The organism is Pseudomonas marginalis (assembly GCF_008692035.1).
GTDB lineage: Bacteria > Pseudomonadota > Gammaproteobacteria > Pseudomonadales > Pseudomonadaceae > Aquipseudomonas > Aquipseudomonas marginalis.
Genome location: NZ_VTFG01000001.1, coordinates 287,944 through 345,614 on the forward strand (window position 1 = coordinate 287,944; position 57,671 = coordinate 345,614).

Annotated in this window: 46 protein-coding genes and 1 pseudogene (1 of these 47 running past the window's edge); 22 read left to right on the top strand and 25 right to left on the bottom strand. The window is 60.5% G+C overall.

Annotated features, from left to right (window positions below):
* Positions 1-15: 15 nt before the first annotated feature.
* Positions 16-1,317, bottom strand: coding sequence for an MFS transporter (locus FX984_RS01185; RefSeq protein WP_108574443.1), 1,302 nt, complete (start codon positions 1,315-1,317; stop codon positions 16-18).
* A 96-nt stretch (positions 1,318-1,413) separates the two neighbouring features.
* Complete coding sequence (locus tag FX984_RS01190; RefSeq protein WP_027605723.1) at positions 1,414-2,163, bottom strand: SDR family NAD(P)-dependent oxidoreductase; 750 nt, start codon at positions 2,161-2,163, stop codon at positions 1,414-1,416.
* Positions 2,164-2,354: 191 nt separating this feature from the next.
* Between FX984_RS01190 and FX984_RS01195 the strand changes: the two genes are divergently transcribed.
* Positions 2,355-3,272, top strand: a complete 918-nt coding sequence (locus tag FX984_RS01195) for a LysR substrate-binding domain-containing protein (RefSeq protein ID WP_027605724.1) — start codon at positions 2,355-2,357, stop codon at positions 3,270-3,272.
* 62 nt (positions 3,273-3,334) lie between these two features.
* Here FX984_RS01195 and FX984_RS01200 read toward each other — a convergent pair whose 3' ends face one another.
* From FX984_RS01200 to FX984_RS01215, 4 genes are all read right to left on the bottom strand, one after another.
* Positions 3,335-3,967, bottom strand: coding sequence for a LysE family translocator (locus FX984_RS01200; RefSeq protein ID WP_146476448.1), 633 nt, complete (start codon positions 3,965-3,967; stop codon positions 3,335-3,337).
* 183 nt (positions 3,968-4,150) lie between these two features.
* The gene (locus FX984_RS01205; RefSeq protein WP_027605726.1) at positions 4,151-4,459 is read right to left on the bottom strand and encodes a YciI family protein; all 309 of its coding nucleotides are present in this window, start codon (positions 4,457-4,459) and stop codon (positions 4,151-4,153) included.
* A gap of 27 nt (positions 4,460-4,486) precedes the next feature.
* Positions 4,487-5,116: an FMN-dependent NADH-azoreductase gene (locus tag FX984_RS01210; protein ID WP_092484055.1), complete on the bottom strand. Its 630-nt coding sequence runs from the start codon at positions 5,114-5,116 to the stop codon at positions 4,487-4,489.
* A gap of 58 nt (positions 5,117-5,174) precedes the next feature.
* A complete protein-coding gene (locus tag FX984_RS01215; RefSeq protein WP_108574438.1) occupies positions 5,175-5,879 on the bottom strand; it encodes an alpha/beta fold hydrolase in 705 nt (234 codons plus the stop codon).
* 243 nt (positions 5,880-6,122) lie between these two features.
* Here FX984_RS01215 and FX984_RS01220 point away from each other — a divergent pair, with 243 nt between their 5' ends.
* Positions 6,123-7,163 carry a GlxA family transcriptional regulator gene (locus tag FX984_RS01220; RefSeq protein WP_027605729.1) on the top strand — a complete coding sequence of 347 codons (1,041 nt, stop codon included), beginning with the start codon at positions 6,123-6,125 and terminating at the stop codon, positions 7,161-7,163.
* Between the two features lie 106 nt (positions 7,164-7,269).
* Here FX984_RS01220 and FX984_RS01225 read toward each other — a convergent pair whose 3' ends face one another.
* Positions 7,270-7,911 (bottom strand): TetR/AcrR family transcriptional regulator, encoded by a 642-nt coding sequence (locus tag FX984_RS01225; RefSeq protein WP_027605730.1) that lies wholly within the window; start codon positions 7,909-7,911, stop codon positions 7,270-7,272.
* 107 nt (positions 7,912-8,018) lie between these two features.
* On the opposite strand from FX984_RS01225, the gene FX984_RS01230 reads away from it, so the two are divergent.
* The 4 genes from FX984_RS01230 to FX984_RS01245 all read left to right on the top strand — a co-directional run bounded on the left by FX984_RS01230 (position 8,019) and on the right by FX984_RS01245 (position 12,300).
* Positions 8,019-8,912, top strand: a complete 894-nt coding sequence (locus FX984_RS01230; RefSeq protein WP_027605731.1) for an NAD(P)/FAD-dependent oxidoreductase — start codon at positions 8,019-8,021, stop codon at positions 8,910-8,912.
* Positions 8,913-9,016: 104 nt separating this feature from the next.
* A complete protein-coding gene (locus FX984_RS01235) occupies positions 9,017-9,880 on the top strand; it encodes a class I SAM-dependent methyltransferase (RefSeq protein ID WP_146476447.1) in 864 nt (287 codons plus the stop codon).
* A gap of 140 nt (positions 9,881-10,020) precedes the next feature.
* A complete protein-coding gene (locus FX984_RS01240; protein ID WP_146476446.1) occupies positions 10,021-10,641 on the top strand; it encodes a TetR/AcrR family transcriptional regulator in 621 nt (206 codons plus the stop codon).
* A 387-nt stretch (positions 10,642-11,028) separates the two neighbouring features.
* Complete coding sequence (locus tag FX984_RS01245) at positions 11,029-12,300, top strand: OmpP1/FadL family transporter (protein WP_115486300.1); 1,272 nt, start codon at positions 11,029-11,031, stop codon at positions 12,298-12,300.
* A 71-nt stretch (positions 12,301-12,371) separates the two neighbouring features.
* Here the strand turns inward: FX984_RS01245 and FX984_RS01250 are convergent, their stop codons facing one another.
* The gene (locus FX984_RS01250; RefSeq protein WP_027605735.1) at positions 12,372-13,157 is read right to left on the bottom strand and encodes an SDR family NAD(P)-dependent oxidoreductase; all 786 of its coding nucleotides are present in this window, start codon (positions 13,155-13,157) and stop codon (positions 12,372-12,374) included.
* Between the two features lie 39 nt (positions 13,158-13,196).
* Positions 13,197-14,654, bottom strand: coding sequence for an efflux transporter outer membrane subunit (locus FX984_RS01255; RefSeq protein ID WP_146476445.1), 1,458 nt, complete (start codon positions 14,652-14,654; stop codon positions 13,197-13,199).
* Positions 14,655-14,954: 300 nt separating this feature from the next.
* Between FX984_RS01255 and FX984_RS01260 the strand changes: the two genes are divergently transcribed.
* The 5 genes from FX984_RS01260 (at position 14,955) to FX984_RS01280 (ending at position 21,930) form a co-directional block, all read left to right on the top strand.
* Complete coding sequence (locus FX984_RS01260; protein ID WP_027605737.1) at positions 14,955-16,064, top strand: efflux RND transporter periplasmic adaptor subunit; 1,110 nt, start codon at positions 14,955-14,957, stop codon at positions 16,062-16,064.
* Positions 16,061-19,150 (top strand): efflux RND transporter permease subunit, encoded by a 3,090-nt coding sequence (locus FX984_RS01265; RefSeq protein ID WP_027605738.1) that lies wholly within the window; start codon positions 16,061-16,063, stop codon positions 19,148-19,150. The genes FX984_RS01260 and FX984_RS01265 overlap by 4 nt, the downstream gene beginning before the upstream one ends.
* 181 nt (positions 19,151-19,331) lie before the next feature.
* On the top strand, positions 19,332-20,237 hold the full coding sequence (gene gcvA, locus FX984_RS01270) for a transcriptional regulator GcvA (protein WP_146476444.1): 906 nt from the start codon (positions 19,332-19,334) through the stop codon (positions 20,235-20,237).
* A gap of 74 nt (positions 20,238-20,311) precedes the next feature.
* The gene (locus FX984_RS01275) at positions 20,312-21,139 is read left to right on the top strand and encodes an EamA family transporter (protein WP_146476443.1); all 828 of its coding nucleotides are present in this window, start codon (positions 20,312-20,314) and stop codon (positions 21,137-21,139) included.
* Positions 21,140-21,168: 29 nt separating this feature from the next.
* The gene (locus FX984_RS01280; RefSeq protein ID WP_146476442.1) at positions 21,169-21,930 is read left to right on the top strand and encodes an SDR family oxidoreductase; all 762 of its coding nucleotides are present in this window, start codon (positions 21,169-21,171) and stop codon (positions 21,928-21,930) included.
* An 18-nt stretch (positions 21,931-21,948) separates the two neighbouring features.
* On the opposite strand, the gene FX984_RS01285 is transcribed toward FX984_RS01280, so the two are convergent.
* Positions 21,949-22,917 carry an AraC family transcriptional regulator gene (locus tag FX984_RS01285; protein WP_146476499.1) on the bottom strand — a complete coding sequence of 323 codons (969 nt, stop codon included), beginning with the start codon at positions 22,915-22,917 and terminating at the stop codon, positions 21,949-21,951.
* Between the two features lie 102 nt (positions 22,918-23,019).
* On the opposite strand from FX984_RS01285, the gene FX984_RS01290 reads away from it, so the two are divergent.
* Genes FX984_RS01290 through FX984_RS01300 form a run of 3 tightly spaced genes read left to right on the top strand, consistent with a single transcriptional unit; the run spans position 23,020 to position 27,318 of the window.
* Positions 23,020-24,270, top strand: coding sequence for an MFS transporter (locus FX984_RS01290; RefSeq protein ID WP_146476441.1), 1,251 nt, complete (start codon positions 23,020-23,022; stop codon positions 24,268-24,270).
* A 49-nt stretch (positions 24,271-24,319) separates the two neighbouring features.
* Positions 24,320-25,669 (top strand): MFS transporter, encoded by a 1,350-nt coding sequence (locus tag FX984_RS01295; RefSeq protein WP_146476440.1) that lies wholly within the window; start codon positions 24,320-24,322, stop codon positions 25,667-25,669.
* Complete coding sequence (locus FX984_RS01300) at positions 25,666-27,318, top strand: N,N-dimethylformamidase beta subunit family domain-containing protein (protein WP_146476439.1); 1,653 nt, start codon at positions 25,666-25,668, stop codon at positions 27,316-27,318. Before FX984_RS01295 ends, FX984_RS01300 begins: the two co-directional genes overlap by 4 nt.
* 99 nt (positions 27,319-27,417) lie before the next feature.
* Here the strand turns inward: FX984_RS01300 and tcuB are convergent, their stop codons facing one another.
* From tcuB to FX984_RS01315, 3 genes are all read right to left on the bottom strand, one after another.
* Entirely contained in the window at positions 27,418-28,575 is a 1,158-nt protein-coding gene (gene tcuB / locus FX984_RS01305) for a tricarballylate utilization 4Fe-4S protein TcuB (protein ID WP_027605744.1), read from the bottom strand.
* Positions 28,562-30,016 (bottom strand): FAD-dependent tricarballylate dehydrogenase TcuA, encoded by a 1,455-nt coding sequence (tcuA, locus tag FX984_RS01310; RefSeq protein WP_027605745.1) that lies wholly within the window; start codon positions 30,014-30,016, stop codon positions 28,562-28,564. The genes tcuB and tcuA overlap by 14 nt, the downstream gene beginning before the upstream one ends.
* Positions 30,017-30,139: 123 nt before the next feature.
* A complete protein-coding gene (locus tag FX984_RS01315) occupies positions 30,140-31,090 on the bottom strand; it encodes a LysR family transcriptional regulator (protein WP_146476438.1) in 951 nt (316 codons plus the stop codon).
* A gap of 487 nt (positions 31,091-31,577) precedes the next feature.
* On the opposite strand from FX984_RS01315, the pseudogene FX984_RS01320 reads away from it, so the two are divergent.
* Positions 31,578-31,898, top strand: a pseudogene (locus FX984_RS01320) (tyrosine-type recombinase/integrase); the annotation flags it as partial.
* Positions 31,899-31,995: 97 nt separating this feature from the next.
* Here FX984_RS01320 and FX984_RS01325 read toward each other — a convergent pair.
* From FX984_RS01325 to FX984_RS01375, 11 genes are all read right to left on the bottom strand, one after another.
* Positions 31,996-32,775, bottom strand: a complete 780-nt coding sequence (locus tag FX984_RS01325; protein WP_115488704.1) for an ABC transporter ATP-binding protein — start codon at positions 32,773-32,775, stop codon at positions 31,996-31,998.
* Positions 32,776-32,786: 11 nt separating this feature from the next.
* On the bottom strand, positions 32,787-33,548 hold the full coding sequence (locus tag FX984_RS01330) for an ABC transporter permease (RefSeq protein WP_146476437.1): 762 nt from the start codon (positions 33,546-33,548) through the stop codon (positions 32,787-32,789).
* Positions 33,549-33,557: 9 nt separating this feature from the next.
* Positions 33,558-34,319 carry an ABC transporter permease gene (locus tag FX984_RS01335; RefSeq protein ID WP_146476436.1) on the bottom strand — a complete coding sequence of 254 codons (762 nt, stop codon included), beginning with the start codon at positions 34,317-34,319 and terminating at the stop codon, positions 33,558-33,560.
* Between the two features lie 170 nt (positions 34,320-34,489).
* A complete protein-coding gene (locus FX984_RS01340) occupies positions 34,490-36,955 on the bottom strand; it encodes a TonB-dependent receptor plug domain-containing protein (RefSeq protein ID WP_146476435.1) in 2,466 nt (821 codons plus the stop codon).
* A gap of 68 nt (positions 36,956-37,023) precedes the next feature.
* The gene (locus FX984_RS01345; RefSeq protein ID WP_065941388.1) at positions 37,024-39,264 is read right to left on the bottom strand and encodes a TonB-dependent receptor; all 2,241 of its coding nucleotides are present in this window, start codon (positions 39,262-39,264) and stop codon (positions 37,024-37,026) included.
* Positions 39,265-39,600: 336 nt separating this feature from the next.
* Complete coding sequence (locus FX984_RS01350) at positions 39,601-40,659, bottom strand: aliphatic sulfonate ABC transporter substrate-binding protein (RefSeq protein ID WP_146476434.1); 1,059 nt, start codon at positions 40,657-40,659, stop codon at positions 39,601-39,603.
* A gap of 88 nt (positions 40,660-40,747) precedes the next feature.
* The gene (locus tag FX984_RS01355; RefSeq protein WP_146476433.1) at positions 40,748-41,821 is read right to left on the bottom strand and encodes an ABC transporter substrate-binding protein; all 1,074 of its coding nucleotides are present in this window, start codon (positions 41,819-41,821) and stop codon (positions 40,748-40,750) included.
* 20 nt (positions 41,822-41,841) lie between these two features.
* Entirely contained in the window at positions 41,842-42,993 is a 1,152-nt protein-coding gene (locus FX984_RS01360) for an LLM class flavin-dependent oxidoreductase (RefSeq protein WP_065941391.1), read from the bottom strand.
* A gap of 201 nt (positions 42,994-43,194) precedes the next feature.
* Positions 43,195-45,033 (bottom strand): ABC transporter ATP-binding protein, encoded by a 1,839-nt coding sequence (locus FX984_RS01365; RefSeq protein WP_146476432.1) that lies wholly within the window; start codon positions 45,031-45,033, stop codon positions 43,195-43,197.
* Positions 45,026-46,792 carry an ABC transporter ATP-binding protein gene (locus FX984_RS01370; RefSeq protein ID WP_146476431.1) on the bottom strand — a complete coding sequence of 589 codons (1,767 nt, stop codon included), beginning with the start codon at positions 46,790-46,792 and terminating at the stop codon, positions 45,026-45,028. The genes FX984_RS01365 and FX984_RS01370 overlap by 8 nt, the downstream gene beginning before the upstream one ends.
* 56 nt (positions 46,793-46,848) lie before the next feature.
* Positions 46,849-48,081: an acyl-CoA dehydrogenase family protein gene (locus FX984_RS01375; RefSeq protein ID WP_146476430.1), complete on the bottom strand. Its 1,233-nt coding sequence runs from the start codon at positions 48,079-48,081 to the stop codon at positions 46,849-46,851.
* A gap of 342 nt (positions 48,082-48,423) precedes the next feature.
* Here FX984_RS01375 and FX984_RS01380 point away from each other — a divergent pair, with 342 nt between their 5' ends.
* The 7 genes from FX984_RS01380 to FX984_RS01410 are packed head-to-tail and all read left to right on the top strand — an operon-like array spanning position 48,424 to position 56,655.
* Positions 48,424-49,467 (top strand): ABC transporter substrate-binding protein, encoded by a 1,044-nt coding sequence (locus FX984_RS01380; RefSeq protein WP_146476429.1) that lies wholly within the window; start codon positions 48,424-48,426, stop codon positions 49,465-49,467.
* A gap of 15 nt (positions 49,468-49,482) precedes the next feature.
* The gene (locus tag FX984_RS01385) at positions 49,483-50,211 is read left to right on the top strand and encodes a class II aldolase/adducin family protein (RefSeq protein ID WP_065927638.1); all 729 of its coding nucleotides are present in this window, start codon (positions 49,483-49,485) and stop codon (positions 50,209-50,211) included.
* Positions 50,212-50,257: 46 nt separating this feature from the next.
* On the top strand, positions 50,258-51,445 hold the full coding sequence (locus tag FX984_RS01390; RefSeq protein ID WP_146476428.1) for an LLM class flavin-dependent oxidoreductase: 1,188 nt from the start codon (positions 50,258-50,260) through the stop codon (positions 51,443-51,445).
* Positions 51,446-51,448: 3 nt separating this feature from the next.
* Positions 51,449-53,005 carry an ABC transporter substrate-binding protein gene (locus FX984_RS01395; RefSeq protein ID WP_146476427.1) on the top strand — a complete coding sequence of 519 codons (1,557 nt, stop codon included), beginning with the start codon at positions 51,449-51,451 and terminating at the stop codon, positions 53,003-53,005.
* Positions 52,998-54,056 carry an ABC transporter permease gene (locus FX984_RS01400; RefSeq protein WP_115488695.1) on the top strand — a complete coding sequence of 353 codons (1,059 nt, stop codon included), beginning with the start codon at positions 52,998-53,000 and terminating at the stop codon, positions 54,054-54,056. Before FX984_RS01395 ends, FX984_RS01400 begins: the two co-directional genes overlap by 8 nt.
* On the top strand, positions 54,053-54,880 hold the full coding sequence (locus FX984_RS01405; RefSeq protein WP_115488694.1) for an ABC transporter permease: 828 nt from the start codon (positions 54,053-54,055) through the stop codon (positions 54,878-54,880). The genes FX984_RS01400 and FX984_RS01405 overlap by 4 nt, the downstream gene beginning before the upstream one ends.
* Positions 54,877-56,655 carry a dipeptide ABC transporter ATP-binding protein gene (locus FX984_RS01410; protein WP_115488693.1) on the top strand — a complete coding sequence of 593 codons (1,779 nt, stop codon included), beginning with the start codon at positions 54,877-54,879 and terminating at the stop codon, positions 56,653-56,655. The genes FX984_RS01405 and FX984_RS01410 overlap by 4 nt, the downstream gene beginning before the upstream one ends.
* Before the next feature lie 96 nt (positions 56,656-56,751).
* On the opposite strand, the gene FX984_RS01415 is transcribed toward FX984_RS01410, so the two are convergent.
* On the bottom strand, positions 56,752-57,671 hold the 3' portion of the coding sequence (locus FX984_RS01415; protein ID WP_146476426.1) for an LLM class flavin-dependent oxidoreductase. Its footprint extends 166 nt past the window's final position; the window shows 920 of its 1,086 coding nt (coding positions 167-1,086); its start codon lies beyond the right edge, outside the window; the stop codon is at positions 56,752-56,754.

Below are 57,671 nucleotides of genomic sequence, written 5' to 3' on the forward strand. Positions count from 1 at the left end.
AAGTTCTCCGTTAACTCAACGATTGACCGAAGCGGCAGGAATGCGCAGCACCAGGCAGGCACCGATGCACAGCACACCGGTAATCAGGTACATGCCGATGGCGCTCGAACCGGTCGTGGTGGTGATCCAACCAATCAGGTAGGGCGAGCAGAAACCCGCCAGATTGGCAAAGCTGTTGATTCCAGCGATCCCGGCAGCGGCGGAGACGCCACCGAGCAAGGTGGTCGGCAGCATCCAGAACAGTGACGACGCCGACAGCACGCCTGCTGCTGCAAGGCACAGGCACAACACCGACAGCATCAGTTGGGTGCCGAACACCGCCGCCAACGTGAGGCCCAGCGCACCGGCAAGCATTGGCGCCACCAGATGCCAACGGCGCTCCTGGTGCTTGTCGCCGCTGCGCCCCATCAGCACCATCGCGACAATGGCGCACAGGTAGGGGAGGCTGGTGAGCAAGCCGATGTGCATCGGGTCGGCAACACCGGCATTACGGATAAGGGTCGGCAGCCAGAAGGTGATCGCGTACTGGCCCATGACCACGCAAAAGTAGATGCAGGCGAGAATCCACAGGCGGCGGTCGCGCAGGAAGGCGCCGACCGATGCATGGGTGACTTTACGGCTGTTGTCCTCGGCGAGTTCTTTGCTGACCAGCGCTTTTTCTTCATCGGTGAGCCAGGTCGCCTGGTGCACGCCGTCCTTGAGGTAAGCCAGCACCATCAGGCCAACGATGACGGTCGGAATGGCTTCGAGCACGAACATCCACTGCCAGCCCGCCCAGCCATGTACGCCGGCGAACTGGGTCATGATGTAGCCCGAGAGCGGCCCGCCGATCATGCCGGAGAGCGGGATGGCGATGAACCACAGCACGGTCATTTTGGCGCGGCGGTAGGAGGGGAACCAGTAGGTGAGGTAGAGCAGCAGGCCCGGTGCGAGCCCGGCTTCGGCGATACCGAGCAGGAAGCGCAGCGCATAGAACTGCCAGGCCGTTTCCACGAAGGCGAAGAGGGCGGAGATAATGCCCCACGAAATCATGATCCGCGCGATCCAGCGCCGGGCACCGACTTTGTGGAGGATGAGGTTGCTCGGCACTTCGCAGAGGAAATAGCCAAGAAAGAACATGCCCGCGCCGAGCCCGTATACGGTTTCGCTCAGGGACAGGTCATTCATCATCTGCAGCTTTGCAAACCCGACGTTTACCCGGTCCAGGTAGGCGCACAGGTAGCACAGCATCAGGAAAGGCATCAATCGCCAGGCAGTTTTGCGATACGCGCTTGCGCGCACTGTGGACACAGTGTCGAGCGTCATGGTGGTCATCATGAGGGTCTGATCTCTTGTTTTTATAGAACGCCGGGCTTGAAGCCCGACGTATCTTCGATCCAGAACTTAATGGACAGCGGGTGCTGGCACCTGTGGTCAGTGGATCAACATGCCGCCGTTGACATCCAGGGTGATGCCGGTGAGATAGGAGGACAAGTCGCTGGCGAGAAACAGCGCCGCATTGGCAACATCCTGCGCGGCACCAAGCCGACCCAGGGGGATGCTTTCGATGATTGCGTGGCGGCGCTCATCCTGCATCAGGCCCCCGGTGATGTCGGTATGGATCAGGCCTGGCGCAATGGCGTTGACGCGAATGTTGTCCGCGCCGAATTCGCGGGCCATGGCCTTGCCCAGTCCGAGCACGCCGGCCTTGGCGGCGCTGTAGTGCGGGCCGCCGAAAATGCCGCCGCCGCGCTGGGCCGATACGGATGACATGCAGACGATGCTGCCCGAAGCCTGGGCGCGCATCACCGGAATCACCGCCTGGGACATCAACAGCGTGCCACGCAGGCTGACATCCAGGACCTTGTCGTAATCGCTCGGGCGAATGTCCAGGGTCTTGATGGGCTGGGTGATGCCGGCATTGTTGACGAGTATGTCGATACGGCCGTAGTGCTCCAGCACCTTGGCGACCGCAGCCTGGACTTGTTGCTCATCGGCCACGTTGGCAGCCAGGCCCAGGTGGCCTTCGCCGAGGGTGGCCGCGGCGTCACGGGCGGCGGACTCGTCGAGATCCAGGATGACAACGCGGGCGCCGTGTTGGGCGAAGGTGAGCGCGGTTGCGCGGCCGATGCCGCGTGCGGATGCGGCGCCAGTAATAATCGCGACTTTGCCTTGAAGAAGCATGAGGGATACCTCTGATTGTTTTTATGGTTCGATTCAGCGATCGATGGCTCAGAGTGGTCCCCGTCGACGGGCCGAGCAATAACGCAAACCTCACTGCTACATGAATAAAATTCAGCACTCGTCAATGTGGACCGCAAATGCTTGAATGGCACGATCCGCCCGCGACCCAAAAAACAATAGGCTGAATACCGATGCGCCAGGACGATATCCCCACCTCCAATCTGCCACCGCTGAGAGCCATTCAGGCCTTCGAGCAGACAGCCCGTTTCGGCAACCTGGCAAGGGCCGCCGAAGTGCTCGACCTCACACCGTCAGCGATCAGCCATCAACTGGCCAAGCTGGAGGTGATGATTGGTCGGCAGTTGTTTGTGCGGGCAGCGCGTGGGGTGACCCTGACGCCAGTGGGTGAGCAGTACTTGAAGGATATTTCCGGTCTGTTGCAGAGCCTTGAGGTCGCCACCGAGCGCGCCGCGAGTGACGTCAGCCTGGATTGCCTGCGGCTGCATTCGGCCCCCAGCTTTGGCTTGCTCTGGCTGATGCCGCGGTTGGAGTCGTTTCGCGCGAGCAATCCGGACATCCAGATCAATTTGTCGTGTTCCTATGAGTCGCTGCATTTCAGCCAGGACAAGATCGATGTGGATATTCGTCACGGCCGGCCTAATTGGCCCAGCTATGAAGTGCGCACCGTACGCAACGAAAGTTTCGCGGTGCTGGCCTCGCCCAAGCTGATCGCGCGCTGCGCGGTAGAAAACGCCGCGGATCTCCTGGCACAAGAGCTGATCCTTTCCGAAGCAACCTTGCTCAGGTGGCCTGAGTGGTTCGCCCAGCATGGCCTGGCGCGCCCCGAAAAGCCCTACGCCTTGAGTTTCGACCGTTCCTACATGAGCCTGGAAGCCGCGAGCCACGGCCTGGGGTTCGCCCTTGAAAGCACGCTGCTGGCGCAAAAATACCTCGCCAACGGTTCGCTGGTTGAAGTCGCCCCCGAAGCGTTGAGCGCTGCGGTTGCCGCCCACCATTTGGTGTTCCCGAAGGCGCACTCCAGTTTTCCCAGGGTCAGGCGGTTCTTGGGGTGGATGGAGGTGGAGTTAGGGCATAGCTTTGTGTTCTAGCGCTGTGGTTTTCCAAAGGGAATGACCGTTATTTGTCCAACGACTATCCTGGGCAAGACGGTTTAGAAGACGTTAGAGAGTACAAGAAAAACACCAATGGACAGCAGCAACGCCCCTGCGACTCGGTTGATCCACACACCAATGCGTGGATTATTACCTAACTTAAGGCCAATCTGTCGTCCACAGAGCGCAAGGGGCAGCTCTACTAAAATCATGACCACTACCAGGACGACACCGAGATAAAGCATCGAAAGTGCTTTATGACTTGCGTGCTGTGGAATGAATTGCGGCATGAATGAGAGGGTGAACATCATCGCCTTCGGGTTGAACAAGTTGGTCATCAACCCGCGTCGGTAGACGGGCCAGAAACTTGCCCTGATTCCGCCCTGGACCTGTGTCACCGATTGACCGGAGCGGAGCAGGCCCACACCCAGCCAGGAGAGGTATGCCGCGCCTGCTATTACCAACAGGCCATACAACAGTGGAGACGCGGCGATCAGGGCCGCCACACCCGCTATCGCCAGAAGCACATAACAAAACGCGCCACTCGCCACGCCAAGAATTGCAGCCATACCCCCGCGGGCACCATTACTGATCGAATTAGACAGGATGTAGATCATGTCCGCTCCGGGCGTGATCATTAGAATCGCCACTGACGTAGCAAATAGAACCAAGGTCGTGAAAGAAATATCCATGGGGAGTTCCAGATCAATCAGAGGTGAATGATGAGGAACGCTTCTACATAGCGTATAGAATCGGATTACTCATCGAATCGCGGTGGTGCAGGCAAGCCAAAGATTGGTGTGAAGAGTCGACAAAGTTGGTATTTCTGGACCCCTCGTCTAAAGCAGCCTGTTGTTTCCAAACTCACCGGTCATTTATACAGACTGCGCATTCTCGGCCCAGCGTGCTGCGAAATCCGTCGAGCGAATTGCCGGGTCGCACTCAATTATGTCGAGGCTTACAAGCCTGTGGGCAACAAAAGGATCCTCGGCCATTATTTTCTGAATGTCTGACAACTGATGGGCGTGGGCAAGAATGAATCCGCCACTCTTATCCATGAGCGGGCCGGCGAAAAGCACATGTGCCGATCCGATGTATTTGATCAGCCAGCCCTTGTGCGCATCCAGGTGCTCCCGAATCTGTTCGGCAGAACTGGTGTAGGTCAACTTTATGGCGTAAAGCATCCGTTAATCTCCTGGCTTTAATGGTTATTAGTGGGCGGCTGACAAGTGTGCCACTGCCGAGGTAATGGCGTTTTTGGCCAGCGTTACGCCGTTATCGCGAACCTGCTCGCCTTTAGAGGCGCCTTCGGCACGAACGAATTCGATATCGTCAATTCCCAGAAAGCCAAAAAACGCTTTCAGGTAACTTTCCTGAAAGTCCATGTTCTGAAAAGGACCTTCAGCGTAAAAACCTCCGCGCGCCGATGCCACGATGACGCGCTTCCCGCCGCATAAGCCAACAGGGCCGCGTTCGGTATATTTGAACGTGCGCCCCACCTGCGCGACTCTGTCTAACCAAGCCTTCAACTGAGTCGAAACGCTGAAGTTGTACATTGGCGCACCGATTACGAGCACTTCGCTCGCGAGAAACTCGGTCACCAGCGTTTCCGAGAGTTGATGCTCCAATAAAATTTCTGCCGAAAAATCACTGTTTCCCATTTGTCGAAACCCTGCGGCAATTGAGCCACTCAGGTGTCTCACTTCTTGGTCGGCGAGGTCGCGGCGCTGCACGTGGGCACCAGGATTACTGGCTTGAATGTGCGCAACGATGGAGGCGGTAAGATCTCGGGTGATGGAATCTTTGCCCATGATGCTGGAGTCAATATGGAGCACTTTCATTCTTGATTTCCTCGGGAGTGGAAAAGCGTTGTTATCAACGTTGTTTGTGGGCAGAGGCTCATCTTTCCGATTCGCTGGCAGCACGGTCGATGAATTTGGCTACTGCATCGGGCTGAGAAATCAATGACAGGTGGCTGGATCGAATAGACAAGGTCCTGGCGCCAATCTGGCGCGCAATGGTTTGCTGTACCGGGTAGGGAAGTGCCTGGTCATCGATTGTTTGCAAGTACCAACTTGGCTTGTCATGCCAGGCCGCATGCTTGACCTTTGCGGCGAAACAGACGGCGGCAATTGGCTGCTGCACTGATGACAGAAACCGTGCGTTTGACATCGCCAGGTCTGCGCCCATCACGTGATGAAATTGCGCTGGGTCATCCAGCCAAAGCAGCCCATCCGCATCCGGGCTGAGGCCCGTCATTGGCGCCTTCAACCGCGCCAAGAGATCCGCAGCAGACTCACCACTGTCGGGCACGAGCGCGGATAGATAGACCAAGCCTTTTACATTACTGGCGTTGCCAGCCTGTGTTATCACCGCGCCAGCCCACGAGTGTCCCACCAGCAGTACATCGCCCTTTTGCCTGCGCAGAACGCGCTCCGTGGCGATTACGTCATCACTCAATGAAGTCAATGGATTCTGGACAGCGGTGACGTGATAGCCCATCGCAGTCAATCGCTCCATCACTGCATACCAACTCGAGCCATCTGCGAAAGCACCATGTACCAGCACGATATTAGGCACGGGGTGTGCGGTTGTTGCCGCCATGGCGGAGCCTCCAGATATCAGCAGGAACGCTCCCACTGTGAAAGTGAGTCGACCTGACCACCTTAGAAACGCCCACAAACGTTCTTTTGCGCAGTGAACATTTAGGTGCAATAGCTTTTTCATGCAGGCCGTCTCTACAGTTTGTGCTGCAAGTCTAGGGAGACTCTGCTAAAACCGTGAGGGCTCGGATCGGCCATATTTCATGCAAAACTCGCCATCTTGATCTTTAAACAGGGAATTACCATGCGCATTGCCATCGTTGCTTTAGAGGGCAGCCTGATGTCTGCGATTACCGGGCTGGCTGATTTGTTCTGGATGACCAATCAGGCGTTGAGGTCTCCACCGGCGGGGTTGCCATCGGCCTTAAAGGCCCACGTCTGCGACGAGTTTGAGACGATCATAGTCAGTGCCGATGGCAACGCAGTGCGAGACCCGCAAGGGCGGGTGATCCCCGTTGATACAACATTTGAAAATGTCGGGCCTTGCGACGCTGTACTTGTTACCGGGATGGCACTCGGGGCTGATCGGCTGCCACCTGGCTCTGAATCCCTCACGCGAGCTGCACAGTGGATTAAAGCCAATCACCAACAGGGAGCACTGGTGGGGGCGGCGTGTGCCGGCACATTTGTGCTGGGCGAGGCAGGCCTGTTGAACCGTCGGCGCTGTACTACAACGTGGTGGCTCCACCATGTTTTCAAACAGCGATTTCCCAAGGCGCTGGTTGCATGGGGTTCCGCAGTAGAGTCCCAGGATCGTATCGTGACTACCGGCGGGCCTTTGTCGTGGATTGATTTGGCGCTTTATGTGATCAGGAGCCTGGCAGGCGCGGAGGTAGCGAAATTAACGGCTGATATTTCTGTGACCGATAGCTTGCCATTGCCCCAGTCCGTCTACGCGCCCCGAGGATTCATTAACAATGCCGATCCCCTGCTGCTGGAAACCGAGCAAATCATTCGACACGGAAATCCTGGCCTGACCGCTGCGGGGCTGGCCAAGGCGTTGAATGTGAGCGAGCGAACTTTACACAGACGCTTCAAGAACCTCACAAATGAATCGCCTAAAGAACTCATCACCCGCGTGAGAATAGAGACGGCCTGTGTACTGCTACAGATACCAGGGGCCAGCGTTAAACAGGTAGCCCTTAATTGTGGCTATAACGAGGACACGTCATTTCGTCGTTCTTTTATACAACTGACGGGGATGACTCCCGCGGATTATAAGCGTTGGTCGAAAGGGCGCGCCTTGGTCGATATCGAAGCTGAGAGTTCTTCGGTGTTCAGCTAAGCCATGGGGCCATGCAGATGTTTGGCCTGCTGGCTCGAATAGATCAGGTGATAGCTGCCAAGGCCCGGGCAGCGGCTCAGGCCAAGCTGCCTGGAGCAACGAATGCTTATCCGCCAGCGCGGTCGTTACCACCATGCGCGGCGATGAACAGGGTGACGGCCGATCGGCAATAGGATTCGATTTCATCCTCTGCTCTCGCCTCATCGAAGCGGGCGATCATCAGGAGATCGGAGCCTTTGAAAAGCGCGGCAAACAAGCGGGCGGACCCCAGAGGATCGGGCACGTTCAGCACCGCTTTCCCGTGCAACTGACGCAACAGGGCCTCGATCTGGGCGATGACATAGGCGGGGCCGGCTTCGTAATGGAGCTTGCTTAACGACGTTTGATTCGTCTTGTCGACCATGATCATGGCTTCGACACTGCGCACATCCGGGCTCAACAACGTGCGAAGCAGGAATGTTCCCACCGCCATGAGCTGATCTGCCGCCGAACCGTCGACGCCTTCAATAAGGGTCTGTGGTGCAAACTGATGGCAGTGGGCCGCGATGGCCGCGCTGTACAGCGCTTCCTTGTTCTCAAAGTGCCGATAGATGCTGAGCTTGGATATCTTCGCCCGCTGGGCGACCTTGTCCATTGTCGTCGCTTGAAAACCCAATTCCACAAAAAGTTCGCACGCGGCGTCGACTATCGTTTGGCCAAGCGCCTCGTTGGCGGGCCGGCCGCGCCGACCCTGGTTGTGTTCAGTCATAAATATTCCAGTACTTGACAGTATTCTAATTCTTGAATTAGGGTACTTCAAAGTATCTTAAGCATGCAAGCCGATCTCCCTTCATCCACAGCACAGAGCCCATCACCATGAATGACGTCATCATCATCGGCGGCAGCTTTGCCGGTCTTGCTGCAGCCCTGCAGCTCGGTCGTGCCCGGCGCACGGTCACCGTTCTCGATACCGGCCTGCCACGCAACCGCTTCGCCGGCCACTCCCATGGCCTGCTCGGCCACGATCACAAGCCACCGCTGGAGATCCTGGCCGAGGCGCGGCGGCAGCTGGCACGCTATCCCACGGTCAGGCTGGTCACTGCCCGTGCCGAGAGCATCTCCGGCGCCATCGACGATTTCTGCGTCCTCACTGGCGATGGCGAAAGCCTCAGGGCCCGCCGCCTGATCCTGAGCTATGGCGTCGTTGACCAGATGCCTGATGTTCCGGGCTATGCCGAAAACTGGGGCACCTCCATCGTGCCTTGCCCCTATTGCGACGGCTTTGAAGTCGCCGGCCAGCATTGGGGCCTCGTCTGGTCCGGCCCGCAATCGATGAATCAGGTCAGGCTGTTCCACGATTGGACCGACACGTTGACGGTCTTCACCAATGGGCATGACCTTCCACCCGACATCCAGGCCGATCTGGCGCGACGTGGCATCTCTGTCGTCAATGGCCGGATCACCGAAATCGACCATGCCGAGAACCATAATGCCACCGTCAGGCTCAACGCCGGCCCACCTGTCGCGGTCGACATTCTGTTTGCGCATCCGCGCAACAAGCCGTCTGCGCGCCTGCATGAGTCGCTGGGCCTCGCCACGGTGGATACGCCCCAGGGCATAGCCCTGAAGGTCGACGAGCGTCGCGAAACCAGCGTGCCCGGCATCTATGCCGCCGGCGACCTGGCAAACCCCCTTATGGCCTCGGTCACCCTGGCAATATCGCACGGCGCGACGGCGGGTATCTCCGCCCAACAGTCGATGCTGGTTTGAGGACAATTCGGTTGTCGCAGGCTTCTGGAACACGGGTCTCAGAAGGTCGCCGTTCCCGGCTTTTGCACGGCCTGGTTAAAAACGAATCAAAACGAGGAGATGTCATGACAGAGCAAAATGCCTATCAGGTTGCCGACTGGAATGGCCAAAGCGGAGAATACTGGGCCGCTAACCAGGCCCGGCTCGACGCCATGTTTGCGGTATTCGGCCAGGCCGCGATCGAAGCCGCCGCGCCAGCCACGGGCGAACGCGTGCTTGACATCGGTTGCGGCGCGGGCGCGTCGAGCCTGGCTCTGGCCGCCCGCGTCGGCGCGGGTGGTCATGTGCTGGGTGTGGACATATCCGAACCGCTGATCGGCCGCGCGCGTGCGCTGGCGCCACAGGATACGCCGGCCCGGTTCCGGGTAGCCGATGCCAGCAGCGCCGAGTTGCCCGAGGGCGCGTTTGACCTCCTGTTTTCGCGTTTCGGGGTGATGTTCTTCGACGATCCGACAGGGGCGTTCGCCCATATGCGACGCGCGCTCCGGCCGGGCGGGCGGGTCGCTTTCGTCTGCTGGCGTGGTGTGGCCGAGAATGATTGGGTGCGCCTGCCGATGGGCGTGCTCAAGGGCATCCTCCCGCTGACCGCCCGGCCCGATCCCGAAGCGCCCGGCCCATTCTCGTTTGGCGACCGGGAGCGCGTGGCACGCATCCTGACAGCGGCCGGCTTTACCGATATCACCAGCACGCCCTTCGATGCTTCCATCCCGTTCGGCGAGGGCGGGACGCGGGACGCGGCGATCGACGACGCGGTGAAGATGGCATTCGAGGGGGGCCCGCTGGCGCTTGTGCTCGCTGATCAGCCCGACGCCATCCGAGCCCGCGCCTGGGCCGCGGTTCGCGCCGCCTTCGCGGGCCTAGCCGGCAAGCGGTCGGTGATGATCGACGGCGCGACGTGGATCGTCATGGCACGCAATCCGGCAAGCTGACAGGGATTGATAGGGGAGGTGTTTGGCCTTCCGCGTAGAGACATTGACCTGAAACCAACCCTGATCATTGCGAGGTTGTGACAAAAGTATAATTTGGTCACTCGTTGTCAAGCGCTTTTCGGATGCGTAAGCTAGCTCGCATGAACAAGACATCCATAGCTTCCCCCAGCATCCGTGGCCCAGCCGATCATGAGATCCGGAATCAGATCGTCGCGGCGGCCAATCAGCACTTCAGTCAATACGGCTATAGCAAAACCACGGTTTCCGACCTGGCGAAAGCGATCGGGTTTTCCAAGGCGTACATCTACAAGTTTTTTGATTCCAAGCAGGCGATTGGTGAGGCTATCTGTGGCAATTGCCTGGCGGAAATCATCGCGGCCGTAGAACAGGCCATCAATGTAGAGGACATTTCGCCGACCGAACGTTTTCGACGTTTGGTGAAAACGCTGATCGCTACCGGGGTGAATTTGTTCTTCAGTGATCGAAAGCTCTATGACATCGCCGCATTTGCAGCGTCTGAGAACTGGCCCTGCGCTCAGCAATATGACGCCTTGGTCAGGGATTTCGTGTTGCAGATTGTGCGTGAAGGCCGAGAAATCGGCGAATTTGAACGCAAAACACCCTTGGACGAAACAGTCGATTCGATCCACCTTACGCTGCGCCCTTTCGTCAATCCGTTGCTTTTGCAATACAACCTTGACTTCGTCGAGCTGGCTCCGGTCCTCACTTCCAATCTCATTCTGCGTAGCTTGATGCCGTGAGCCTGCGTTAATCATCTCTATCACTTTGCTCTGATATCAACGCTTAGATGATGGTGAACACCGATCCAGGTGGACACCCTTTTCCGGGGCGCGGTATTAACTCGAATCCGGGGCCTGATCCCCATATTCAGGGCCTCGTATCAAACCTCACTAGGTAACTGAGTGGATTATCCGCGCAGCATTTGCCGCGTAGCCATGCATGTTCATTTGCCGGATTTGTGACTATTGACATGAATGGTCACATGAATAAGTATGCTGTACCTATCCTGGAGGAATCGCCGTGGCGCGCACGATCTTCGTAAATCTGCGCTGCGGCCCCTCCCGATAGCCCGCGTTCAGCGTGACGCTCTCTACCGCTTTATCCCGATGATCTATCGAGTCCTAATAATGAAAAAAATACTGCGCAGGACCCCGCTTGGCCTTGCTGTTGCCCTCTCGTCGACTCAACTGTTCGCGAGCGGTTTCGCTCTTAATGAACAAAGCATCAGTGGGATGGGCTCCGGATTTGCCGGCCGTTCTTCATCGGCAGAAGATGCGAGTACCGTCTTCGGTAATCCGGCCGGTATGTCTCGCTTGAAAAAAGAGCAGGCCAGCGTCGGGGCGGCAACGCTTTTCGCAAAGGCCCATATAAGCCAGACGCGCAGCACATTCGGGGGGCAGGAGGACGGGGACATGGTGCCGACCACCACAGTGCCCATGGGTTACTACGTCAAACCCATCGATGAGCACTGGGCGTTCGGTGTGGGTTTCTATGTGCCGTTTGGGCTAATGACCGATTATGGCAGTGGTTTCGCCGGCCGCTACTACGCCAACAAAAGTGAGGTCACGACCCTTACGTTTCAGCCCACCATCAGCTATGCGTTCAACGACAAGGTCTCGATCGGTTTCGGACCGACCATCAACCGTATCAGTGGTGAGCTTTCCGGGATGGTGCTCAATCCACTCAGCCCAGGCCGCAATGACGGAAAGCTCAAAAGCACCGGCGATGACACGGCGCTTGGATTTAACGCGGGTATTCTAGTGCAAGCGACAGATCGAACTCGGTTGGGTCTGACCTATCACTCCAAGGTCAGCTACCGGCTGGATGCCAAGACCAAGCTCACCGACGGCATCTTCAGTGTGCTGGGTGTAAGCGGTACGAGCTATGACGCGTCCTTGGATGTGGACACCCCGGAATCAGTCGATTTTTCCGTGACTCATCAACTCAACAATGACTGGACGCTCTACCTGGGGAGTACGTGGACGCGCTGGAGTCGCTTCAAGGAGTTGGTGTTCGAAAACAGTGGCTTGCCTGCGGCGTTGAGCGGAACGCTGAGTCGTATTACCGAGGAGCAGAACTGGCACGACACGTGGGCGCACGCTATCGGCACGGCGTATAAGCTGAACAATCAGTGGGTTCTTCGCGCCGGCTTCTCGGTTGACCAGTCCCCCACCAACAACGTCAACCGTGGGCCGCGAATCCCTACCGGTGACCGGAAAGTCATCAGTGTCGGGGCAGGGTGGACGCCGGCGGAGAATGTCACGATCGATGTGGCGTATTCCTACCTATGGGAGGAAAGCGTACAGGTCAATGACGTATCCGCCTCAAGAGGCGCCTACAGCTCGAAGTATAAAAATAGCGCGAGCGGTTTGGGCACTTCTGTCAGCTATCGATTCTGACTCGCGGCGGGGCCTGAGAGCGGATACCTAGTGGATCAGGTATCCGTCGTCGGGGGCATTGCCTGGCCCGCTCAAACACCCATTACCCGTGACATCAGGCCCTGGTGAAGTCGACGGGGTGTGGCCCAGGTCAAGACCGCAATAGCCTTGTTGCCAAAGCCCGGCACGACGCTCATGCGGCCTGCGTGCAACGCTTGTATCCCCGCTCGCACTACAGGCTCGGGTTGCATCATGACCCTCTTCAAGACCGGTGTTATCTTTTGTTTGGCACTTGCTGCAAACCCGGTATCCGACATGCCTGGACAAAGCGCTGTGACCACCACACCGTCTTGTTTGAGCTCACGATGCAGGGCGTCGGAGAATCTGAGTACGTAAGCCTTGGCGGCAGAGTAAACCGCAAAGTTCTTCACGCCCTGGTAGGACAGCAGGCTGGCTGTCATCAAGATATGCCCCTTGCGCCTGGCCCGCATATCCTCTGCAAACAGACGAGTGATGGCGGTCAGGCTGGCGACGTCCAGGTCGATCATCGCCAGGGAGCTTTCCAGGGGCTCATCCAGGAATGCTCCCTGCAAGCCGTAACCCGCATTGTTGATCAGGACATCGACCACCGTATTGCTGTCATGCAGGCGCCGATGCAGATCGATAATCACATTTATTGATGAAAGATCTGCTTGCTGCACCATCACGTCGACGTCGAAACGACTACGCAATTCGTCCGCGAGTGCTTCAAGCTCGTTCAGCCTGCGGGCTACCAGAATCAGCGATTTCCCTTTTGCGGCGTACTGTCGGGCAAATTCCTTGCCGAATCCGCTGGAGGCTCCAGTAATGAGCACCCATGAATTTTCTTTCACGGCCATCTTGCATACCCCTTGTTTGAATCTCGAAAACCACCCGTGTCATCGGCTCGTCAGTCGGCTATCCGAGGGCTGCCAGCCGCCACCCAGCGCCTTGAACGCGGCGACTGCCGCGCGTGCCGATTCGGTTTGTGCCTGCGCCCGAGCGTCGGAAGCCTGAAGCAGGGTCTCGTCAGCGTGCAGGACGTCAATCAAGCTGGCCGTGCCTTTCTCATAAGCAGTGAACGACGATTGGCGCGCTTGCGTCAAAGACGTCTCGCCTCCAATGAGGGTGGTTGCTTGGGCGTCCCGATTCACCAGTGAGGAGAGCGCGTTCTCGACATCCTCGGTGGCGCGCAGCACAGACTGACGGTACGCGGCCAGGGATTCGGCTTCCTGTCCCTTGGCTTGGTCGATTTGGGCGTTGATGCGCCCGAAGTCGAAGAGTCTCCAGCGCAGTCCCAGTACGCCCGACGATTGACTGGCGCCGCCGGAAAAAAGATTGCCTGCCGATACAGCCGTTGCACTCCCCAGTAAGGCGCTCAGAGAGAACTTAGGGTAGTACTCGGCAATCGCCTCCCCGATGCGTGCGTTTGAGGCGGCAAGGCGGCGCTCGGCCACAATGAGGTCAGGCCTGCGGCGCAGTAAGTCGGCTGGCGTTCCCATGGTCTTTAACTGCGGCGCTGCCGGAATGCTTGCGACCATGGCAAGTTGCGTGCGATGAGTACCGGGTGGCGTGCCGAGCATGACATCGAGTGAATTCATGGCCGCATCCAGACCGGTCTGCAGCACCGGTACGGTGGCTTGGACCTGTGCTAAAGCCCCCTCGGTCTGACGAACCTCATAGCTGGCGGCAAGCCCCTTGCTGTAGAGCAATTGGACTTTCTCCAGCAGCCCCTGCTGGGTTTTGACTTGTCGATTCGCGATGTCCAGCCGAGCCTGCAATCCGCGGACAGTGATGTAGATATCCGCAGTCTGTGCGGCGATGGCCAATCGCGTGGCCGCGGCGCCAGCCTCGGACGCTTGGTACTCGGCCAGTGCCGCCTCGCGTCCGCGTCGCAGGCCGCCAAAGACATCCACTTCCCAGCTGGCATTGAGGTCGGCTTCGTAGGAACTGCCATAGCGATCATAGCCAGGGGTTGAGTTCAGCACCTGGCCGAGTGGCGTCTCGACTGATTGGTAGGCGCGGGCGGCCTGGCCGCTGATATTTCCCGAGGGCAATAAAGCGGCATTGGCGGCGCCTAGTCCTGCCCGCGCCTGCGCGACTCGTGCCTGGGCCTGCGCCAGATCGAGGTTCTGTTCAAGCGCCTTGGCGACGAAGTCGGCGAGCAGTGGATCACCGAAGCCCTCCCACCAGATGACGAGGCTGGCAGGCGTCGCCCCTGGTCTCTGCTCGACAGAAGACTGGCCCAGGTAACGGTCCGGGAGCGGGGCGTCCGGACGGCGATAGTCCGGACCGACCGCACAACCTGTCATCAAGCTGGCGCTGATCAAAAAAGCAGCGGGGCGGAGGGAGTGCATTGGGATTCCTTGAATCGAATATTGTTGGTGACCATAGTACTGTATGGTCACTCTCTGTCAATTGAGGCCCCTGGGCTAAATTCAGGTATGACTGAAAAATATCGTTCATCCCCGTCATGTGCTGCTTTGGAATATGCAGTCCTGCATCAACCTAGCCTTGTTGTAACGGGGTCATGAGCGATCGCGTAGTGGGGTGGTGCATCCTTCTGCGCCATTGGAGAGTTCGAATGTGACCGTTGACAATAATAGTCACTAGTCTGAATATGTGATCCCTGTTCTTTCTATTCAATAAGGGAACCTATGCTCCGGCTCCGACCCATCCCCATTGCAGCCTGCTTGTTGCCTCTCGTCCTGACGGCGTGTGGTGACTCATCCAACATTGACGATCCGCGCACGCAGGCTCCTCTGGTAAGGCCCGGAACGGTTGAGGGTTCCTCGGAGACATCACGTTCATTCACGGGAGTGGTGGCGGCCCGCGTGCAGGGCGATCTCGGCTTTCGGGTCTCCGGCAAGATCCTCGAGCGGCTGGTCGATACCGGCCAGAGCGTTAAACGCGGTCAGCCGCTTATGCGCCTTGACCCTATCGACCTGGGGTTGCAGGCGCGAGCACAGCAAGAGTCGGTCACCGCCGCCAGGGCCCGCGCCAGGCAGACAGCCGATGACGAGGCGCGATATCGCGACCTCGTCGCCGCAGGGGCTGTTTCTGCATCGGCCTACGACCAGGTCAAGGCCGCAGCGGATAGCGCAAAGGCGCAGCTCAGCGCCGCACAAGCCCAGGCCGATGTCGCCCGCAATGCTTCCGGCTACGCGGTGTTATTTGCGGATTCCGACGGGGTCGTGGTGGAGACACTCGCAGAGCCCGGGCAAGTCGTCAGCCCGGGGCAGCCCGTGGTTCGACTGGCCCGCGCAGGCCAGCGCGAAGCCATCGTGCATCTGCCCGAGACGTTGCGTCCTGCAGCCGGATCCAGCGCGCAAGCGACGCTTTACGGCAGTACCGCAGGGGCTGTTACAGCGAAGCTCAGGCTGCTTTCTGACTCTGCCGACCCAGTGACGCGCACGTTTGAGGCGCGGTATGTGCTTGAGGGCGCGCTGGCCAATGCCCCGATAGGTTCGACGGTCACGTTGCGGATCGCAGAAGGCGCCGCGCACGGGCAGGCGCTGCAAGTCCCCATCGCGGCCCTTTATGACCCAGGCAATGGCACCGGTGTGTGGGTGATCGCAGGCTCGCCGGCAAAGGTGAGCTGGCGTCCTGTTCAGGTGCTGGGATTGAGCGACGATGCCGCACGCGTGGCAGGCGATCTCAAGGTCGGTGAGCAGATCGTCGCGTTAGGCGCCCATCTGCTGCGCGATGGAGAAGACGTGAGAGTGCCCCAGCAGGATGACGCCCATGTTGCCGGGAGTCATCCATGAGCGAAGGCCGCTTTAATATTTCTGCGATCGCCGTTCGTGAGCGATCCATTACGGTATTCCTGATCTTTCTGATCGCGGTTGCGGGCACCCTGGCGTTCTTCCAGCTGGGGCGTGCGGAGGATCCACCGTTTACGGTCAAGCAGTTGACGGTCATTACTGCCTGGCCGGGGGCTACTGCGCAGGAAATGCAGGACCAGGTCGCAGAGCCACTTGAAAAACGCCTGCAGGAATTGAAATGGTACGACCGCTCGGAAACCTATACGCGGCCCGGTCTTGCTTTCACCATGGTGTCGTTGTTGGACCGCACGCCCCCCTCACAGGTGCAGGAAGAGTTTTATCAGGCACGCAAAAAGCTCGACGACGAAGCCACCAAGCTACCGGCGGGTGTAATCGGGCCCTTGGTCAACGACGAGTATTCGGACGTGACGTTTGCGCTGTTCGCCCTCAAAGCCAAAGGCGAGCCGCAGCGGCTGCTGGTGCGTGATGCTGAGTCGTTGCGCCAGCAACTGCTGCATGTGCCGGGCGTGAAGAAGGTCAACATCATCGGTGAGCAGGCCGAGCGGATATTTGTTTCGTTCTCCCATGATCGGTTGGCCACCCTGGGCATTGCGCCTCAGGACATCTTTGCCGCGCTGAATAACCAGAACGTGCTCACGCCCGCCGGTTCGATTGAAACAAATGGGCCGCAGGTCTTCCTCCGCCTGGACGGCGCCTTCGATAAGCTGGAGAAGATTCGTGACACGCCGATTGTGGTTCAGGGGCGCACGCTCAAGCTCTCCGACGTGGCCACTGTCGAACGTGGCTATGAAGACCCGGCAACCTTTCTGGTGCGCAGTAACGGAGAAGAGGCCCTGCTGCTGGGGGTCATCATGCGCGAAGGCTGGAACGGCCTGGACCTGGGCAAGGCGCTGGACGCCGAGACGACCAAGATCAATGAAGGCATGCCACTGGGCATGACGCTGACCAAGGTGACCGATCAAGCCGTCAACATCGACTCGGCCGTTGGCGAGTTCATGGTCAAGTTTTTTGTCGCGCTGCTCGTGGTGATGCTTGTTTGCTTCCTCAGCATGGGCTGGCGTGTGGGCGTCGTGGTCGCAGCTGCCGTGCCATTGACACTGGCGATCGTGTTTGTGGTGATGGCGGCCACCGGAAAGAACTTTGACCGTATTACCCTCGGTTCATTGATCCTGGCGCTCGGGTTGCTGGTAGATGACGCCATCATCGCGATCGAAATGATGGTCGTGAAAATGGAGGAGGGCTACGACCGCATCAAAGCCTCCGCGTATGCCTGGAGTCATACGGCCGCGCCGATGCTCTCTGGCACACTGGTAACGGCGGTTGGCTTCATGCCCAACGGTTTCGCCCAGTCCACTGCCGGCGAGTACACCAGCAACATGTTCTGGATCGTGGGTATTGCTCTGATCGCTTCCTGGGTTGTCGCAGTGGCTTTCACCCCTTACCTGGGCGTGAAGTTGCTGCCAGACATCAAGCAGGTAGAGGGTGGGCATGCGGCTATCTACAATACCCCGCGCTACAACCGCTTCCGCCGGGTCCTGACCCGGGTCATCGAACTCAAGTGGCTGGTGGCTGGCACGGTTATCACGCTGTTTGTCGTGGCCGTCCTGGGCATGGGCCTGGTGAAGAAGCAGTTCTTCCCGACGTCAGACCGTCCCGAGGTGATGGTCGAGGTGCAGATGCCCTACGGAACCTCCATCGAGCAGACCAGTGCCACTGCGAAAAAGGTCGAGGCCTGGCTGCAAAAGCAGGAAGAGGCAAAAATCGTCACGGCCTATATCGGGCAGGGCGCGCCGCGTTTCTTCCTGGCGATGGCGCCAGAACTGCCGGATCCCTCGTTCGCCAAGATCGTGGTGCTGACGTCCAGCCAGGAGGCACGTGAAACCCTCAAGCTGCGTTTTCGCGAGGCGGTCGCTGCCGGGCTCGCCCCCGAGGCCCGTGTCAGGGCGACTCAAATTGTGTTTGGTCCGTATTCACCCTATCCCGTCGCCTACAGGGTAATGGGGCCTGACCCGACGAAGCTGCGCGAGATTGCGGGCCGTGTACAAGCGGTCATGCACGCGAGTCCGTTGATGAGGACGGTCAACAGCGACTGGGGCCCTCTGGCGCCGACCCTGCATTTCAGCCTGGATCAGGATCGCTTGCAGGCGGTTGGACTGACCTCCAGCGCCGTCGCCCAGCAGTTGCAATTCCTGCTGACGGGCGTGCCGATCACGTCGGTTCGTGAAGACATTCGTTCAGTGCAGGTGGTTGGCCGCGCCGCAGGCGATATACGTCTGGACCCTGCGCGGATTGAAGGGTTTACATTGGTAGGCGCCGCGGGCCAGCGGATCCCGCTATCCCAGGTCGGAGAGGTGGATGTGCGCATGGAGGATCCGATCCTCAGGCGCCGTGACCGTACACCGACGATCACCGTGCGTGGCGATATTGACGAAGGCCTTCAACCACCGGACGTATCGGGTGTGATCATCAAGCAACTGCAGCCGATTATCGACACGCTCCCCGCCGGCTATCGGATCGAGCAAGCGGGTGCAATCGAGGAGTCGGGCAAGGCAGGCCAGGCGATAGTGCCGCTGGTTCCGATCATGATTGCGCTGACGCTGCTGATCATCATCGTCCAGGTGCGTTCGATCTCGGCAATGATCATGGTGTTTTTCACCGCACCGCTGGGACTTATTGGCGTGGTGCCGACGCTGCTGATATTTCATCAACCGTTTGGTATCAACGCCCTGGTTGGGCTGATCGCGCTGTCGGGCATCCTGATGCGCAACACGCTGATTCTGATCGGGCAGATCCATCACAACGCCCAGGAAGGCCTGGATCCCTTTCACGCCGTCATCGAAGCCACGGTACAGAGGGCTCGCCCGGTACTGCTGACGGCGATGGCGGCCATCCTGGCATTCATCCCGCTGACCCATTCTGTTTTTTGGGGCACGCTGGCCTACACACTGATCGGCGGTACTTTGGTCGGCACCATCATGACGTTGGTGTTCCTGCCGGCGATGTACGCCATCTGGTTCAAAATCCGCCCAGGCAACGCGAGCAAGGCTCAAGCGGCGCAACCTACCTGAGCAAGGGGTGTTCGAGGGGAGGGCGCCGGCGTCCTCTCGTCGGTCAACTCGCCAAAGCGGCTGCTTCTGTAGGCGCGGATTGAACAAGGACGAGGATTCAAATGGGTACAGTGAGGTAATCTGCTGCATGAGCTAACGTTCATGCATGCGCTTTTCCCATAACTCGCTGGATCCTGCCCCGATGAGAGACCTGCCGCCTACCGCGACCTTGCGCGCCTTTGAAGTTGCCACCCGCCACCCGACGTTTACTGCAGCCGCACAGGAACTGCATGTGACTCAAAGCGCGGTCAGCCACCAGCTCAAGCACCTTGAGGCGCTTTGGGGGCTGCCGTTGTTTGAACGTGGCAAGGCGTTACGCCTCACGGCGGCGGGGGCTGCGCTGGCGCCCATCGTGCGGGAGTTTTTCATCAGCCTGGAGGCGACTTTGGGTGACCTGCGCGAGCAAAAGGGCCGGGTTCGGCTCAGCGTCAGCACCACCTATTCCTTTGCGCTCAAATGGCTGCTGCCACGCTTGCCGCGTCTGTCTCGCCAGCACCCCGAGCTGCTGGTCTCGCTGGACACCACGGATAAAATCATCCACTTCTCTCACGGCCAGCCAGATGTTGCGATCAGGCTCGGCAAGGGCAATTACCCAGGCCTGTATTCGGAGTTCCTGTTTGGGGAGCAGGTATTTCCCGTGGCCAGTCCCGAACTGCTGCGGCGCGTTGGCACACCGCAACGCCCGGCAGACTTGTTGCATTTCCCGCTCCTGACTCGGGATGGCGCCGAGTTGGTGCCAAAGTGGGAGGTGTGGTTTCAAGCCGTCGGGTTGGCCTATTTGCCGCTCCAGGAAAGCGTCAGGTTTGGCGATACCAACATGACGGTCGAGGCGGCTTTGCTCGGCCAGGGCGTTGCATTGGTGCGCAGCGGGCATGTCGAGAACGAAATCAGCGATGGCCGTTTGGTGCGGCTGTTCGACGTACCGCTTCCGTCGCCGCTTGCTTACTACTTCGTCTGCCCCAAGGGCATCGAATCCCAGCCGCACATCGCCAGCTTTCGCCAATGGCTGGTCAGCGAGGCACTGAAGGTCCAACGACCGGATGAGTGAGTCATGAGTTTCCGCTCATGCTGTGCTGAGGAGACTTCGCTTTAGCCCCGGCGCCGGATTGCCTACAGTGGAGCATGCCTACTCATCTCATCCTCCTCGTGCTTTTCGCCGCGCTCCTGCATGCCGGCTGGAATGCGCTGCTGCGTAGCGGCGCCGACCGGCTGTGGTCCATGACGGTGATGTGCATTGCCATCGCCATCGCCAGTGTCGTCGCCGCAGCGTTCATGGTGCTCCCCGCGATTGAAAGCTGGGGCTACGCGGTGCTGTCGGGGTTGCTGCATGTGGGCTACAACCTGTTTCTGGTGCGCAGTTACCGCGTCGGCGACCTGGGGCAGATCTATCCGATTTCACGGGGATCGTCGCCGGTGCTGATCACCTTGGGGGCCGCCGTGTTTGCCGGGGAAAGCATCACGCCTGGCGAGTTGCTCGGTATTGCGTTGGTGTCCGGCGGGATTATTTCGCTGGCCTTCAGAGGGCGCAGTCTGTCGGTTCCCAGCCTGCCCTATGCGCTGGGAACGGGCGGCTTTATTGCGGCCTACAGCGTGGTCGACGGCATCGGCGCCAGGCTCTCCGGTGCGCCGCTTGCCTACACGGTGTGGATGTGCGCGCTGTGGGGCGTGCTGATGCCGGTGGTCTACATCGGCCTGCGCGACACCCGCAGCTTGTTCCGCGTCCGGCCTGGAACAGTGACCGCGTTGGTCGGCGGGCTGGTCTCTTTGCTCGCCTATGGAATGATCATTTACGCCATGAACGAAGCGCCACTGGGCGCGGTATCCGCATTGCGCGAAACCAGCGTGCTGTTTGCGGCGTTGATCGGCTATGTGTTTCTCGGCGAAACGCTCACCCCCCGCCGGATACTGGCATGCGTAGTGATCGCCAGCGGCACCCTCATCATCGGCTGATACAGCCAACGGCTCAGGAGCAATGTCTAATGGTCAACGTCTCGCAGGCACCGCTGATTCTAATCACAGGTGGAAGTCGTGGAGTGGGGGCGGCAACCGCCCGGCTGGCCGCCGAAAGAGGTTATGACGTCGCGATCAGCTACGTTGCCAACCAGTCCGCAGCGCTGGCGGTGGTGGCGGATGTAGAAGCATTGGGGCGCCGGGCGTTGGCGATGCGAGCCGACAGTGCGGACCCGCAACAGGTGGCCGATATGTTCGCGGCCATCGACCGCACCTTCGGTCGTATCGACGTACTGGTCAATAACGCCGGGATGCTCGCACCTCAGTCACGCCTGGAGGCCCTCGGCTTCGAGCGGATGCAGCGCATCTTTGCGGTCAATGCCATCGGGCCAATACTCTGTGCCCAGCAGGCGGTGAAGCGCATGTCTTACCGCTACAACGGCCCGGGCGGGGTGGTGATCAATGTCTCTTCGGCGTCGGCACGCCTTGGCAGCCCCAATGAGTACGTCGACTATGCGGCGTCAAAGGGCGCGCTGGAGACGTTCACCATCGGGTTTGCCAAGGAGGTGGCCCGGGAAGGCATACGGGTCAACTGTATTCGCCCCGGACATATCTATACCGACATGCATGCCAGTGGCGGTGAGCCGGGGCGGGTGGATCGTGTCAAGGATTCGATCCCCATGGGGCGGGGTGGTCAGCCGGAGGAAGTGGCGCACGCGATTCTATGGCTGGCGAGCGCGGAGGCATCCTTCGTTACCGGTACATTCCTCGACGTAACGGGGGGTAAATGAGTCAAAGGCTCATCGGCTTCAAGTAACAGCGTGCGGCCTCACCTTGCGACTCAAACCCGGTGTCTTGCCCGTAATGCGCTTGAATGCGCGGCTGAAAGCGGCCTGGGAGGTATAGCCCAAGCGCTGCGCCACCTCTTCAATCGGCAGCCTCTCCAGCGTCAGCCACTGGCTTGCCAGCCGCATTCGCAGTTCGGTGACGTAGCGCAGCGGGGTCATGCCAATCGTCACCTGAAAGCGGTCCGCGAAGACCGAGCGCGAGGTATTGCAGTGCTCGGCCAGCTGCGCAACGGTCCAGTCGCGGCCCGGTTGTTGATGGAGCGCCAGCAGTGCACCGGCCAAGCGTGGATCGCGCAAGGCGGCGACCAGGCCAGAGGCATTCCCGCAGGCGCACTCCACCCACCCGCGAACGACCATGGCGGCCACCACGTCAGCCAACCGCGCGAGGATACCGGCGAAGCCGATACGCGCGGCGCCGACCTCGCGCTCCATGGTGGTCAGGATCGGCACCAGTCCGGGGTAACGCTGGCCGCCGGCATCAATCAGCATCAGTCCCGGCATCAGCCGGCCAAGGCCATGGATGCTGCCCAGTTCGAACTCCATGCAACCACTGAACAAAATAGTGCTCGGCGTGGGGCTGGCATCGGTTCCGGTATTAACCGCGCTGACGGTGTCACCTAAGGGCGCGCCGTCCAGGCGGTCGATGTCTTGAACGGGCGCGTCCGGATCGGAAAACAGTTGGTGGGCCGCGCCGTGGGAAATGAACACGGCGTTGCCGGCAGACAGCGCGTAGGTGCTGCCGTCCTCCATTCGCAGCACAGCATTGCCGACGGCCATGAAGTGGAACCAGGCGTGCCCAGTTTTTTCCGCGAAGCCCAAACCAAAGGTTGGACCCGCCTGGATACGCCGGTATTCGACGCCACGCAGGCGCATGCCGCGCAACAGCTCGTTGATGAGGTCCGAGGAAAGAGCAAACTGATCTGCTGGCATCATTCAGGTGTTTTAGTCAAAAAGAAGAGATTTTCGATCATAGATCATCCAGCTTCCCGCGCCTAGACTTCGGCTCGCCATGAAGATTGGGAGATCCGTGCAATGACTGACTGTGTATGTAACACCGTATCCGACCGCCATTCCGGCGTCGGTGCGGACGTAGAGCCTGCGACGCCCGCGTGGATGGCCGTCTTCTCGCTGGCAATGGGTGTGTTCGGAATACTGACCGCTGAGTACCTTCCGGCCAGTTTGTTGACGCTGATGTCTGCCGACCTGGGCGTGTCCGAGGCGCTGGCTGGCCAGGCGGTAACGGTGACAGCGGTGGTTGCGCTGTTCGCCGGCTTGCTGGTGCCCGGCCTGACCCGCGGCATCGACCGACGTTGGGTGCTGCTGGGTTTTTCCACGTTGATGGTCGCCTCCAATCTGTTGGTCGCCGTTTCCTCCAGCTTCGCGGTGCTGTTGGTGATGCGCATCTTGCTGGGCATTGCCCTTGGCGGGTTCTGGAGCATGGCGGCGGCGGTGGCGATGCGCTTGGTGCCGAGTGCGTTGTTGCCCCGGGCGCTGTCGATCATTTTCAGCGGCATTGCCGTCGGGACGGTCGTGGCTGTGCCGCTGGGCAGCTATCTGGGCGGGCTGTACGGCTGGCGCAGCGCTTTTTTTGCCGCAGCGGCGGTAGGCATGGTGACCCTGGCTTTCCAGTCGTTCACGCTGCCGCGCCTGGCGCCGCGCCGGCCGGCACGTCTGCGCACTGTGCTCGAGGTGTTGCAGCGCCCGGGCATCGCCATGGGGATGTTCGGTTGTGTGCTGGTGCACAGCGGCCACTTTGCGATGTTCACTTATGTTCGGCCATTCCTTGAAGGGACGACTGGCATCGGCCCCCAGGGGCTGTCGTTGATGTTGCTGGGTTTTGGCGTGGCGAACTTCGCCGGCACGCTGTTGGCCGGCAGGCTGCTGGAGCGCCACCCACTGGCCACGCTGGTGTTGATGCCGGCGCTGGTCGGCGTTGCAGCCCTGGCGCTGGTGCTGTTGCCGGCCTCGGTGCCGGGGCAGGCGCTACTGCTGGCGGTCTGGGGCTTGGCCTTTGGTGGTGTGCCGGTGGCGTGGTCGAACTGGGTCGCCAGCGCGGTACCTGACCAGGCGGAAAGCGCCGGAGGGATGGTAGTGGCCTCTGTGCAGTCGGCCATCGCCACGGGCGCCGCCGCTGGCGGTGCAGTGTTCAGCTTCGGTGGCAGCGCAGGCGTATTCGTAGCGGCGGCCGTGCTGATGCTGCTGGCGGCGTTGCTGATTGCGCTGCGTGTCCGCGTCCCTTCTGTCCAGGGCGTACGCCAGCCCAAGCCCGCGTTGCACCTTTGATCCGGTTTGCCAAACCGCTTCGATCCCGCTCGTCACCAGGAGATACCCCATGAACAATACGACGTCTCACCAAGGACGCCTCAAATCGTTGCGCGCAGCCGGTATCGGCAATGCGCTCGAATGGTTCGACTGGACCCTGTACGCCACCTTTTCGGTGTACCTGGCAAGCAACCTGTTCGACAAGACCGATGCGCGCTCGGCGATGCTCGCGACCCTTGCGGTGTTTGCGGTTGGCTTTGTCGCACGCCCTGTCGGCGGCTGGTTGTTTGGCCGGCTGAGCGACCGGCTGGGGCGCCGGACCATCATGGTGCTCACCATGCTGCTGCTTGCGATCAGCAGCCTGGGCATCGCGCTTATCCCTGACTACCAGAGCATTGGCCTGTATGCGTCGGGCGCGCTGCTGTTTTTCCGGCTGATGCAGGGGCTCGCCCATGGTGGCGAGACAGGGGTTTCCTACACCTATGTCGCTGAGATCGCCCCAAGCAAGCACCGTGGCTTATGGTCCAGTTCCGTGTATGTGGGGGTGACGCTGGGCGTGATGGCGGCAACGGCCGTGGCGGCGACGCTGACCTGGCTGCTGGGCGCCCAGGCCATGGGTGACTACGGCTGGCGGATCGGCTTCGCCATTGGTGGAGTGCTCGGTATTTACGCGCTGTTTCTGCGCCGCGGTGCGCAGGAGTCTCATGTGTTCGTAGAGCAGCAAGGGCAAGCGCGGCCCCCGCGCAAGCTGTCCAGGGGGGAGATGCTACGGGTGGCGCGCAACATCGTCATGCTTGCAGCGGCCGCCAATGTCACTTACTACGCGTGGGTCACGTTCGGTGCTTCGACGGCGATTGCCCAGGGCATGGACGCCACGGGAGCCTATGTGGCCAGCCTTCTCGCGCAGCTCCTCTGTGTGTGCTGGTTGCCGGTCTGCGGGATGGTGTCCGATCGGGTAGGGCGCCGGCCCATGGTTATCGCCTGGGGCCTGGGCGTGATCGTGCTGACCTATCCCCTTTCGATAATGGTGACCACTGAGCCCTGGACGCTGTTTTTGGCCCAGGTGCTGGGGCTGGGCGCCTGGTCGCTGATCGCGGCGATTTTCCCTGCTGTGCTCTCCGAGCAGGTGCCCACCCAGGCACGGGCCCAGGGCGTGGGTTTGGTCTCGTCGGTTTCGGTGGCGATCTTTGGCGGCACCGCCCCTTATCTACACAACTATCTCAGCGGCGCCGACCTTGGCTATCTGTACGTCAGCTATGTGATCGGGTTGGGCGTTGTCACCGTCCTGGCGGGGTTTCTTATCGACGAAACAGCGGGCATCGACCTTGCGCACATCAAGGCGCCTGGTGCTCGAGTCAGCGTAAACACGTTGGCTGGTCGATCCGCAGAATCAGCCGATCAAAGGAGTACGACTCAATGAATTCCACAGACCTCAAAAACACCGCTGCGCGAGGCGAACGCCTGGGCGCCAACGTGATCGTCAGCCAGACTTCGGGCCCACGTCAGGCCGCACGCGAGACCTGGGTCGAAGTTCCTTGCGAGTCGGGCCCGGCGGCCGCCTGGTGCTACTCGGACCGTCGCGCCTATAGCCCGGGTGATTCGGTTTGCCTGTATCTGTCGTCGAACCGCCCGCACGTGAGGCTGCGGATCTATCGTGATGGCGCCATCGCCCGCACGCTGCATACCACCGACAGCCTTGACGCTCGATTCCACCCCATACCCGAACGTGCCTACGAGCATGGCTGCCAATGGCCTGTCTTCATGCAATGGCCAATTCCGGCGGATGCCGAGCAGGGTGGCTACATAGTGGAAGTGCGGGACGGCGACGACAGCGTCCTCGGGCATCATCTGTTTATCGTCAAGGCGCTGTGCAAGCGTGCCGATGCCTTGGTGCTCGTCGCGGCCACCTCGACGTGGGCCGCTTATAACGACTGGGGCGGCGCCAATCATTACTTTGGCGTTCATCCCGGCACGCCACGTGGCCGCTCACCGTTGCTGTCGGCACAGCGCCCCTGGGCGCGAGGGCAGGTGTGGCTGCCGGCCGATGCGCCACGTTGCGTCAACGCGACCCGGCCCCGCACGCCAGGGCCGGCGCGCTATGAGTTCATCGAATGGGCCAGCCTAAACGGCTACGCCAAGTACTACGCGCTGGCGGGGTGGGCTTCCTACGAGAGACCTTTTGTGCTCTGGGCCGAGCAGCAAGGTTATACGGTGCATATCCTGACCCAGGACGATTTGCATCACGACCCCCACGCGCTCGAGGGCTACGCCTGCGCCGTCTTCGTCGGGCACGACGAGTACTGGACGCGGGAAATGCGCGACCATGTCGACGCCTTTGTCGAGGAGGGCGGCAAGGTCGCGCGCTTCGCCGGCAATTTCATGTGGCAGATTCGCCTGGAGGATGAAGGCCGGCGGCAGGTGGCCTACAAGTACGACGCCGGTGCGCTCGATCCTGTGGCCGCTACCGAGCCTCATCGGCTAACGGGGGCCTGGGAAGATCCGAGGGTGAATCACCCCGGGGCAACGACGTTCGGGGTGAATGCTCTGCGAGGCATTTACGCCAGCTTTGGAGGCATGGCGCCGCGCAGCCCGCGCGGCTACACAGTCTTCAGGCCCAAGCACTGGGCGTTCATGGGGACGGGCCTCGGCTACGCGGATATGTTCGCGGACGAAGCCAACCTCTTCGGCTATGAGGTGGATGGCCTGGAATACACCTTCGTCGACGGCCTCCCGGAACCGCTCTACACAGACGGGGCGCCCTGCGGATTGCAAATCCTCGCCATGGGCTGGGCGACCAATGCCGAGCATGGCCGGTCCGAGGATGCCTATTCATTCATGCTCGGCGATGGCGATGCGCGGTTTCGTGCTTCCATCCTGGCGCCGGACCTCAGCGACGCCAGCATCGATATGCATAGCCGCGGGGCCGGCATGGTGGTGCACTTCCACAAAGGTCGAGGCGAGGTGTTCACTGCCGCCACGTGCGAATGGGTGCATGGGCTCATGCAGGCAGACATCTACACCGTGATGATCACCAACAATGTGCTCGAGCGTTTCCTCCGCAATACGTAACTATTGAGAGCATGGGTGAGAAACTCGAGAGTTTTCAATTTCGTCTCCTTGCATTAGTTATTTCTGTGAAAAAACGGGTTCTAATCGTGAAGGCCGGATTCAATCGCTCCCGGCGTTGATAGGATTTGGTTGGCGTTTCTCGATTGAGAACTTAAGCAACGCCGCACATCGAAAAATCCCATGGGCGAATTTGCTGTAAGGCATCGTCAGGAAGAAGGCCATAACGAATCCTAAGTGGATCGCCAGCAGCAGCGGCATGGCTGAAAACTCCCGCCAGGCCAGCAAAGCCAGACCGCTAAGGCTGACCAGAAACAGCAGGGCTATGAAACCACGATCCATGGGCCTTTGGTTCGCATCGCCATGTTCGGGATCACGCCGGAAGTTCAACCATAACAAGCCTGCAGGACCCACCAACAACCCAATGCCGCCTAGTACGCCGAGAATCACTGGAAGGCTGAAGAGAGGGTAGGGGGCGGACCAGTTGAGAAAGTAGTGGAAAAGCGTGGCCACACAAGTGGCTGCAAAGCACAACAGGAAGCCATAGAACGTGAAGTGGTGGAAGCGACGTCGCCAGAGCGTGAATTTGTCATCGGCGTTGTTGCACCCCTCACCATGACCGCCGTCCAGGTACTTGAGCTTAGCGACATTGGCTGTTGCCTCGATGGCTGCCGATGCCTTCAGGGAAGTAGGAACTTGGGCGGGTGACACATTTTTCCAGAAACGCCTCACGCCAATCCCTAACGCCAATATGGAGAAACCAAACACGGCGCCAAACATCAATGCAAGGGTGTTATGAGGGAAAATGCCGTAGAAATTACCGCCCGGCATTTCACGGAACAGGTTGCCCATGATGGCCAGCGTCAGACACAAAAACAGCGCCAGGCCAATACCCGAGGCTACAGCGAGGGTCAGCCCATTACGCTGATAAAGCTGGCCAAATGGTCTAGGCCACGCGTATTCCCCATAGGTATCGACCCTCACCTTGGCCATGGCTTTGGGAACATTGACCGCAAACTCGTGCGGGGCTGCGTACTGACAAGAATGCAAGCATGCGCCGCAGTTGTGACACAAGTTGGCCAAGTAATGGATGTCTGCTTGCCCAAACGCCAGGCGGCGCGTCATGGCTGGAAAAACTGCGCAAAACCCTTCGCAATAACGGCACGAGTTGCAAATGGTCATTTGTCGCTGAACTTCAGTCTCATCGACATTTAGAACCGGAATCAACGGGTTGGCAGTTTTGGGATCATAAAGCTGCATATCGAGATCCCCCTGTCTCTGATTTGGAAGCAATGTCTGCGCTGGCTGCGGCTTGGACCCCGGCAACGCGACCGAAAGCAGTGCCGATGGCCATGCCAATCCCGGCTGTGTAACCTTTTCCCAGTACGTTCCCAGCCATCATCTCCCCTGCGACGAACAAGTTGGGGCTAGGCTTGCCGTTGAAATGAACGGCAGAGGTTTCGTCAGTCGCCAGTCCCAAGTATGTGAACGTAACTCCCGGCTTGAGCGGATATGCATAGAAAGGGGGGTTAACTAGAGGGCGCGCCCAGTGGGTCTTCGCAGGGGTTAGGCCCTCAGTGTGGCAGTCATCGAGCGCGGTATGATCGAATGTCCCTGCCTGGCATGCCTGATTGAAATCTTCCACCGTCTTAACGAAGGTCTCGACGGGCAGGTTCAGTTTCCGGGCAAGCTCTGCCAGTGTGTTAGCGGTGGTGCCTGGAAACACAGGTGGCATGAATCTGCCTATAGCTTGCTGGTCGATGATTGAATACGCTTGCTGACCGGGCTGCCCTGCGACCAGTCGACCCCAGATGGCATAACGTTTGGGCCAGAAATCCTCGCCTTCATCGTAGAAGCGCTCACCTTCCCGATTGACTACGACCCCAAGAGACACACAGTCGATACGGGTGCATATCCCTCCATCGTAGAGAGGAGCCCGCGCATCAATCGCAACCATGTGGGCTTGAGTCGGGTCACCGATGACATCCGCGCCCAGCGCTATCATGCGTTTAAGTAGCACTCCGGTATTGAAACGCGTGCCGCGAATCAAAAAGTTATCGGAAGGCCATTCACCCCGTTCGTTCTGGCCCCAGGCTTCTCGCAACCATTCACGGTTGGATTCAAAACCGCCAGCAGCGAGCACACAGGACTTGGCCTCGATCCGTTCAGCCGGCAGATGCTCGTCATCCACCACGCGTTCAGGGAGATGTGCAGCAATGAACTTTCCGTCCTTGAGCTCGATATCGGTGACCTGGGCGTTATAGCGAATCTGAACGCCTATTCGCTCAGCGCTTCGGAAATAAGCATTGACCAAGGCTTTGCCACCGCCCATGAAAAAGGCATTTGTCCTTGCAACATGGAGCGCGCCGGAGAGCGGCGCCTGGAAGTGAACGCCGTGGGAGCGCATCCAGTCTCGGCAGTTGGAAGATGCAAGGATCGTGATTCGGGCAAGTTTTTCATTCGTGATCCCGCCGGTGACCTTCAGCAAATCCTGCCAGTACTCTTCCTCCGGGTAGGCGTCTACTAAAACGTCTTGCGGCGCATCATGCATACACCGAAGGTTACGTGTGTGCTGCGAATTGCCACCCCGCCAAATCTTGGGCGAGCCTTCCAGAAGCATGACGCTCGCACCAGCCTCCCGCGCCATCAGCGCAGCGCATAAGGCGGCATTACCCCCTCCGATGACTAACACATCAATCATTGTTATTTTCCTCGACTCGACTCTACAACCGGCTGGAGCACGGTGCTCCTTGTGAGTGAGCGAAGCTTAATGCGAGGTCTGGGTGGTCGAAAGAACGTGCTAGCGGCAGGGCCTTTACTTTTACTAAAGGCCTACCCGATGGAGAGCCTCTGGCGGTTGAAGGCTTGCCCCCGGCCAAAGGTGCATATTCACTAGCTCACGGCTGACCTCAAGAAGAACGACGCGCGTGGCTAACGCAGCAGGGGACAGCTCGTCGTCCGAAAGGCTGGCTAGGAAGTTGCGGCGCCCCACATGGTCGTCAGAGATTTCGACCATGCGAAGTTCTGCATCCCCTAAGCGAGCGGCGGCGGCACCAGGCTGTATTGTCGCTGCATGTCCAGCTTTGACTGCTTGCATCAGCGTCGCTAGCCCATCGATCTCCATCACGATGTGAGGAACGGTTTCACTGCGCTCAAACGCCATGATTATGCTAGTGCGTAATCCGTGCTGTGCACTCGGCATAACCAACGGTACATGCCCGAGTTGATCAATTTGCACGGTATCGCCTTCAGGGATATCAAGCAGAGTCGGGACTGCTATGACAAACAGCTTTTCGTCGAGCAACGGAGTGACGTGCCATCGCCTTCCGGCATCGGCTTGGAACACAACCGCCAGATCTAACTGCCGAGCGTTAAGCTGGCTCGCGAGATGGCCAGATAACATCTCCACTAAGTGCAGCTGAATGTCAGGGTAGCGGGTGCGCATGCGCTCGATCAGAGGCAACGCCAGAACGCTGGCCGTAGTGGGTGGCAGGCCCACACTGACGTATCCGCTCATGCGACCTCGCTGAGCGGCATGTACCGCATTACCTATCTGCCTTACCGCAAGTTGCGCATGGTGAAGAAACGCGATGCCGGCGCTGGTCGGTGTCACGCCAGTGGTCGTGCGATTGAGTAACCGAGTACTCAGTTCATTTTCCAGCTTACTGACTTGCTGGCTTAAGGCAGAAACCCCCAGGCCAAGCTCAGCAGCAGCCCGGCTCAAGCTTCTGTGTTCGGCAATCTTAAGAAAGTATTGAAGCTGTCTGAGCTCCATCAGGAGAGTTCCTTCGATAGGTCGTTTTGCTGCTCGACCTGGGTTAGGTTGAACGTCCTTTCGCGGGGCTGATGGACGATTGAGGCTTGGTTAGGACAGCGTTTTATTCACGTGTACAGGCTTTGTGAATCGTCGGCGTAACCTGGCGTTAAAGGCTCTCAGGATCGCCAAAGAACATTTTGACTGGGCTCTAGCGCAGTATTTTCAGGTCGGAAAACCTAAAATATGCCCCCAGTTTTGCCCCCAGTAGCGCGGGATATGCGGGTGATCGAGATTGGCGATCTCTGAGGCGGAGCAGGGTGGTCGTCAATGGCTTTCAGTGTAACTCCTCATCGGATCTGACGGGAGGGGGCAGGGCTCATCAAGGACCAGCTAATCCGCTCTCGGTCGAGAACAGCAACTCCGATCGGCTGTGTTCGACCTAATATTTGCATCCGCGTAATTTGTTTGCTGGGCTTGGAGGTGTCTACGAAACCAAGAGCGATTCATGGTGAAACAACTCCAGCTAGCGATGCGGAAGCCAGGTAAGCAGACCCAAAATGTACCGCCTTATATCGTGCCGCTGTCGGTTCAGGCGCTGGAGATCGTGCGTCACTTGCTGGACCAGGTTGTTCCCGCACAGCGCTACTTATTTGCGCATCGAAGCGATCTAAGCAAACGCATCAGCGAGAACACGCTGAATGGCGCGTTGCGTCGAATGGGGTATGCCGATCAACTCACTGGTCATGGGATGAGGGCGACGATCTCGACGGCGCTGAACGAGATCGGATACCCAAAGGTGTGGGTGGATGCTCAGCTCTATTCCGCCGCGAATCGACCGGTAACCCTCACGGGCAAAGCGTCGCGCCAATGCAGCGCCAAGTTAGACGTACGGGATCGGAAGGTGCAGCCTGTGAGCGGCAGGTTCAATGCCCTACCAATTCTTCCAGCAACTGCTCCTTGTACCCCTGTAGCACTGATGATGTCCGGTCCCTCGGATGGGGCAGGTCTATCCGGATTTCATGCTTGATCCGGCCCGGATGTGCGTCCATCACGATCACTCGATCTCCCAGGTATAACGCCTCTTCAATATCGTGAGTGACCATAATCACCGTGCAACGCTGCTGTACCCAGATGCGTTGCAGCTCGCGTTGCAGGTGCACGCGGGTCAAGGCATCGAGGGCGCCCAGCGGTTCATCCAGTAGCAACACTTTGGGTTTGTTGATGAGCGCCCTGGCGATCGCGGCGCGCTGCGCCATACCGCCTGAGAGCTGATGGGGGTAGGCATTTTCAAATCCTTCAAGGTTCACCAGCCTGATGTGTTCAGCTACCTGACGGTCTTTCTCCGCCTGGGGCAGCTTGTGGTTTTTCAGGGCCAGGGCGATGTTCTGGCTGACAGTCATCCACGGGAACAGGCGGTGGTCCTGGAACACGATGCCGCGTTCCAGGCTGGTGGCGACGATACGTTTACCGTCCAGCAAAATATCGCCTCCGTATTCGGCTTCCAGGCCGACAATCAGTCGCAGCAGAGTGGATTTTCCGCAGCCGCTGGCGCCGACAATGCTGACAAACTCGCCAGGGCGCACGTCGAGCTGGATATCGTGCAACACCGGCAGTGAACGGCCCTCGATCTGGTATGTCTTGTTCAGGCCGCGAATCTGCAGCGCACCGGTTTGCACGTAAAGTGGGGAAGCGATTGCGTTCATATCAGGGCCTTTCAACGGAGGTTGCGCCAGCGCAACAGGTGGCGGCTCAGCAGGGTGAATAACAGGGTCATCAGGTAGCCGAGCAAGCCGATGCACAGCACGCTGAGCACGATCACTTCCATGCGCGAGCCGGCCTCTGCGTTCATCATCAGATTGCCCAGGCCCGCCCCGGAGGACAGGAACAATTCACTGCCTATCGCGGTGACCCAGGCGAATGCCAGCGCGTGCAGCACGCCGGTGGCGATACTCGGCAACGCCGCCGGCAGCAGCACCTGGGTGAATTGCTGAACAGGGGTGAGCACCAGCACCTGGCCAACTTCCCGGTAACGGCGCTCCACATGGCTGAAACCCTGGTAGGTGTTCAGTACCATCGGGTAGAACGCGGCAAGGGTGACGATCAGCACTTTGGAAAACTCGCCGTTGCCGAACCACATCGCAATCAGCGGGATCCAGCCAAGCATCGGTACCTGACGAATCGAGTGGAACAGCGGGCCGATCAAACGGTTGGCTACGCTGGACAGTGCCATCAGCACCCCCAGCATCACGCCGAACACAATGCCCAGTAGCAAGCCACTGCTGGTACGCGCCAGGCTTGCCAGCAGGTTGACCAGTAGTTCACCGTTGCCGAGCATTTCCAGCAACGCCGAGCCGATTGCCGATAACGGCACGAAGGCATAGGCGCCGGCAGCGTCCTGGCGTGAGGCGTATTTCCAGGCGAGCACCAGCAGCAGTGGCAGCAGCAGTCCTCGGGATTTTTTCAGTAAGGGCAGCATGTGAGGCTCCTAGCGGGTCTGCCAGCGAAACAGGCGCTGTTCGATACGGCGAAAGGCATAGTCGAGGGCAAACCCAATCACCCCGGTGACCACTACACCGACCATCACCACATCGATGCACAGCATCTGCCGGGCCATCTCGATCATCTGCCCCAGCCCACTGTCGGCCGCCAGCAATTCAGTGGCGACCAGCACCACCCATGCACGGGTCAAGCTGATGCGAAAGCCGGTGATGATCGGCGGCGCGGCGGCGGGCAGAGCCACCAGGCGCACAAAGGTCGGCCAGCGCAAGCGGTACACGTCGGCCACTTCGAAGTAACTGCGCGGAATGCCGCGTACCCCTTCTCCTGCGGCGAGTGCCACCGGGAAGAACGCGGTTTTGGCGACGATAATGATCTTGAAGGTTTCATCAATGCCGAACAGCAGCACGAACATCGGTATCAACGCGATGCTGGGGATCTGGCGCAGGGTGTGGAACAGCGGCCCGCAGTACACCTCGACGTTCTTGGACAAGGCCATCAGCACGCCGAAGGCCAAGCCACACAGTGAACCAATGCCAAAGCCCAGGCCGAGCCGCGACAAGCTATTACCCAGGTGTTCGAGCAATTCGCCGCTGGCCAGCAGTTCTTCGAAGGTGTGCAGCACCTGGGCCGGTGGTACTAGCAGGTTGCGCGGGAAAATCCCGAGATGGGCCACCCACGTCCAGACGGCGAGCAAAGCCAGGGGCGAGATCAGCCAGGTGAGAGCGGTGAACAATCGATGGATGCGCATGGCAAGTCTTTTTCAGCGAAGTACAACGTGTCCATCGCAAAACATGTGCCACAACCCAACCCATCTGTAGGAACCCGGCTTGCCGGCGATGAGGCCCGTAAGATCAGCTCATGGCAAACGGGCAATTGGTGATGGGGTGCTGCTGGGGCAGCACCCATTCAGCAGCCGCCTCAGAAGTCGTAGCTCACGCTGGTGTAATAAAACGCGCCCTGTGCGCCTTCCGGGCTGGTGATGGAGTATTTCGGTACGCCGTACAACTGCGCACCATCGGATTTGTCAGGGTGGGTATCGAACAGATTGATCGCACCCACCGAGACTTTTACGCCTTTGTGGAAGGTGTACGACAGGTCGAGATCGGTCACCCATTGCGGGCTGTAGGTTTGATCCAGGCTGGGATTGGTGGCATTGAGGCTTTTCCATTCGCCATAGCGGCGCTGGGCCACGGTCAGGCCCCAGTTTTCATATATCCAGTTGGCGCTAAGGGTCAGCTTGGTGTCCGGCGTGCCTTCCTCGATCAGGCCCTGTGTGTTGCGCCCGACAATCTGCGAACCCTTGATATTGCCCACATCGCGCAAGCCGGTGATGGTGGTGTCGGTCTTGGCAAAGCCACTGCTCAGGTTCAGGCGACCCCATTGCTGCAGGTCCCACTGGTAATTGCCGGTCAACTCGATACCGTCGGTGCGGGTGTCGGCGACGTTGGTGTAGAACGCCGCGCTTTGGATATTGGCGTAGGGCGTACCGGCAAAGATCGGCGTGACCACGCTGGCGGGTAACTGGTCGGAAAGGGTGATGCGGTTATCGATGTTGATGCGGTACGCGTCCACCGTGACCGAGGCATTTTCCAGTGGGCGCCAGACCAGGCCCAGGGAATAGTTGGTCGACTCCTCTGGCTTGAGCGCCTTGCCGCCAAGCGCCTGGGCTTCCGGGCTGTTCGCGCGCAACGTACGTTGTTGCACCTCGACGAAGTTGCCGCTGCCCGGCGGTTGCTCTACCACCTGCACACTGAACGAGGACATGCCGCTCTGCACCAGCGAAGGCGCGCGATAGCCGGTACTCGCAGTGGCCCGTGCGGCGATCTGTGGGGTGAAGTCGTAGCGCAGGGACAGTTTGCCGTTGGTGGTGTCGCCAAAGTCCGAATAGTGCTCGGTACGCACCGCCACGCCGGCCTGGAATTTCTCGGTAATCTGGCCTTCGACGTCAATGTAGGCGCCCAGTACCTTGCGATCCAGCGAGGCGGCATCTACCTGGGTGATGCCTGAGTAATAACCGGGAATCCGGCGCCCGGTGATCGGGTCGGCCGTATTGAACAGCGGGCCGTTCTGCCAGCCTGCCGCTTCACCCGCGCTCAATTGGTAGTTTTCCTTGCGCCAGGCCAACCCGGCGGAGAGTGTCAGCGGCTTGAACAACAGGGCGGTGGGGAAGTCACGCACCCAGTCCAGGGTCAAGTTGGTCTGGTCGTTTTCGCGCTCTCCGGTGTAGATATTCGATGGGCTATTGGTGCCGTAGCTGGGGTTGATCGCATTGCGGTCGGTGGATTTGAGGGTGTTGTTGCCATGATTGAGCGCCAGGTCGAATTTGCCCAGACGCTCGTTCTCCCAGCGCAGCCCGCCGGTCACCGCATAATCCTCCAGGCCGTAGCGGGTGATCGGCAAGCGGCCGTCCGGGTAGCGCGCCAACGCGTTACTGCCGTAGTTGTTACGCAAGGTGGTGGGCGGATCGAAGAAGCCTTCGGCGTCGGTGTTCTTGTGGGAGTAGGTGGCGAAGCCGTAGGCGGTCAGGCTCTCGCCGATGCCGACCTCGCTGTTGGCCACGAAGTTGTACTGGTCCGAGACATTGCCTGCCCCCCAACGCCAGGTGCGGTAGCGGTTATTCTGCTCGCGGGGCGTGTTAACGCTGGTATCGCCGGGGTAAAAGATCCGGTTGTCGGGGTTGGTGTCGCTGGCCGGGTCCTGGCTGCCGGCGTCGAAGCTCAAGGTCAGGAAACCGTCGTTGGGCAGGGTGAAACCCTTCCAGCCGCTGAGCTTACGCTGCAGGCCATCGCCTTTGTCATAGCCGCCAAAGCGATAGCCCAGGTTGCCGCCGTCGTCGTTTTCCTTGAGCACAATGTTGATTACCCCCGCGATGGCGTCGGAGCCGTATTGGGCTGCGGCGCCGTCGCGCAGGATTTCTACGCGCTGGATCGCACTCAACGGAATCAGGCTCAAGTCCACCGCTGCCGCGCCACGCCCATTCACCAGGCTCTGACGGGTGATATTCGCGCTGCTGTGACGGCGTTTGCCGTTGACTAGCACCAGCACTTGGTCCGACGCCAAGCCACGCAGCGAAGCGCCCTGGGCGATGGAGCCGCCGAAGGCGCCTTGGGGCGATTGTGGGAAGTTGAACGACGGCGACAAGGCGGTGAGGGCGCCGGAGAGGTCGGTGGCGCCGGTCTGCTGCAATTGCTCGCCGGACAGTACGTCGACGGGGGCTGCGCTTTGCAGGGCGGTCAGGTCGCTGCGGCGGGTGCCGAGTACCACTACGGTGTCCAGGTGATCGTTTTTTGCAGTGGGCTGCGTATCGTCTGCCGCAAAGACAGGCACGGCAAGGCTGCCCATGACCAGCGCAATGGCGCCGGCCAACGGAGTGCGTTGGAACATAAAAAGGTCCTTTCAGAATGTAGGAGCCCGGCTTGCCGGCTCCTACAGGGAGTGGAGGTGTGGTTGGGTTAGAAGCGGCTGGTCACGCTCAGGCCTACGGTGCGAGGGTCGCCGTAGGTGATCACGTACTGGCCCAAGCCACCGTTCGGCCGGCCATGGACTTGGTAGCGGCGGTCGGTGAGGTTGTTGACGAAGCCGGTGACGCTGAGTTTTTCGTCGGTGCTGTACCAGGTCAGGCGACTGTTGGCCAAGGTGTAGTGAGGCTGGCTCAGGTCCTTGTCGGCGCTACTCTGGCGGTCGGCGAGGAAGTATTCCTTGTCGCGGAAACTCACATCCGCCCCCGCCACCAGCTTGCCGCCGATTTCCAGTGGGATGGTGTAGTCGCCGCCTAAGGACACCACATTACGCGGCGAGCGCACGAAGCTGTTGCCGCTGTAGTCGCCGGTGACGGCGCCGGTGGTGGGGTTGGTGTTTTTGAAATCGGTGTATTCGCTGTCCAGGAACGAGATCGCTGCGCGCAGGTGCAGGTAGTCGGTGGGTTGGCCTTCCAGCTCCAGCTCGGCACCTTTGACCTTACCCTTGGCGCCGTTGGTCAAGGCGGTTGTCAGTACTCCGTTGTTAACCGTCAGCAGGTTCACCTGAATGTCCGAATAGTCGTAGTAGAAGATATTCGCGTTGGCGGTCAGGCGATGGTTGAACCACTCGGACTTCACGCCGAACTCATAGGCGTCGAGTTGTTCCGGGTCTACCGTGGTCAGTTGCGACAGGCTGGTGGACAACCCGGTGTTGAAACCGCCGGAACGGAAGCCATGGGCGTAGCGGAAAAACACGCGCACGTTGTCGTTGATGCGGTATTCCGGGGTCAGGTCGTAGGTCCAGGCTTCCCAGGTCTTATCCTCCTGGCGATTGCCGTTGCTGCCGGCGGCGGCGAGCGGGATCAATGGGCCGTTGGCGGTGGCGCGGGTCAACTGGGTCAGGCTGAGGTCGATGTCTTTCTTTTCCTGGGTCCAACGCAGGCCACCGGTCACGCTGAAGTTGTCGGTGAAGTCGTAGGTCAGGTTGCCGAATAGCGCGTAGCTGTCAGTATTATGGTCGTAGCTCAGGTCACGAAAATCCGTGGCGCCCCCAATCTGGTTCGAACCTGTGCCATTGGGGGTCGGGCCGGGCTGGATAAAACGCCCGGCGGTGCTATCCAGATCTTCATGGAAATAGTGCGCACCCGCCAGCCAGCGCAGGGTTTCCTGCTGGGGCGAGGCCAGGCGGATTTCCTGGGAATACTGAGCGTATTTGTTGTCTGCGGTGGAGGTCCCGTTGACCTCGTACGGCGTGTAGTCGCCGTCACTGCTGGACTGGCCGCGAATATAGTCATAGGCGCTGATGGACGTGAGGGTGTAGTCGCCCAGGTGCCAGTTAAGGGTCAGCGAAGTACCGTCGTGATTGAGCTTGGAATCGTCTTTCACATTGAGCGCGATATCGCGCCCGGCCGGCCGCTGGTAGCCCACGTTGTAATAGCGGCCCAGGGTCAGCGCACCGTTGGCGCCATCGCCCTTGAACTCGCGGCTGTGGATCTTCCACAGCGCGTCCAGGTCGTCGTTGAGCTGGGCGAAGAACTGCAGGCGCACGGCCTTTTTGTTCACGTCACCGTAGGTGTGATCGTCCACCAGGTTCTTCTGGAAACCGTCGCGCTCTTCGGAGTACAGCGAGATCCGCGCGGCGAGTTTCTCATCCACCAGGGCACCGCCGAGGGCGCCGCTGAGGATGCGTTCGTTCTTGCTGCCAAAGCCGATGGTGCCGAAACCGTCGGTGTCGAACGTCGGTTTCTTCGAGATGATGTTCACCGCGCCGGCCGTGGTGTTCTTGCCGTAGAGCGTGCCCTGTGGCCCGCGCAGGATCTCGATGCGCTCCAGGTCCCACAGCGGGCCGCCACCGGCAATCGGTGCGTTCAGGTACACGTCATCGGCATAAATGCCTACTGGGTAAACCGTGGCCGCACCGGTGTCGCCGGTGCCCAGCCCGCGGATGTACCAGCGCGGGCGGCCGTCGCCGTCGGGGTTCTTGGCCGAGGCGTTGGGAATGAAGGTGGTGATGTCGCCCATGTTACGTACGCCATCGGCGACGATGCTGGTGCCCTGGACCGCCGATACCGCCACCGGAACCTCTTGCAGGGTTTGCTCGCGGTGTTGCGCGGTGACGGTCACGGTCTTGAGTGACGGCTCGGTCTTGCTGGCGTCGTCTTCAGCGGCGTGCGTGCTGCCGGCGACGAGCAAAGCGAGCCACAGGCCCTTGGTGATCGGATTGATTTTATGCATTGCAGTCTCCCCCGGAAAGTGTGTCCTTGAAGGGGCTAGAGCAGAGATCGTGCCAAGAGGATTTCAGTGTTGATACATAGCCATAAGCTTATGATTTTAATCATAAAAAAATTATATAAGGCTGAGTTTCATAACGCTTTCAAGGGGCGTGAAAACGGCCTGCGGAGGATTCAGCAGAAAGTGCGCGCAGGGTGCTGCTGGAGCAGCAGGGGAAGTGTTGCCAGGCCAACACCGCTGGCACTGATCACACATTAATTGTAGGCGCCCGGCTTGCCGGCGCTGGCGTTTTCACCGGCGCCATCGCCGGCAAGCCGGGCGCCTCCAGGTAGGGGCGGACTAAACAGCGACGCGGGAAGTGGAACCGATGACTTTTTCCAGCACGCTGAAGTCGATCCAGTCGCGTACATCGAAGCGACGCGGGATGAAGTTCCAGCGGAACAGGAAGTCGGTGAAGTCCTGCAACGCATCGATCGAGCGCGAGTCCAGCGTGGTCCGCAGTCGACGGTGCGCGTCTTCACCATAGGCGGCGGTGACCCAGTATTCACTGGTATTGAGTTCTTTGGCGAGAAAGCGCCGGGTTTCATCCGGGTTGGCCCAGGCCCATTGCTCGGTGCGCAGCACGGTATCGACGATTTTCACGCTGGCATCGAAATGCTCTTGCAGCAGGTTGATATCCACGGTGAGGGTGCGCGGCGTGCCGTTGTTGCTGCGGATCAAGGGGTCAGGGTGCGAGCCAGTATCTACCACGACATGCAAGCCGAACTCATTGGCCAAGTGCACAGCGTGGGCGCCCTTGAGAAAGATCGCGTCGATATCGCCGCGCAGCAGGCCGATCAGTTCATTGTTGCGCCGGCTGAAGCGGCTCACCCCCAGTCCGATTTCAGGGCCATACACATAGGAGGTCTGGTTGTCGCTGTAGGTCCCGCCATAGGGGTAATCCACCAGTTCCACGTCCGACACGTTCAAACCTTCAAGTTTGAGTGCGTTTTCCAGGCCACGCAGGGCCTGGGCACGCGTGAAGTCGATCTGTACGTTGGCCCACTTGGGCAGACCGAAACGGCGGTTTTTCAGGTCGCGTACGTTCTTAACGCCGCTCTCTGCGGTGGTGAGGATCAACTGCACCTCGTCGCTCCACGACAAGCCCAGCACGCGGGTGTCGACGCCACTGGCGTAGGCCCAGATCGCCGGGATATTGCCACCGTGGCGCACCGAATTCTGCAGGTGATGGTCATAGTGGGCTTCGCGCACTTCCCGCTCGGTGGATTCGCGCAACGATTGGATATTGGTGCCAAAGGGCAGGAAGGCTTCGGCCAGTCGCCCGGACTGCACCGCGATGCCAAGCCCGGTGGGGACCGGGCTGTGGGTATACCAGAGAGTATCGAGTGGTTTGCTCATAAAATTCTTCGTTCAAATCCATGAAATGTTCGCACATTGCAGGAGCCCGGCTTGCTGGCGATGGCGCCCGTGAATGATGCCGTGATCATTAGGAGGCCATCGCTGGCAACCCAGCTCCTGCAGGGTTGGCGTTGTCGTTGAGTACAGTGTTCAACGGCCGTGCATCGATCCATTCACGCACATCGAAGGCCTGTGGAATAAAGCGCCAGCGGTGCAAAAAGTTGGTGAAGTCCTGCAGGGCGGCAATCGCCTGTTCATCCAGCTCGGTACGCAGGCGCCGGTGCGCGTCCTGGCCATAGGCGGCTGTCACCCAATACTCGCTGCTGTTGGTTTCCCGCGCCAGGTAACGGCGGGTGTCTTCCGGGTGGGTACGGGCCCACTGTTCGGCGCGCAGCACCGCGTCGAGGATGCCGGTGGCCACGTCAAAATGGTTCTCCAGCAGGTTCAGGTCGACCGCCAGCGTGCGCGGTGTGCCGTTGTTGCTGCGGATCAGTGGGTCGGGGTGGGCGCCGGTATCGATCACGATATGCAGGCCGAAATCATGGGCGTGCTGGGCGGCGCTGGCGCCTTTGAGGAAAATGGCATCCACCTCGCCGCGCAGCAGGCCGATCAGTTCCAGGTTGCGCGCGCTGACCTGGGTGTTGACCGGCGTGCCGGCCACATTGCGCACGGCGCTGTCACTGAAGGTACCGCCGTAGCGGAAGTTGACAAGCTTCACATCGCCGACTTTCAAGCCTTCCAGCGACAGCGCGTTTTCCAGGCCGCGCAGGGCCTGGGCGCGGGTGAAGTCGATTTGAACGCCGGCCCAGTCTGGCAAGCCGAAGGTGCGGCCCTTGAGGTCCTTGACGGTCTTGATACCGCTGTCCGGGCGGGTCAGGATCAGTTGCACTTCATCCGCCCAGGACAAGCCGATCACCCGGGTTTCACGGCCTTGGGCGCGGGCCCAGATCGCCGGGATATTGCCGCCATGGCGCACCGAGTTCTGCAAGGTGTGGTCGAAGTGCGACTCGCGCACGGCCTTGTCATTCGATTCGCGCAGGGACTGCACCTCGGTGCCCAAGGCGCCGACGGTGTCTTGCAACCAGCCCTTTTGTACGGCGATGCCCAGCCCGGTTGGCACAGGACAACGGGTATACCAGAGAGTGTCGAGGGGTTGTGTCATCAGAGGTTCTCCCCCAGCGCTTAGGCGCTGGCTTTCAAAGGTTGGATCGCCGGGCGTTGGTGCACCAGCGGCAATACTTCCTGGCCAATGCGCAAGGCTTCCTCAAGGTGCGGGTTGCCGGCAAGGATAAAGGTCGAGAAGCCAGCGTCGCGGTATTCCACCAGGCGCTCGGCGATGTTTTCGTGGCTGCCCACCAGGCCGACGGTGGGTCCCGGCTTGGCCTTGGCGAAACCAGCCCAGAGGTTGGGGCCGATGGTCAGGTCGTCGAAGCGGTCGACGTTCTGGTGATAGGCGGTCTGCCGCGCGCCGCCGACTGAATCCGAACCGCTGGTAAAACCTTTGGCAACCGTACTGGTCTTGCCTTCGAGTTTGTCGAATTGGCGTCGCAGGTCTTTCCAGGCCAGCTCTTCGGTCTCACGGGCGAACAGGTCGACCCGCAGGCCGAAACGTACCGTGCGCCCTTGTTTGTCAGCCAACTCGCGTACGCGCTCGATATGCGGCTTGAGCTTGTCGATGGGCTCGGCCCAATTCAGGTACACGTCGGCGTGTTTGGCGGCAACGCCCAACGCAGCATCGGAGAATCCGGAGAAATAAACTCCTGGCTTGCGCTCATGACGCAGGCCGGTGGGCAGGGCACCGTTTTCCAGTTGGTAGATCTCACCGTCGTAGGAGAATTTTTCGTTCTTCCACAGGCCCTGGATGATGTCCAGGAATTCGCCGGTGCGCTTGTAGCGCAGGTCATGTTCGAGGAAATCACCATTGGCGCGCTGGCTCGCGGGGTTACCGCCGGTGATGATGTTCCACTCCAGGCGGCCACGGCTGAGGTTCTGCAGGATCGCGGCTTGCTGCGCGGCGTAGGCGGGCAGGGTCCAGGTGGCTTGGAAGGCGATGAGGAACTTGATGCGCCGGGTTTCGCGGGCCAGCGCTGCAGCGGCGATCCAGGGCTCGGGGCCAGTGGGCAGCAGGGCGCCTTCAAAACCTGCAAGTTCGGCGGCCTTGGCCACTTGGGCGATGTAGTCGATGTAGGTGAAGTCATCCGGCTCGCCGTTGGGTAATCGCCCCGGGGCGATATTGCCAGGTCGGTAGTCGGGGTTGCCACGGTTGTGTTTGTCGGTGGTCAGTTGCGGACCGTCGGTGCCCAACGGCAGGCGCCAGAAAAATTCAGTGCTCATGGGTGCTCCTGATTTGAGTCGTGCAAGGGGCGCAGACCTGATGCGCAAGGTCTGTGCAACGTGCATGCCATGGGCGCTTCGGCCAATGGCTACGGGGGCAACCGCACTTCAGCAGGAGAGGGCTGCTGCTGTAGCAGCAGCCTCCCAGCAACCAATGCTGGACGCGCAACATAGGCTTTCAGGGGGCCGGCACGCCGGCTCCTACAGGGCGATGGCGTCAGGTTGATGGGCGCTGCGCAGGTAGGTGTGGTACAGCGCTGCATAGGGCCCGGCCTGTGCGATCAATTGCTGGTGTGGCCCCAGTTCCACCACTTGGCCGTGGCGTACGACGGCAATCCGGTCGGCATCCCGAATGGTTGCCAGGCGGTGGGCGATGATGATTGCCGTGCGCCCCTCACACAGGCGTCGCAAGGCCTGTTGGATACGCCGTTCGGTATGAATATCCACCGCCGACGTCGCCTCATCCAGTACCAGCACCGCCGGGTCCGCCAGGTACGCGCGCACCAGGCACACCAGTTGCCGCTGGCCATGGCTCAGATGTGCACCCAGCGGCCCTACTTCAGTGTGGTATTGATGGGGCAGGCGTTCCAGCACTTCATCGGCGCCCAGTTCACGGGCAGCGGCGACCAGCGTTGCCTCATCGGCATGGGGCGCGGCCAGGCGCAGGTTGTCGAGAATGCTGCCGCTGAACAATACATTGTCCTGCAACACCACGCCCACATGGCGACGCAAGGTGTGTTGCGCCAGGTCGCGCACATTGATGCCGTCGAGTCGCACGGCGCCGGCTTGGACTTCGTAGAAGCGTGTCAGCAGTTGCACCAAGGTACTTTTGCCGTGGCCGGACGGGCCGACGATCGCCAGCACTTCCCCGGCTGGAATATGCAGGTTCAAGCCTTTGATGACGGGCGCCTGACCATAACCGAACTCCACTTGGTCAAACTGCACTTCTCCACGAGCGCGCTCCAATGCGCGGGGGGTAATGCTGTCGACGATCTGCGGGCGCGTGTCAAGCAACAGGAAGATCCGCTGGGCCGACGCCGAACCCGTGGCGTAGCGTTCAAACAGGTCCGACAGCTCCTGCAATGGCCCCAGGAACAGAAACACGTAGAACAGGCTTTCTGCCACCTGGCCGACACTGACGTCACCCGCCGCCAGCCCATACGCACCCACCAGCAATAACAGCGCGATGCCTGCTGAACTGAGCAGTGCGGTAAACGGTGCAAACCACGACGAGCGCAAACTGCCGCGAATCAGCGCATGGTTGAAATCATCCAGCAGCACGCGATAGCGCTGCAGGTTCGGTGTCTCCTGGGCGCACTGTTGCAGCAAGCGCGCACCGCTGACACTTTCCACCAAGTGCGCGGTAAAGCGGCTGCGGTTCTCCGCGACCTTGGCCCAGTTGCGCTGGGAAATACGCTTGAAGCTCCATGTCGCGAGCACCAGCAATGGCACTGTCGCCACCAGACTGAGGAAGAACCGTGGGTCGATGCGCCAGAGCATTACCGAGGCCAGGCCGCAGCGCAGCACGGCGCCCAGCAATTCCGGCGGACCCTGGATCACCAGCGGTTCGAGGGCGTCGACATCGCGGTCGACCCGGGAAATGATGCGCCCTGCACGGGTCTGGTCGAAATAGCTCACGCTCAGGTTCTGCACATGGGCAAACACCTGCACGCGCAAGGCATTCAACACGCGGATCGCCGCGCCGCCGGCAACAAACTGCGAGACCCCGGCCAGCAGGAAACGCGCCAGCCAACTGGTCGCCAGGCCCAGGCCCAGCCATAGCACCAGGTGTTCATCCAGCAGCCAGTGATCGGCTTGCCGGATCAACCCTCGGTCCAGCAGCTCGCGCACAAACCAGGGCCGCAGGAACACGGTGAACACCAGTAGGATCTCAAGGCCGATGACAGCCGCAATCTGCCGTCGGATCGGTCGCAGTAACGGCAGCAAGCGTTTGAACATGCCACGATCGAGGGCCTTTTTCGCCAGCATTTCTTCGATTTCGATATCGCTCAAGGCTTTGCCTGGCAGCGGGTTAGCCATGGTCTATCCCCAGCAGGTCGCGGTAGTGCGCATTGGTTGATTGCAGTTCAGCATGGGTGCCTTGGGCGGTGATCCTGCCGTCGTCCAGCATCAGCACGCGGTCGGCCAGCAGGATGGTCGAGAGCTTGCTGGAGATCACCAGCACCGTGGTGCCGCGCAGGTTTCGCAGGTTGTGCAGCACCTGGCGCTCGCTGATGGCGTCGAGGGCGCTGGTGGCGTCGTCCAGGCACAGGATGTCGGGTTTGCCGAGCAGCGCCCGGGCCAGGCACAGGCGTTGGCGCTGGCCGCCGGACAAGGTCACGCCCCTATCGCCGAGCGGGGTTTCAAGGCCCTGGGGCAGGCGCTGCAAGACATCTTCAGCAGCGGCTTGATGCAACGCTTCGTGCAGTTCTTCGTCGGTGGCATCAGGCGCGCTCAGGCGCAGGTTGGCCGCCAGGCTGCCGGCAAACAGGAAACTCTCCTGGGGTACCACATGCACTCGCTGACGCAGCGGGCCCAGTTGCAGGTTACGGATGTCCTGCCAGCCGTCGTTGTCCGAACCGAGCAACAGGCGCCCGGCGGTCACATCGCTCAGGCGTGGCAATAAGCTGGCGAGCAGGCTCTTACCGGTACCGGTTGCGCCCACCAGCGCGACGATTTCACCCGGCTGCAAGGTCAGCGAACAGCCGTGCAAAATGTCGCGACCACCACCGGGCGCGGTCACGCTGATCTGTTCCAGCTTCAGTCCCAGCGGGCTGGCGGGTAGGGTGGCAGCACCGCTGCGGATCGCGGCGGGGGCGTCCAGCAGTTGCCAGATGCGTTCGGCGCTGGCGCGGGCATCGGCGAAGGTCTGCATTACCCGGCCGATGCCCTCTATACGAAATACCAGGGTGGTGGCGATCAGCAGCGAAGTGACCAATTCGCCGATTCCCAGTTGACCGGTCGCCACCAGGTGTGCGCCGTATACCAGAATCCACACGTGACCCAGCGCCACCACGGCCTGGGGCAGCGGAATACGTGAGCTGGAATAAGCCAGGGCCTGGCGCGCCAACGTAGCAAACACCGCCACCTGATCGGCAAAGCCCTGGATACGCTGCTGTTCCAGGGCGAACGATTTGATCACCCGCACGCCGCCAATACCTTCGCTGAGGTCCTGGTTGACCCGGTCATAGGCGCTACCGACCGCGCGATCCAGGCTCACCAGCTGTTCGGTCTGGCGCACGAAAATCGCCAAGCCGGTCACCGTCAGCAACAGCGGCACCAGCCCCAGCAGCGGGTTGTACCAGCCCAGCAGGCCAACCGTGGCCAGCACCACCAGCGGTGTCTCTACCAACTGCCGCCAGAAGGTGATCAACGCATCGCGGACTTTGTCGGCATCACGGGTGGTGCGGGTGATCATTTCACCCATGCCGTGCTGCCAGTGATAGCCCATGTGCAGGCTTTGCACCTGGGCCAGGATGCGTTCGCGCAGGCGCGTCAGCAGTTCCTGGCTGATCACCAGCGACAACACGCTGGCGATGTATTGCATCACGCCACGGCCCAGGGCGACGGCCAGCATCAGGCCCAGCCAGTACCAGCCAAGGCCGGCATCCAGGCTGCCGTCGCCGAGGCGTACCACGGCACGCCCGGCGCTCACGTCATTGACTGCATGGCCGATCAGCCATTGCTGCCAGACCAGGCCCAGGTTGATGGCCACGTACAGCGCCGCCACCAGGATGAATCGCCAGGGCATTTCCCTATAGATCGCCAGGCTGCGTAGAAGAGGGTGTCGTTCGATCATGAAAAGCTCATTGGCATAAACGGCGTATAGGGGCACACACAACACCCTACGGTGATTTATTTGCGCGTAGCGCCCTGGGTTTCCTTGGCGTTGAGGATCGCGGTGTATTCACCGGGGTCCACGCCATTGAGGTAGTAGTTGCCCACATGGTGCAGGCGCCAGCGGATCGGGTCGTGGGTGGTGTGCACCCGGGCATTGCGCCAGAAGCGGTCGAGGTTCCATTTGCTCAGCGATGAACTGGCCCCCAGCAGCGAGAAGATATCGCTGGAGATCTTCAGCGAGGCGCTGTCCGAATGGGCGCGGGCAGTGGCCACCGAAAGGATCAGCTCGTCTTGCAGCTCTTTGTTTTCCGGGTCTTGCTCATGGCGGTCAAATATCCGTGCCGCATCGCGCAGCAGGGACTCAGCGGCGCGCAGGGCCACGGCGTATTCGCCAATCTGTTTGATGATGTGCGGCTCTTCATTGGCATGGTCTACGCCGCTTTCCACCCAAGGCCGAGCGTTGTGCTTGAGGTAGTCGACGGCAGCCGACAACGCGCCGGCCGCGATACCGGTATCAATGGCCGCGTGAAGGATCTGCGGGAAGGTCAACCCCGTACGCTTCATTGGGCCCTTGCGGCGTGAAACAAAATCCTCATCCAGCACGATATTGTCGAAGTTCACCGTGCCACTCACCGAGTTGTTCTGGCCGAAGGCGTCCCAGTCGTCCACCAGGGTCAGGCCTGGCGTGTTGCGGTTGAGCAGTACGCCGGCACCGCCGTCATCCGAGGCGGCCGTGAGAGAGATCCATTCGGCCAGGTAAGAGCCCGTGGAGTAGAACTTGCTGCCATTGAGCACCAGGGCGCCGTCCTCACGGCGTTCGACGCGGGTCTTGAGGGCGAACTTGTTCTTGCCGCCTACCTCGGCCAGGGCGTTGCCAAAACGCTTGCCAGCCAGGACATCGCTGACCAGCCGATCGCGTACCGCATTCGGGTAACCGTTGAAAATCCCGCGCAGCATCACATTGTGGATTTGCAGCAATTGCCCGACGCCGCCGTCGGCCACCGAAATGATGCGCACGGTTTCGACGATTGTCTGCACCGATGCGCCCAGGCCGCCGAAGGCCTTAGGTACACCGATGGCGGTGATGCCGCTTTCGGACAGCAATTGCGCCTGGCGCCAGGGCAGTTGGCCATTTTGCTGGGTGTCGGCGGCAATGCTGGCGATCTCCACAGCGATTTCTCTGGCGGCGGCGATGGCCTCGGCTTCGCTGTGCAGGTGGCGGACGGGCGCCTGTTCATACGTTGTCATTCATTCATCCTTTGGTTTGCCCCGTTCCCCCTATGGCTGTGCGTCATCGTTGACGAACATCGCCGGCCAGCCGGCTGCTACGGGGAGGTTGGTGTTGGGAGGGCTTGAGCAAGTTCTGCGCCAACGCGCAAAACCCTGCTGTACCGGGGAGGGGGCATGCCGGTTTGCTGCTGGGGAAGCAGCGTCGTGAGACGGCTGCTGGAAGAGCAGCAGTGCTGTTGGCAGGCCAGCAGTCGCGTTTGGATGTTTGTTTCGATGCCCTTGTAAACCGGGGCTTTGAGCGATTGGCACGCCCTCTGCAATACCCCCTCCACTGACTTGCCCAATTAAATGGAGCTGCCCATGACCCTTTCCGCTGTCCTGCCCACGCCTGAGCTTGAGCAGATCTGGTTTACCCGTTGCCCGGTGCCGACTGCGTCCGGTATCGCCTACAAGCTGGGCTGGTTGACCGAGGAGTTCGCCCCCGACGGCCTGCCGGTGTCGACCTTGCAGGAAGCGCGTCAGTTGGGCCGGCACCACTACGATCACGATTTGCCGGGGCTGTTTCGCGAAGGCGGCAACGTCCCTGCATTGGCAGCACGTGCTGCGGGTGCGCCGAGCCGCTTGATTGGCCTGACCTGGATCGAGGAATGGCAGACCATCCTGGTCCGCCCGGACTCCGGCATCACCCGTCCCGCAGACCTGAGGGGCAAGCGCCTGGCCCTGCCAGCCTGGGGTGAAAACCGTCCCGGCAGCATCGCCCGCGCCATGAGCCTGCATGGCTATAAGGGCGCATTGAGCCTGGCCGGACTGGGATTTGATGATGTGGAACTGGTGGAGGTGGCATTGCAGGACCAGGAACAAGCGCCTGACCCGCAGCAAGGTTTGCAGCGCTTGTGGTCCGGCCTGGATTACCTGGTGCGTGGAGAGGTGGATGCGGTTTACGTCAAGGGCGCTTCGGCGGCCGACGCCGCACGCCGCCTGGGGCTGGTGGTGGGGATCGACTTGGACCTGATCGCCGAGCCGCGCTACCGCATCAACAACGGCACGCCGCGTCCGATCACCGTTCACCAGAGCCTGCTGGACAACCACTTTGACCTGGTGGTGCGCTTTCTCGCGCAAACCCTCAGCGCCGCCGATTGGGCGGCCAACAACCGCGACAGCCTGAACGCCATTCTAGAAGAAGAAACTCGTGCCGGCAGTGCCGGTGTGGCCGAGGCTTATCGCGGTGATTTCCACACCACCCTGGCGCCGGACCTGTCTGCCCAGCGCCTGGAATTCCTCGACATCCAGAAAGATTTCCTCTACCTGCACGGCTTCCTGGAGCGCGATTTTGCCATCGCCGACTGGGTCGACCCGCGCCCCCTGCAAGCTGCCCATGAACTGTTGGCCAAGCGCCGCGCCTGAATCCGGAGAATCCCCATGACTGCCATTGCCCACACACAACCGATCAGCCAGGAACTGCAAACCTTTATCGACAAGGTCCTGCTGGAGGCTGAAGAAGCCTTCACCGTGTTCCGTGAAACAAACACCATCACCGCCGCTGGGACCGTCGGCTTTATCGAGCGCGTACCGGGCCAGGAACTGTTGGTATCGGTGAACTACGCAGGCCCGTGGAACTACCGCAAACCGCTGCAAGCCACGGTTACCGACTTTGCCGGCAACGTGGTTTTTGGCAAGGGCAAGGGTGGTCTGGGGCGCTACACCAAGCTGTTCCAGCAACACCCGGATGTGACCACCGTGTCCCACGTGCACTCGCCGTACCTGGGCGCCTGGGCCCAGACCCACCGCACCTTGCCATTCCATTACGTGCCGGTGCAGCGCTACCAGTTGGCCCGTGAGCTGCCGGTGTATATCGACCGTCGCCAACAGGAAGTGGACTTTATCCTCGACAAGATCGCCGAGAACCCCTTCAACCTGGCGATCCTGGAGGCCAATGGCGGCTCCACCGTGTGGGGCAAGCAAGGCCTGCGCGCCACCGCCGAATTCATCCTGTTGCTGGAGGAGGGCGCACAACTGCAATTGCTTGCCGATGCACTCGGTGGCTCACGGGCCTACGGGCCGGGCGTGTTGACCCAGCAATGGAAAATGAGCGGCCTGTTCGAACAAGCCACGGCACTGGGCCTGGTCCCGGCCATCGACCGCCGTTAACGCCTTACCAGTTCCCACAGGGTTCTCTATTTCAAGGATGTTTTTTATGGCGGTAAAAATTCTTTGGTACTTGACCACGCCCGATGGCCCCTATCCATGGGAGCCTCAAGGCCGTTGGAACACTGATTTCCAGCACCTCAAGCAGCTCGCCGTGGCCAGTGATCGCCTGGGCTACTACGGTTCGCTGCTCGGTTCCAGCCCCAATGAAAGCCTGGCGGTGGCCGCGTCGTTGATCGACGCCACCCAGCGCCTGCGTTTTCTGGTGGCGCAGCACCCGGGCGAGTTATCGCCAGCGGTGTTGGCCAAGTGGGCGCTGACCTTCGACCAGTTCTCCAATGGCCGCCTGCTGTTCAACGTGGTCAATGGCAATGACGCGGGCCTGGCGACACTTGGGGTGCACTACCCGCATGACGAGCGATACGCCTTCAGCCTGGAATACTGGCGGGCGTTCCAGGGTTTCTATGCCGGCGACACGCGTGGCTATGACGGTGAGTACGTCAAGCTCGCACCGCGTTCGCCGGGCGCAGCCAACCATCCACTGGGCGGCTGGCATCCGCCTTACCAGAAGCCGGGCATCCCGTTGTGGGGCGCCGGAACCTCAGGGCCCGGCGTCGAGCATTCGGTGCAATTGCTCGACGTGTACCTGAGCTTCGCCAACACTCCGCCAAAACTCGGCGACAAGTTTCGCAAAGTCGCCGCTGAAGCGGCGAAGATCGGCCGCGAACTGACCTTTGGCACACGCCTGCAAATCATCGTGCGCGAGACCGAGGAAGAAGCCTGGGCCCACGCCGAAAGACTCCTGCAACGCACCTCGCTGCAAACTGCGCGCAACGCCATCGAGCGCCAGTTACCGGCCGGTGTGAGCCTGGAAGATTTCCACAGCGACGACCCGCAGACCCAGCGTAACGTCGAGACCATTCGCGCCGGGCGTTTGCCGACCGCGCGTGAGCTGGAGATCTATCCTAACGTATGGCTTGGCCCGAGCCTGTTCGGTTTCAATATCCTCGGGCCGGCCGCTGGTACCTACCTGGTGGGCAGCGCGGAACAGGTCGCCGAGCGCATCCGCGAATACGAAGCCCAGGGTACTTCCGCGTTCATTCTGTCTGGCTTCCCGCTGATCGATGAAGCCCACCGCGTGGCCGACCTGCTGTTCCCGCTGCTGGACCTGGACCACGGCTTTGAAGCGCCGCGCCTGGGTGTCAGCCAAAAGTCGCCGCAGCGCCAAGAGGCTTGAACCATGAGTGATGGATTTTCTCGCCGGGTGTTTCTCGGCAACAGCTTGGCCATCGGCGGTGGCTTGCTGTTGGGCGGCTGCGACAGCGGCGCGACGACTCAGGGTGCCGCCGTACTGAGCGGTAAGCCCGTCAGCGGTGGACGCCTGCGCGTTGGCATTATCGATGGCGATCAGTCCGGCAACCTGGATGCGCATAAACCGGTGGGCGGCGGGATCATTCGTGGCTGGGCGCTGTACAGCAAGTTCTGGGAATGGAACACCGATGTCAGCACGCGCCTGGCCCTGGCCGAGTTCGCCGAACCGAATGCCGACGCGAGTGCCTGGACTATCCGCATCAAGCCGGGCCTGGAGTTTCACCATGGCAAGACCATCGGCGCTGACGACATGCTGTTTTCGTTGTTGCGCCTTACCGATCCCAAGCTGGCATCGCCGTTTGCCGGCCTGGTCGGTGCCATTGATCGCAATGCCTTACGCAAGCTGGATGAGCGCACCATCGAAATCCGCTTCAAGCAAGGCCAGAGCTTCTTCCCTCTGGATGAAACCCTGATCAGCTTTGGCGGCATCGTCCCCACCGACTATGACCCCGTCACCAATCCGGTAGGTGCCGGCCCTTACAAGCTCAAGCGCTTCGTACCGGGCCAGCGCTCGTTGTACACGCGGTTTGAGAATTACTACAAACCCGGCCAGCCTTATGCCGATGAGCTGGAAATCATCGAGTTCAAGGACCAGGTCTCCCGTGTTGCCGCGTTGCGCGCCGGACAGATCGATGTGGCCAGCGGTGTGCAGGCCGAGCACAGTGCGTTGCTCAAGGCCGACTCACGCTTGTCGTTGTGCGTGTCGCCAAGCACTTCGTTTACCGGTTTCAATCTCAACCTGGCCAAGCCGCCCTTCGATGATGTGCGGGTGCGCCAGGCGTTTCGCTTGCTGGCGGATCGGCAAGAGCTGGTGGACCGTGGCCTTAACGGTTTCGGTCGCGTTGCCAATGACCTGTATTCACCTCACGATCCCACCTACAACCATGCGATTGCTCAGCGGCCGTATGATCTGGAGCAGGCCCGTTCGCTGCTGCGTCAGGCCGGGCAGACGGATTTGCGCGTGGAACTGACCACCACGCCTGGGCCCGGTGTGAACGCCGCTCTGGTGCTTGCCCAGCAAGCGAAAAAGGCCGGTGTCGAGATACGCGTGAGCCAAGTGGATGGCGCTGTGTTCAACGGCCCGCAGCGTGAGCAGTGGCAAGTGTCGCCGGGTTCTACGCCGGCCCGGGGTTTCCTGGCCTCGGCACTGCACAACGACGCGCCTTTGGCGATCTACAACCGCAGCAACTTCCATGACCCGCGTTTTGATGACCTCTACCGTGAGGCCCTTGCGCAGCCAGACCTGGAGTTGCGTAAAAGCCTGGTACACGAGGCCCAGCAGATTCAACACGAGCGCGGCGGATTGCTGATTTGGGGCTTCAACGATGTGCTGGACGCTGCCTCGGTCAAGGTCGGCGGTTTGGCGCCAGAGCAGACCACCTTCGCTTCCTGGCGGTTTGACGAACTGTGGTTGAAGCATGCTTGAGCCGTCTACCAACCCTCCACGCACGCCTGCTTGGTTGTCATGGTTTATCGGGCGCCTGGGTTACGGCCTGCTGACGGCCTGGGTTATCAGCCTGGTGGTATTCATCGCCACTCAGGCACTGCCATCCGACCCCGCGCGGGTGATCCTCGGCCCGGACGCGCCGCTGGAAAGCATCCTTACCCTGCAACACCAGTTGGGGCTCGACCAGCCAATCCTGTGGCAATACCTGCGCTGGCTCGGCAGCGTCTTGTGCGGGGACCTCGGGGTTTCCCTGGACTCCAACGCGCCGGTCAGCCACATCCTGTGGGGGCGTTTGGGCTACACACTGGCGTTGCTAGTCGGAGTGATCACCGTGGTAGTGCCTGGCGCACTGGCCCTTGGCGTGGCCCTGGCATTGCGACGCGACAGCTGGCTGGATCGTTGGAGCCTGTCGTTGCTGATCTTTCTGAAAGCCACGCCGGGGTTTCTGTTGGCGATTGGCCTGGTATTGCTGTTTTCCATGCCGCACATGGATTTCTTACCTGCGGTATCGATCCTGGATCCCGACCTGTCGCTGCTGCGCCAACTCAAGTCGCTGGTATTGCCGATATTCGCCTTGAGCCTCACTGCATTGCCGTACCTCACGCGCATGGTAAGGGCCGCCGTGATCGAGGCCCAGGAGTCCGACTACGTGATTGCCGCCAGGCTACGCGGCATTCCGCAGCGGCGGATTGTCTGGTGCCACACGTTGCCCAATGCGCTGGTACCGGCGATCCAGGGTGTGGCGCTGACCTTGCGTACGTTGATCGGAGGCGCCGTGCTGGCGGAAGTCATCTTCAGCTATCCCGGTATCGGCACCGCGCTGAACGCCGCGATCCAGATGCGCGACCTGCCGATGATCCAGGCGATTGTGCTGGTGATCACCCTCGCGGTGGTGCTGATCAACCTACTGGCCGACCTATTTACCGTACTGCTTACACCCAAGCTGCGCACCGCACGGCGGGTGACCCTGATTCAACGCAACCGAAGGGGAATAACCCCGTGGTGGCGCCGCTCCCGAGGTGATGCATGAGTGCCCGTCGATGGTTGGCCGAACCACAAACACGTAAGGGCGCGTTGATCACTTTGCTGGTGGTGGCCGTGGCGCTGTCAGGGCCTTGGTTGGCACCTCACGGGTCGACGGACATGGTCGGTCCTGTCTACGGCGCGCCTGCAGGTGACGCGTGGCTAGGGTATGACTTCCTGGGGCATGACGTGCTGTCGCGGTTGCTCAGCGGTGGTTTGTCGGTGCTGTGGATGTCGGTCGCAGCCGCCAGTATTGCACTGGCGGTGGGTACTACGTTGGGGTTGCTGGCGGGTTTGTCGCGTCGGCGCCTGGATCAGTTTATTACCTGGTCGGCGGATGTGTCCCTGGCGTTCCCCGACCTGATTCTGGTGCTGCTGATTGTGTCCATGTTGGGGCGCGCACCGTGGTTGATCGTGCTGACAGTCTCCATCGCCTTTATACCGGGCGTTATCCGTTTGGCGCGGGCGAGTGCGGTAGCAGTGGCAGGTCAGGAGTTCGTTGAAGCGGCGCAAATGATGGGCTATTCGCGACGCCGAATTCTGTTCAAGGAGATCCTGCCGAACATCCTCACGCCGCTGCTGGTGCATTTCGGCAACATGCTGACCTGGGGCGTGGGCATGCTGTCGGGCCTGAGTTTTCTTGGCTACGGCGTGGCGCCACCCACCGCTGACTGGGGGCTGATGATCAATGAAAACCAGGCCGGCCTGCTGGTGCAACCCTGGGCCGTATTGGCTCCGGCGGTGCTGATCGGTGTGTTTGCCTACGGCACCAATATTTTGGCTGAAGGCATCGGCCGCAGCAGCGCAAGGCTGGGAGACAGACAAGCATGAATGTGATTACCGAAATCGAAGCCGGGGTGTTGCAGGTCCGCGACCTGCGGGTGGAATTGCCGGGGCATGTGGATGTCGTGTCGGGAATCTCGTTCAGCCTGGCTGCCGGGGAAATTCTCGGTTTGGTGGGGGAGTCGGGCTCGGGCAAGACCACCTTGGCGACTGCGTTGCTGGCACATGCCCGGCGCGGTGCACGGATTGTGGGCGGACAGGTGCACGTAGGTGACCAAGCATTGTTGAGCCTGGAAGGCGAAGCCTTGCGCCGTGCTCGTGGCAGCCTGATCGGTTATGTCGCCCAGGACCCGGCCACCGCGCTCAATCCGGCACTGCGCATCGGTCACCTGTTGCGTGAGACCTTAGCGGCGCATCCTTCTGGGCTTGACCGCGAGGCGCAACAGCAGCGCCTCATCGAGACCCTGCGTGATGTCGGCTTGCCGGACGATCACGGGTTTCTGCGGCGCTTTCCCCATCAACTGTCCGGCGGCCAGCAGCAACGGGTGATGCTGGCGCTGGCTTTTGTGCTGCGCCCGCGCCTGATCGTGCTGGACGAGCCAACCACTGCGCTGGACGTCAGCACCCAGGCGCATATCCTCGCCACGCTGCGTCGGCTTTGCAAAAGCCAGGGCGTAGCGGCGGTGTATGTGTCCCACGACCTGGCGGTGATCAAGGACCTGGTGGACCGGGTGATGGTGATGTACGCCGGGCGCATCGTTGAAACGGCGACGCGGGATGAGTTGTTCAGTCGACCGTCCCATCCCTATACCCGAGGGTTGCTGGCGGCGATTCCGGATGTGGCGGGACGGCGCGAATTGACGGCGATTGCCGGGCATGCACCGGCGCCAGGGCGTCGGCCCCAGGGGTGCAGTTTCGGGCCGCGCTGTGAGCGGTTTACGGCTGGGTGCGCGGTGGCTGAGCCGTTATTGCAGATGAACGCGGCCGGTCGTGGGGTGGCTTGCCTGGCGCCTCACGATCAGGCGTTACAGGTCAAGGCACTCGCGCCAATTGCGGCCTTGAAGGGCCGGGTAGAGCGGTCACTGTTGTCGGTCAGAGGCTTGAACGTCGCCTATGACCGGCAGGTGTTGTTCGATGTCTCGCTGCAGGTGCAACCGGGTGAATGCCTGGCGATTGTGGGTGAGTCGGGCTCGGGCAAGACCAGCCTGGCGCGGGCTATTGCTGGCCTTGGGGAGAATGCCGAGGGGGCACTGGACTACGCCGGCCGGCATTTACCGTTGCACGCCCGCCAGCGCGATGCAGGCCTGCGCCACCAGATTCAATACATCTTCCAGAATCCATATCGCGCGTTGAACCCACGGCAAACCGTGTACCAGACTCTGAGCGCGCCACTGGCGCATTTCTTCGGCGTAAAAGGGGCGCCAGCACGGGAGCGAGTGGAAGCCGTGCTCAAGCGTGTGTCACTGCCGGGATCAGTCGCCGGCCTCTATCCCCACAGCCTGTCAGGTGGTGAACGCCAGCGAGTGGCCATCGCCCGTGCGCTGTTGTGCGAGCCCAGGTTGCTGATCTGCGATGAAATCACCTCGGCATTGGACGTATCGGTACAGGCGTCGATCCTGGACCTGCTGCGCCAGCTACAGCGTGAAGGATTGACGATGTTATTCGTCACCCACGACCTGGGCGTGGTGCGCGCGATTGCTGATCGGGTGCTGGTGTTGAAGGTCGGAAGGGTGGTGGAGCAGGGGGCCGTTGATGATGTTTTGGATCAACCACAGGCGGCCTATACGCGCACGTTGCTGGAGCATTCGCCGTCGTTGGGGTGAATGGCTCCGCTGCACAGTGATCGTCGGCAAGCAGGCCCCTATAGGTACACAAACCCCTTGAAGGAACCGGCTTGCCGGCGATGGCTTCAGCCGTCGTTAAGCAATTTTCGCCTTGCGCCGCAACGCCTCTTCACGCACTGCGGGGATAATCCACCGCCCATAATCCACGGTGTCGTACAGCGGGTCATAACCGCGATTCAAGAACGTGGTAACGCCCAGGTCCACATAATCCAGCAGTGCCTGCGCCACCGTTTCCGGGGTACCCACCAGCGCGGTGGTATCGCCATAAGCGCCCACTGCTGTCGCCGTCGGCATCCATAGCGCGCGATCATGACGATCACCCAACGCCGCCGCCGCTAACAGACGTTCGGAGCCGGTGCCCTTGAGCCGCTTCTGCCACGGACTGCCCGCCGCAAACTGTGGATTGGCCTTGATCTGCTCCAGGATCTGCTCGGCGCGTTGCCAGGCTAATTCCTCTGTTGCCCCCAAAATCAGCCGCACCGACAAACTGACCCGTGGCGCTTCAACACCCGCTGTTAATGCTGCCGCCTTCAGCTTGGCAATTTGCTCAGCCACGCCGCTTAATGGCTCGCCCCACAGCGAATACAGGTCCGCATGCTTCACCGCGATCTGATAGGCAATGTCGGAAGAGCCGCCAAACGAGATTGGAATATGCGGCTGTTGCAACGGTTTGACCGGTGAAAACGCACCCTTGATGTTGAAGTACTCACCTTCGAAATCGAACGGCTCTTCGGCCGTCCAGGTGCGTCGCACAATCTCCAGATATTCATCGGTGCGCCTGTAGCGTTCGGTCTTGTCCAGCAGAAAGTCGCCTTCCTGTGGCTCGGCGGTAATGCCGGTAATCGCGTGCAAGCGAATGCGCCCGCCGCCAGTGGTATGGTCCAGCGTGGCAAACGAGCGGGCAGCGACGGTCGGCGCGGTGAGGCCGGGGCGATGGGCGATCATGAAGCCCAATCGCTCAGTGTGCGCCGCCGCATACGCGGCAATTTGCAGGC

Excerpts from the sequence above, each read along its gene's own strand:
- FX984_RS01410 (WP_115488693.1), top strand. The coding sequence starts at position 54,877 with ATGAATGTGATTACCGAAATCGAAGCCGGGGTGTTGCAGGTCCGCGAC.
- FX984_RS01390 (WP_146476428.1), top strand. The coding sequence starts at position 50,258 with ATGGCGGTAAAAATTCTTTGGTACTTGACCACGCCCGATGGCCCCTAT.
- FX984_RS01235 (WP_146476447.1), top strand. The coding sequence starts at position 9,017 with ATGACAGAGCAAAATGCCTATCAGGTTGCCGACTGGAATGGCCAAAGC.
- FX984_RS01350 (WP_146476434.1), bottom strand. The coding sequence starts at position 40,659 with ATGAGCAAACCACTCGATACTCTCTGGTATACCCACAGCCCGGTCCCC.
- FX984_RS01380 (WP_146476429.1), top strand. The coding sequence starts at position 48,424 with ATGACCCTTTCCGCTGTCCTGCCCACGCCTGAGCTTGAGCAGATCTGG.
- tcuA (WP_027605745.1), bottom strand. The coding sequence starts at position 30,016 with ATGATTGATGTGTTAGTCATCGGAGGGGGTAATGCCGCCTTATGCGCT.
- FX984_RS01360 (WP_065941391.1), bottom strand. The coding sequence starts at position 42,993 with ATGAGCACTGAATTTTTCTGGCGCCTGCCGTTGGGCACCGACGGTCCG.
- FX984_RS01370 (WP_146476431.1), bottom strand. The coding sequence starts at position 46,792 with ATGATCGAACGACACCCTCTTCTACGCAGCCTGGCGATCTATAGGGAA.
- FX984_RS01195 (WP_027605724.1), top strand. The coding sequence starts at position 2,355 with ATGCGCCAGGACGATATCCCCACCTCCAATCTGCCACCGCTGAGAGCC.
- FX984_RS01255 (WP_146476445.1), bottom strand. The coding sequence starts at position 14,654 with ATGCACTCCCTCCGCCCCGCTGCTTTTTTGATCAGCGCCAGCTTGATG.
- FX984_RS01280 (WP_146476442.1), top strand. The coding sequence starts at position 21,169 with ATGGTCAACGTCTCGCAGGCACCGCTGATTCTAATCACAGGTGGAAGT.
- FX984_RS01375 (WP_146476430.1), bottom strand. The coding sequence starts at position 48,081 with ATGACAACGTATGAACAGGCGCCCGTCCGCCACCTGCACAGCGAAGCC.
- FX984_RS01395 (WP_146476427.1), top strand. The coding sequence starts at position 51,449 with ATGAGTGATGGATTTTCTCGCCGGGTGTTTCTCGGCAACAGCTTGGCC.
- FX984_RS01205 (WP_027605726.1), bottom strand. The coding sequence starts at position 4,459 with ATGCTTTACGCCATAAAGTTGACCTACACCAGTTCTGCCGAACAGATT.
- FX984_RS01245 (WP_115486300.1), top strand. The coding sequence starts at position 11,029 with ATGAAAAAAATACTGCGCAGGACCCCGCTTGGCCTTGCTGTTGCCCTC.
- FX984_RS01340 (WP_146476435.1), bottom strand. The coding sequence starts at position 36,955 with ATGTTCCAACGCACTCCGTTGGCCGGCGCCATTGCGCTGGTCATGGGC.
- FX984_RS01190 (WP_027605723.1), bottom strand. The coding sequence starts at position 2,163 with ATGCTTCTTCAAGGCAAAGTCGCGATTATTACTGGCGCCGCATCCGCA.
- FX984_RS01200 (WP_146476448.1), bottom strand. The coding sequence starts at position 3,967 with ATGGATATTTCTTTCACGACCTTGGTTCTATTTGCTACGTCAGTGGCG.
- FX984_RS01385 (WP_065927638.1), top strand. The coding sequence starts at position 49,483 with ATGACTGCCATTGCCCACACACAACCGATCAGCCAGGAACTGCAAACC.
- FX984_RS01345 (WP_065941388.1), bottom strand. The coding sequence starts at position 39,264 with ATGCATAAAATCAATCCGATCACCAAGGGCCTGTGGCTCGCTTTGCTC.
- FX984_RS01405 (WP_115488694.1), top strand. The coding sequence starts at position 54,053 with ATGAGTGCCCGTCGATGGTTGGCCGAACCACAAACACGTAAGGGCGCG.
- FX984_RS01260 (WP_027605737.1), top strand. The coding sequence starts at position 14,955 with ATGCTCCGGCTCCGACCCATCCCCATTGCAGCCTGCTTGTTGCCTCTC.
- FX984_RS01315 (WP_146476438.1), bottom strand. The coding sequence starts at position 31,090 with ATGGAGCTCAGACAGCTTCAATACTTTCTTAAGATTGCCGAACACAGA.
- FX984_RS01290 (WP_146476441.1), top strand. The coding sequence starts at position 23,020 with ATGACTGACTGTGTATGTAACACCGTATCCGACCGCCATTCCGGCGTC.
- gcvA (WP_146476444.1), top strand. The coding sequence starts at position 19,332 with ATGAGAGACCTGCCGCCTACCGCGACCTTGCGCGCCTTTGAAGTTGCC.
- tcuB (WP_027605744.1), bottom strand. The coding sequence starts at position 28,575 with ATGCAGCTTTATGATCCCAAAACTGCCAACCCGTTGATTCCGGTTCTA.
- FX984_RS01225 (WP_027605730.1), bottom strand. The coding sequence starts at position 7,911 with ATGACTGAACACAACCAGGGTCGGCGCGGCCGGCCCGCCAACGAGGCG.
- FX984_RS01265 (WP_027605738.1), top strand. The coding sequence starts at position 16,061 with ATGAGCGAAGGCCGCTTTAATATTTCTGCGATCGCCGTTCGTGAGCGA.
- FX984_RS01220 (WP_027605729.1), top strand. The coding sequence starts at position 6,123 with ATGCGCATTGCCATCGTTGCTTTAGAGGGCAGCCTGATGTCTGCGATT.
- FX984_RS01295 (WP_146476440.1), top strand. The coding sequence starts at position 24,320 with ATGAACAATACGACGTCTCACCAAGGACGCCTCAAATCGTTGCGCGCA.
- FX984_RS01240 (WP_146476446.1), top strand. The coding sequence starts at position 10,021 with ATGAACAAGACATCCATAGCTTCCCCCAGCATCCGTGGCCCAGCCGAT.
- FX984_RS01400 (WP_115488695.1), top strand. The coding sequence starts at position 52,998 with ATGCTTGAGCCGTCTACCAACCCTCCACGCACGCCTGCTTGGTTGTCA.
- FX984_RS01365 (WP_146476432.1), bottom strand. The coding sequence starts at position 45,033 with ATGGCTAACCCGCTGCCAGGCAAAGCCTTGAGCGATATCGAAATCGAA.
- FX984_RS01285 (WP_146476499.1), bottom strand. The coding sequence starts at position 22,917 with ATGCCAGCAGATCAGTTTGCTCTTTCCTCGGACCTCATCAACGAGCTG.
- FX984_RS01300 (WP_146476439.1), top strand. The coding sequence starts at position 25,666 with ATGAATTCCACAGACCTCAAAAACACCGCTGCGCGAGGCGAACGCCTG.
- FX984_RS01275 (WP_146476443.1), top strand. The coding sequence starts at position 20,312 with ATGCCTACTCATCTCATCCTCCTCGTGCTTTTCGCCGCGCTCCTGCAT.
- FX984_RS01250 (WP_027605735.1), bottom strand. The coding sequence starts at position 13,157 with ATGGCCGTGAAAGAAAATTCATGGGTGCTCATTACTGGAGCCTCCAGC.
- FX984_RS01335 (WP_146476436.1), bottom strand. The coding sequence starts at position 34,319 with ATGCGCATCCATCGATTGTTCACCGCTCTCACCTGGCTGATCTCGCCC.
- FX984_RS01230 (WP_027605731.1), top strand. The coding sequence starts at position 8,019 with ATGAATGACGTCATCATCATCGGCGGCAGCTTTGCCGGTCTTGCTGCA.
- FX984_RS01330 (WP_146476437.1), bottom strand. The coding sequence starts at position 33,548 with ATGCTGCCCTTACTGAAAAAATCCCGAGGACTGCTGCTGCCACTGCTG.
- FX984_RS01325 (WP_115488704.1), bottom strand. The coding sequence starts at position 32,775 with ATGAACGCAATCGCTTCCCCACTTTACGTGCAAACCGGTGCGCTGCAG.
- FX984_RS01355 (WP_146476433.1), bottom strand. The coding sequence starts at position 41,821 with ATGACACAACCCCTCGACACTCTCTGGTATACCCGTTGTCCTGTGCCA.
- FX984_RS01185 (WP_108574443.1), bottom strand. The coding sequence starts at position 1,317 with ATGATGACCACCATGACGCTCGACACTGTGTCCACAGTGCGCGCAAGC.
- FX984_RS01215 (WP_108574438.1), bottom strand. The coding sequence starts at position 5,879 with ATGGCGGCAACAACCGCACACCCCGTGCCTAATATCGTGCTGGTACAT.
- FX984_RS01210 (WP_092484055.1), bottom strand. The coding sequence starts at position 5,116 with ATGAAAGTGCTCCATATTGACTCCAGCATCATGGGCAAAGATTCCATC.